At 63.6% G+C, this 54473-nt stretch carries 58 protein-coding genes (2 of these 58 only partly in view); 21 read left to right on the forward strand and 37 right to left on the reverse strand.

From position 1 onward, the window contains the following. From AC1DYO_RS15715 to AC1DYO_RS15725, 3 genes are all read left to right on the forward strand, one after another. A protein-coding gene (locus AC1DYO_RS15715) for a S10 family peptidase (RefSeq protein ID WP_477264649.1) crosses the window boundary here: on the forward strand, nucleotides 1-1019 show its 3' portion. Its footprint begins 487 nt before the window's first position; the window shows 1019 of its 1506 coding nt (coding positions 488-1506); its start codon lies beyond the left edge, outside the window; it ends in the stop codon at nucleotides 1017-1019. A gap of 151 nt (nucleotides 1020-1170) precedes the next feature. Continuing rightward, entirely contained in the window at nucleotides 1171-2058 is an 888-nt protein-coding gene (locus AC1DYO_RS15720; protein ID WP_477264651.1) for a DMT family transporter, read from the forward strand. A gap of 52 nt (nucleotides 2059-2110) precedes the next feature. Then, entirely contained in the window at nucleotides 2111-3019 is a 909-nt protein-coding gene (locus tag AC1DYO_RS15725; RefSeq protein ID WP_477264652.1) for a DMT family transporter, read from the forward strand. A gap of 151 nt (nucleotides 3020-3170) precedes the next feature. On the opposite strand, the gene AC1DYO_RS15730 is transcribed toward AC1DYO_RS15725, so the two are convergent. Further along, nucleotides 3171-4034, reverse strand: coding sequence for a LysR substrate-binding domain-containing protein (locus AC1DYO_RS15730; protein ID WP_477264654.1), 864 nt, complete (start codon nucleotides 4032-4034; stop codon nucleotides 3171-3173). Nucleotides 4035-4147: 113 nt separating this feature from the next. Between AC1DYO_RS15730 and AC1DYO_RS15735 the strand changes: the two genes are divergently transcribed. After that, nucleotides 4148-4555: a tautomerase family protein gene (locus AC1DYO_RS15735; RefSeq protein WP_477264656.1), complete on the forward strand. Its 408-nt coding sequence runs from the start codon at nucleotides 4148-4150 to the stop codon at nucleotides 4553-4555. A 167-nt stretch (nucleotides 4556-4722) separates the two neighbouring features. After that, nucleotides 4723-6939, forward strand: coding sequence for an AMP-binding protein (locus AC1DYO_RS15740; RefSeq protein WP_477264658.1), 2217 nt, complete (start codon nucleotides 4723-4725; stop codon nucleotides 6937-6939). A 23-nt stretch (nucleotides 6940-6962) separates the two neighbouring features. Here the strand turns inward: AC1DYO_RS15740 and AC1DYO_RS15745 are convergent, their stop codons facing one another. Then, the gene (locus tag AC1DYO_RS15745) at nucleotides 6963-7778 is read right to left on the reverse strand and encodes a CDP-alcohol phosphatidyltransferase family protein (RefSeq protein WP_477264660.1); all 816 of its coding nucleotides are present in this window, start codon (nucleotides 7776-7778) and stop codon (nucleotides 6963-6965) included. Nucleotides 7779-7781: 3 nt separating this feature from the next. Continuing rightward, nucleotides 7782-8834: a phosphatidylserine decarboxylase gene (locus AC1DYO_RS15750; protein WP_477264662.1), complete on the reverse strand. Its 1053-nt coding sequence runs from the start codon at nucleotides 8832-8834 to the stop codon at nucleotides 7782-7784. On the opposite strand from AC1DYO_RS15750, the gene AC1DYO_RS15755 reads away from it, so the two are divergent. Beyond that, nucleotides 8734-9417 (forward strand): lysozyme inhibitor LprI family protein, encoded by a 684-nt coding sequence (locus tag AC1DYO_RS15755; RefSeq protein WP_477264664.1) that lies wholly within the window; start codon nucleotides 8734-8736, stop codon nucleotides 9415-9417. The two genes, AC1DYO_RS15750 and AC1DYO_RS15755, sit on opposite strands and share 101 nt — an antisense overlap. An 11-nt stretch (nucleotides 9418-9428) precedes the next feature. Here the strand turns inward: AC1DYO_RS15755 and AC1DYO_RS15760 are convergent, their stop codons facing one another. Continuing rightward, a complete protein-coding gene (locus AC1DYO_RS15760) occupies nucleotides 9429-10685 on the reverse strand; it encodes a DMP19 family protein (protein ID WP_477264666.1) in 1257 nt (418 codons plus the stop codon). Nucleotides 10686-10917: 232 nt separating this feature from the next. Between AC1DYO_RS15760 and AC1DYO_RS15765 the strand changes: the two genes are divergently transcribed. Further along, a complete protein-coding gene (locus AC1DYO_RS15765) occupies nucleotides 10918-11808 on the forward strand; it encodes an SMP-30/gluconolactonase/LRE family protein (RefSeq protein WP_477264668.1) in 891 nt (296 codons plus the stop codon). Here the strand turns inward: AC1DYO_RS15765 and AC1DYO_RS15770 are convergent. The 4 genes from AC1DYO_RS15770 to AC1DYO_RS15785 all read right to left on the reverse strand — a co-directional run bounded on the left by AC1DYO_RS15770 (nucleotide 11787) and on the right by AC1DYO_RS15785 (nucleotide 16417). Then, entirely contained in the window at nucleotides 11787-12134 is a 348-nt protein-coding gene (locus AC1DYO_RS15770) for an antibiotic biosynthesis monooxygenase (RefSeq protein ID WP_477264670.1), read from the reverse strand. The genes AC1DYO_RS15765 and AC1DYO_RS15770 overlap by 22 nt on opposite strands. A 295-nt stretch (nucleotides 12135-12429) precedes the next feature. Further along, nucleotides 12430-14310: an ABCB family ABC transporter ATP-binding protein/permease gene (locus AC1DYO_RS15775; RefSeq protein WP_477264672.1), complete on the reverse strand. Its 1881-nt coding sequence runs from the start codon at nucleotides 14308-14310 to the stop codon at nucleotides 12430-12432. 24 nt (nucleotides 14311-14334) lie between these two features. Next, the gene (locus AC1DYO_RS15780) at nucleotides 14335-14670 is read right to left on the reverse strand and encodes an ArsR/SmtB family transcription factor (protein ID WP_477264674.1); all 336 of its coding nucleotides are present in this window, start codon (nucleotides 14668-14670) and stop codon (nucleotides 14335-14337) included. A gap of 253 nt (nucleotides 14671-14923) precedes the next feature. Continuing rightward, a complete protein-coding gene (locus AC1DYO_RS15785; protein WP_477264676.1) occupies nucleotides 14924-16417 on the reverse strand; it encodes a LysM peptidoglycan-binding domain-containing protein in 1494 nt (497 codons plus the stop codon). 125 nt (nucleotides 16418-16542) lie between these two features. Between AC1DYO_RS15785 and AC1DYO_RS15790 the strand changes: the two genes are divergently transcribed. Beyond that, on the forward strand, nucleotides 16543-17154 hold the full coding sequence (locus AC1DYO_RS15790) for an LOG family protein (RefSeq protein ID WP_477264678.1): 612 nt from the start codon (nucleotides 16543-16545) through the stop codon (nucleotides 17152-17154). A 101-nt stretch (nucleotides 17155-17255) separates the two neighbouring features. Here the strand turns inward: AC1DYO_RS15790 and AC1DYO_RS15795 are convergent, their stop codons facing one another. Then, complete coding sequence (locus AC1DYO_RS15795; RefSeq protein WP_477264680.1) at nucleotides 17256-18110, reverse strand: hypothetical protein; 855 nt, start codon at nucleotides 18108-18110, stop codon at nucleotides 17256-17258. Between the two features lie 49 nt (nucleotides 18111-18159). Beyond that, nucleotides 18160-18333 (reverse strand): hypothetical protein, encoded by a 174-nt coding sequence (locus AC1DYO_RS15800; RefSeq protein WP_477264682.1) that lies wholly within the window; start codon nucleotides 18331-18333, stop codon nucleotides 18160-18162. A 19-nt stretch (nucleotides 18334-18352) separates the two neighbouring features. On the opposite strand from AC1DYO_RS15800, the gene AC1DYO_RS15805 reads away from it, so the two are divergent. Then, nucleotides 18353-18607 (forward strand): hypothetical protein, encoded by a 255-nt coding sequence (locus tag AC1DYO_RS15805; RefSeq protein WP_477264684.1) that lies wholly within the window; start codon nucleotides 18353-18355, stop codon nucleotides 18605-18607. Between the two features lie 296 nt (nucleotides 18608-18903). Next, entirely contained in the window at nucleotides 18904-19902 is a 999-nt protein-coding gene (locus AC1DYO_RS15810; RefSeq protein ID WP_477264686.1) for a transporter, read from the forward strand. 17 nt (nucleotides 19903-19919) lie between these two features. Here the strand turns inward: AC1DYO_RS15810 and AC1DYO_RS15815 are convergent, their stop codons facing one another. The 9 genes from AC1DYO_RS15815 to cysS form a co-directional block, all read right to left on the reverse strand. After that, nucleotides 19920-20606 (reverse strand): glutathione S-transferase family protein, encoded by a 687-nt coding sequence (locus AC1DYO_RS15815; RefSeq protein WP_477264688.1) that lies wholly within the window; start codon nucleotides 20604-20606, stop codon nucleotides 19920-19922. 11 nt (nucleotides 20607-20617) lie between these two features. Next, nucleotides 20618-21547 (reverse strand): EamA family transporter RarD, encoded by a 930-nt coding sequence (gene rarD, locus AC1DYO_RS15820; protein WP_477264690.1) that lies wholly within the window; start codon nucleotides 21545-21547, stop codon nucleotides 20618-20620. Nucleotides 21548-21683: 136 nt separating this feature from the next. Further along, the gene (cimA, locus tag AC1DYO_RS15825) at nucleotides 21684-23300 is read right to left on the reverse strand and encodes a citramalate synthase (protein ID WP_477264692.1); all 1617 of its coding nucleotides are present in this window, start codon (nucleotides 23298-23300) and stop codon (nucleotides 21684-21686) included. Nucleotides 23301-23490: 190 nt separating this feature from the next. Then, nucleotides 23491-24447, reverse strand: coding sequence for a prolyl aminopeptidase (pip, locus tag AC1DYO_RS15830; RefSeq protein ID WP_477264694.1), 957 nt, complete (start codon nucleotides 24445-24447; stop codon nucleotides 23491-23493). 8 nt (nucleotides 24448-24455) lie between these two features. After that, nucleotides 24456-24932, reverse strand: coding sequence for a GFA family protein (locus tag AC1DYO_RS15835; protein WP_477264696.1), 477 nt, complete (start codon nucleotides 24930-24932; stop codon nucleotides 24456-24458). Continuing rightward, entirely contained in the window at nucleotides 24929-25420 is a 492-nt protein-coding gene (locus AC1DYO_RS15840) for a GFA family protein (RefSeq protein WP_477264698.1), read from the reverse strand. Before AC1DYO_RS15840 ends, AC1DYO_RS15835 begins: the two co-directional genes overlap by 4 nt. Before the next feature lie 22 nt (nucleotides 25421-25442). Continuing rightward, nucleotides 25443-25829, reverse strand: a complete 387-nt coding sequence (locus AC1DYO_RS15845; protein ID WP_477264700.1) for a VOC family protein — start codon at nucleotides 25827-25829, stop codon at nucleotides 25443-25445. Continuing rightward, the gene (locus tag AC1DYO_RS15850) at nucleotides 25826-26233 is read right to left on the reverse strand and encodes an endonuclease domain-containing protein (protein WP_477264702.1); all 408 of its coding nucleotides are present in this window, start codon (nucleotides 26231-26233) and stop codon (nucleotides 25826-25828) included. The genes AC1DYO_RS15845 and AC1DYO_RS15850 overlap by 4 nt, the downstream gene beginning before the upstream one ends. Before the next feature lie 178 nt (nucleotides 26234-26411). Beyond that, nucleotides 26412-27845, reverse strand: a complete 1434-nt coding sequence (gene cysS, locus AC1DYO_RS15855; protein WP_477264704.1) for a cysteine--tRNA ligase — start codon at nucleotides 27843-27845, stop codon at nucleotides 26412-26414. A gap of 390 nt (nucleotides 27846-28235) precedes the next feature. Here cysS and AC1DYO_RS15860 point away from each other — a divergent pair, with 390 nt between their 5' ends. Further along, nucleotides 28236-28391, forward strand: coding sequence for a hypothetical protein (locus AC1DYO_RS15860; protein ID WP_112560752.1), 156 nt, complete (start codon nucleotides 28236-28238; stop codon nucleotides 28389-28391). A gap of 189 nt (nucleotides 28392-28580) precedes the next feature. On the opposite strand, the gene AC1DYO_RS15865 is transcribed toward AC1DYO_RS15860, so the two are convergent. Then, nucleotides 28581-29345 carry an SOS response-associated peptidase gene (locus AC1DYO_RS15865; protein WP_477264706.1) on the reverse strand — a complete coding sequence of 255 codons (765 nt, stop codon included), beginning with the start codon at nucleotides 29343-29345 and terminating at the stop codon, nucleotides 28581-28583. Between the two features lie 125 nt (nucleotides 29346-29470). Here AC1DYO_RS15865 and AC1DYO_RS15870 point away from each other — a divergent pair, with 125 nt between their 5' ends. From AC1DYO_RS15870 to AC1DYO_RS15885, 4 genes are all read left to right on the forward strand, one after another. After that, on the forward strand, nucleotides 29471-29896 hold the full coding sequence (locus tag AC1DYO_RS15870; protein WP_477264708.1) for an NUDIX hydrolase: 426 nt from the start codon (nucleotides 29471-29473) through the stop codon (nucleotides 29894-29896). A 49-nt stretch (nucleotides 29897-29945) separates the two neighbouring features. Further along, entirely contained in the window at nucleotides 29946-30323 is a 378-nt protein-coding gene (locus AC1DYO_RS15875; RefSeq protein ID WP_477264710.1) for a TIGR02301 family protein, read from the forward strand. A gap of 332 nt (nucleotides 30324-30655) precedes the next feature. Further along, nucleotides 30656-30913 carry a hypothetical protein gene (locus AC1DYO_RS15880; protein ID WP_008874920.1) on the forward strand — a complete coding sequence of 86 codons (258 nt, stop codon included), beginning with the start codon at nucleotides 30656-30658 and terminating at the stop codon, nucleotides 30911-30913. 126 nt (nucleotides 30914-31039) lie between these two features. Then, nucleotides 31040-31843, forward strand: a complete 804-nt coding sequence (locus AC1DYO_RS15885) for a hypothetical protein (protein ID WP_477264712.1) — start codon at nucleotides 31040-31042, stop codon at nucleotides 31841-31843. Between the two features lie 7 nt (nucleotides 31844-31850). Here the strand turns inward: AC1DYO_RS15885 and AC1DYO_RS15890 are convergent, their stop codons facing one another. The 3 genes from AC1DYO_RS15890 to AC1DYO_RS15900 all read right to left on the reverse strand — a co-directional run bounded on the left by AC1DYO_RS15890 (nucleotide 31851) and on the right by AC1DYO_RS15900 (nucleotide 34266). Beyond that, the gene (locus tag AC1DYO_RS15890) at nucleotides 31851-32588 is read right to left on the reverse strand and encodes a nucleotidyl transferase AbiEii/AbiGii toxin family protein (RefSeq protein WP_477264714.1); all 738 of its coding nucleotides are present in this window, start codon (nucleotides 32586-32588) and stop codon (nucleotides 31851-31853) included. A 64-nt stretch (nucleotides 32589-32652) separates the two neighbouring features. Next, the gene (locus AC1DYO_RS15895; RefSeq protein WP_181058983.1) at nucleotides 32653-32880 is read right to left on the reverse strand and encodes a hypothetical protein; all 228 of its coding nucleotides are present in this window, start codon (nucleotides 32878-32880) and stop codon (nucleotides 32653-32655) included. 54 nt (nucleotides 32881-32934) lie between these two features. After that, a complete protein-coding gene (locus AC1DYO_RS15900; protein ID WP_477264716.1) occupies nucleotides 32935-34266 on the reverse strand; it encodes a dihydroorotase in 1332 nt (443 codons plus the stop codon). A gap of 82 nt (nucleotides 34267-34348) precedes the next feature. On the opposite strand from AC1DYO_RS15900, the gene ygfZ reads away from it, so the two are divergent. From ygfZ to AC1DYO_RS15915, 3 genes are all read left to right on the forward strand, one after another. After that, complete coding sequence (ygfZ, locus tag AC1DYO_RS15905; RefSeq protein ID WP_477264718.1) at nucleotides 34349-35209, forward strand: CAF17-like 4Fe-4S cluster assembly/insertion protein YgfZ; 861 nt, start codon at nucleotides 34349-34351, stop codon at nucleotides 35207-35209. Continuing rightward, entirely contained in the window at nucleotides 35209-35847 is a 639-nt protein-coding gene (locus AC1DYO_RS15910; protein ID WP_477264720.1) for an HD domain-containing protein, read from the forward strand. The genes ygfZ and AC1DYO_RS15910 overlap by 1 nt, the downstream gene beginning before the upstream one ends. 67 nt (nucleotides 35848-35914) lie before the next feature. Next, nucleotides 35915-38053, forward strand: coding sequence for a putative bifunctional diguanylate cyclase/phosphodiesterase (locus tag AC1DYO_RS15915; protein WP_477264722.1), 2139 nt, complete (start codon nucleotides 35915-35917; stop codon nucleotides 38051-38053). Here AC1DYO_RS15915 and AC1DYO_RS15920 read toward each other — a convergent pair. Next, nucleotides 38022-38870 carry an AraC family transcriptional regulator gene (locus tag AC1DYO_RS15920; RefSeq protein ID WP_477264724.1) on the reverse strand — a complete coding sequence of 283 codons (849 nt, stop codon included), beginning with the start codon at nucleotides 38868-38870 and terminating at the stop codon, nucleotides 38022-38024. The two genes, AC1DYO_RS15915 and AC1DYO_RS15920, sit on opposite strands and share 32 nt — an antisense overlap. Before the next feature lie 91 nt (nucleotides 38871-38961). Between AC1DYO_RS15920 and AC1DYO_RS15925 the strand changes: the two genes are divergently transcribed. Next, entirely contained in the window at nucleotides 38962-40137 is a 1176-nt protein-coding gene (locus tag AC1DYO_RS15925; RefSeq protein ID WP_477264726.1) for a M20 aminoacylase family protein, read from the forward strand. A gap of 104 nt (nucleotides 40138-40241) precedes the next feature. On the opposite strand, the gene AC1DYO_RS15930 is transcribed toward AC1DYO_RS15925, so the two are convergent. Further along, a complete protein-coding gene (locus AC1DYO_RS15930; RefSeq protein WP_477264727.1) occupies nucleotides 40242-41159 on the reverse strand; it encodes a fatty acid desaturase family protein in 918 nt (305 codons plus the stop codon). Nucleotides 41160-41245: 86 nt separating this feature from the next. Here AC1DYO_RS15930 and AC1DYO_RS15935 point away from each other — a divergent pair, with 86 nt between their 5' ends. Continuing rightward, nucleotides 41246-42151, forward strand: coding sequence for a LysR substrate-binding domain-containing protein (locus AC1DYO_RS15935; RefSeq protein ID WP_477264729.1), 906 nt, complete (start codon nucleotides 41246-41248; stop codon nucleotides 42149-42151). Nucleotides 42152-42188: 37 nt separating this feature from the next. On the opposite strand, the gene AC1DYO_RS15940 is transcribed toward AC1DYO_RS15935, so the two are convergent. The 6 genes from AC1DYO_RS15940 to AC1DYO_RS15965 form a co-directional block, all read right to left on the reverse strand. After that, nucleotides 42189-42461: a DUF3303 domain-containing protein gene (locus AC1DYO_RS15940; protein ID WP_477264731.1), complete on the reverse strand. Its 273-nt coding sequence runs from the start codon at nucleotides 42459-42461 to the stop codon at nucleotides 42189-42191. Between the two features lie 11 nt (nucleotides 42462-42472). Then, nucleotides 42473-43936 carry a RimK family protein gene (locus AC1DYO_RS15945; RefSeq protein ID WP_192256718.1) on the reverse strand — a complete coding sequence of 488 codons (1464 nt, stop codon included), beginning with the start codon at nucleotides 43934-43936 and terminating at the stop codon, nucleotides 42473-42475. Between the two features lies 1 nt (nucleotide 43937). Then, nucleotides 43938-45035 carry a peptidase C39 family protein gene (locus AC1DYO_RS15950; protein WP_477264733.1) on the reverse strand — a complete coding sequence of 366 codons (1098 nt, stop codon included), beginning with the start codon at nucleotides 45033-45035 and terminating at the stop codon, nucleotides 43938-43940. 206 nt (nucleotides 45036-45241) lie between these two features. Then, nucleotides 45242-46033 (reverse strand): anti-sigma factor family protein, encoded by a 792-nt coding sequence (locus tag AC1DYO_RS15955; RefSeq protein WP_477264735.1) that lies wholly within the window; start codon nucleotides 46031-46033, stop codon nucleotides 45242-45244. Beyond that, complete coding sequence (locus AC1DYO_RS15960) at nucleotides 46030-46548, reverse strand: sigma-70 family RNA polymerase sigma factor (RefSeq protein ID WP_477264737.1); 519 nt, start codon at nucleotides 46546-46548, stop codon at nucleotides 46030-46032. The genes AC1DYO_RS15955 and AC1DYO_RS15960 overlap by 4 nt, the downstream gene beginning before the upstream one ends. Nucleotides 46549-46703: 155 nt before the next feature. After that, entirely contained in the window at nucleotides 46704-49487 is a 2784-nt protein-coding gene (locus AC1DYO_RS15965) for a DUF2339 domain-containing protein (RefSeq protein WP_477264739.1), read from the reverse strand. Between the two features lie 247 nt (nucleotides 49488-49734). Between AC1DYO_RS15965 and AC1DYO_RS15970 the strand changes: the two genes are divergently transcribed. After that, entirely contained in the window at nucleotides 49735-50199 is a 465-nt protein-coding gene (locus AC1DYO_RS15970; RefSeq protein WP_477264741.1) for an NUDIX hydrolase, read from the forward strand. 219 nt (nucleotides 50200-50418) lie between these two features. On the opposite strand, the gene AC1DYO_RS15975 is transcribed toward AC1DYO_RS15970, so the two are convergent. The 6 genes from AC1DYO_RS15975 to lepB all read right to left on the reverse strand — a co-directional run. After that, nucleotides 50419-50937: a PaaI family thioesterase gene (locus AC1DYO_RS15975; protein WP_477264743.1), complete on the reverse strand. Its 519-nt coding sequence runs from the start codon at nucleotides 50935-50937 to the stop codon at nucleotides 50419-50421. Between the two features lie 7 nt (nucleotides 50938-50944). After that, nucleotides 50945-51721: a DNA repair protein RecO gene (gene recO, locus AC1DYO_RS15980; RefSeq protein WP_477264745.1), complete on the reverse strand. Its 777-nt coding sequence runs from the start codon at nucleotides 51719-51721 to the stop codon at nucleotides 50945-50947. 103 nt (nucleotides 51722-51824) lie between these two features. Continuing rightward, nucleotides 51825-52718: an aminoglycoside phosphotransferase family protein gene (locus AC1DYO_RS15985; protein ID WP_477264747.1), complete on the reverse strand. Its 894-nt coding sequence runs from the start codon at nucleotides 52716-52718 to the stop codon at nucleotides 51825-51827. Nucleotides 52719-52762: 44 nt separating this feature from the next. Beyond that, nucleotides 52763-53695, reverse strand: coding sequence for a GTPase Era (era, locus tag AC1DYO_RS15990; protein WP_477264749.1), 933 nt, complete (start codon nucleotides 53693-53695; stop codon nucleotides 52763-52765). Further along, entirely contained in the window at nucleotides 53692-54408 is a 717-nt protein-coding gene (gene rnc / locus AC1DYO_RS15995) for a ribonuclease III (RefSeq protein ID WP_477264751.1), read from the reverse strand. The genes era and rnc overlap by 4 nt, the downstream gene beginning before the upstream one ends. Beyond that, nucleotides 54408-54473: the end of a signal peptidase I gene (gene lepB / locus AC1DYO_RS16000; protein ID WP_477264753.1), read on the reverse strand. It continues 684 nt past the right edge of the window; only the last 66 of its 750 coding nucleotides appear in the window; its start codon lies beyond the right edge, outside the window; its stop codon occupies nucleotides 54408-54410. Before lepB ends, rnc begins: the two co-directional genes overlap by 1 nt.

Raw genomic sequence — 54473 nt, forward strand, 5'->3', positions numbered from 1 at the left:
GCGAGGCGCCCGGCCAGGACACAAAAGATTTTTGGGGCGTCAGCCAGGACGCCAGTTCGATCGGCGCCTTCATCCGGCTCTACCTCACCCAGAATGGCCGCATCGGATCGCCGCTCTTCCTCGCCGGCGAAAGCTATGGCGGGTTCCGTGCAGCGTTGCTGGCAAGGACGCTGCAGGAGGATGTTGGCCTCAGCCCCAACGGCATCGTGCTGATCTCGCCGGCGCTGGAATTCACGCTGGTGCTACCCGACGAATTCCAGCCGCTGCATTGGGCGCTGGAACTGCCCTCGCTGGCGGCGGTGCGCCTGCGCGGCGAGGGCGTCAACGGCGAGGCGCTGCGCGAGAAGCTCGCCGAGGCCGAACAGTACGCGCTGGGCGACTACCTCATCGCTCTGACCAGCGGGCTGGAACAGGGTGGGCGGCTGGCCAGCCAGCGTGTGGCCGAGATTACCGGCCTGCCGCTCGAGCTCGTGCAGCGCAACTTCGCCCGCATTCCGACCAGCCTTTTCGCGCGCGAGTTCCAGCGCGCCAGCGGCAAGGTGCTCAGCCCCTATGACGGCACGATCGCCACCGCCGACATCGCGCCGGAGAGCGCTCGCAGCGCCGGCCCGGATCCGGTGCTCGACCGCAGCGTGCCGGCACTGACCTCGGCCTTCGTCGGCTACATCCGCGACGAGCTGAACTTTCGCACCGATGTCAGCTACCGGCTGCTCAATGGCGATGTCACCCACAATTGGGACTATGGCAGCTCGCGACAAGGCTATGCCGGTGTGATGGACGATCTGCAGCGCGCCCGCTCGCTGAACCCGGCGCTGGGCGTGGTGATCGTCAATGGCGACACTGACCTCGTCACGCCCTATCTCGCCTCGCGCTATCTGGTGAACCAGCTGCCGACGCTCGGCGGCGCAAAACCCATCCGTCTCGATGTCGTGGAAGGCGGCCACATGATGTATTTCAGGCCTGACGGCCGGCGCGCGCTGAAGGAGGCCGCTTCGGAGCTCTACCAGGCGACGCAGTGATCGCCGCGACAGCGCGGTTCGCCGGGCTGCGCCAACGCAAGGCCGGCGCTGGAGCAGCGCCGCGCCAGCTTTCGCCCGTATAGCTGACGCAAGCGGGTCCGACAGAGGCCGGAGCCGCCTTCAACTTTCCTTCTGAACAGGCCGATGCAGCATGGCCGATGTCGCCATATTGGAAACCCGCGAAAGGGTGCTTGCCGGCATTCTGTTCACCGGCTGCGCCTATTTCCTGTTTTCGACGCAGGACGCGGCGATCAAGCTGCTGGTCGTCGGTATCAGCGTCTGGCAGATCATGTTCTTCCGCTCGATCACCGTGCTTATCGGTTGCGCGGCGATCGGCGGGCCGCGCATCTTTACTGACGCGGCGCGCTCGCCCATCGTGCGGCCGATGCTGCTGCGCAGCGCTTTCACGCTCGGCGCCTGGCTCTGCTATTACAACGCCGCCCGTTCGCTGCAACTGGCCGAACTCACCACCATCTATTACGCCGCGCCGATCATCGTCACCGTGCTGTCGGTGGTGATGCTTGGCGAAAAGGTGCCGCTGCTGCGCTGGCTGGCGGTGTTCATCGGCTTTGTCGGCGTCTTCATCGCCTGTGACCCAGCCCATCTCGGCCTGTCCGCGCCGATGCTGCTGGTGCTGGCGGCAGCGGTGCTGTGGGGCGTTGCGGTCGTGTTGATGCGCAAGACGGCGATGGCCGAGCGGACGCTGATCCAGCTCGTGCTCAACAATTTCTACTTCCTGGTGTTTTCTGCGGTGCCGGCACTGCTGGTCTGGCAGATGCCGGACTGGCGCCAGCTGCTGCTTTTGATCAGCGTCGGCGCGCTCGGCGGCGTGGCGCAATTTATGCTGTTCGAAGGCATGAAGCGGGCGCCGGTGTCGATCGTGGCGCCGTTCGAATACACCTCGCTGGTCTGGGCTTTTGGGCTCGGCTTCGCCATCTGGGGTGATGTGCCACGCCGCGAGGTGTTTCTGGGTGCGGCGCTGATCGTCGGCGCCGGCTTGCTGATCATCGGCAACGAGCATTTCCGCAAGCGGCTATGAGTATCCCTGTGCTGACAGAATTGTGGCAGGAGGAGGCGGATAGCCTGCTGAGATGACGGAAACTCTCGCTAGCCCAGGCACCACCGATACCGCCGCCGAGCATACACTCGGCATCACGCTGGTGTCGGCGTCGGCGGCTTTCTTCGCCCTCACCGGCGTGCTGACCAAATCGATCCATGCCGACCCGTTGACCATCACCTGCTGGCGCGGTTTTGTCGGCTCGATCCTGATCACCTTCTATGTAATGTGGCGCCGACGCCGCTCCGGCGGGCGGGAAAGCCTCAGGCTCGGCTGGCGCGGCTGGTTGCTGGCGATCGAGGGCGCCGCGGCCAGCATCGCCTTCATCTCGGCGTTCAAATTCACCTATGTCGCCAATGTCGCGGTCATCTACGCCACCGCGCCCTTCATCACCGCGCTGCTCGCCTTCGTGCTGGTGCGCGAGCCGTTCCGGGCGCAGACGCTTGTCGCTGCCGCCGTCTCCCTGTGCGGCGTGGCAATCATGGTCGGCTCGGGCTTCGGCACAGGCCATTTGTTCGGTGACGGGCTCGCTCTGCTGATGACCACCGGCAGCGCGCTCTACATGATCATGGTGCGCGCCTTCCGCGACACGCCCGTGGTGTGGGCGGGCGCGGTGTCGGCCTTCCTGCTGTTCGTGTTCGGCTGGTTCGTTACCGACCCGCTGGCGGTGTCGGCCCGCGACGCCGTGCTGCTTATCGCCTTCGGGGGATCGTTTGCAGCGGCGTCGATCCTGTGGACGGAAGGTTCGCGGCTCATCCCTGCACCCGAATCCGGCCTGCTCGGTGCCGCCGAAGTGCCGTTCGCGATCCTGTTCGCCTTCCTGTTCCTGGGCGAGATCGCGCCGGCCGCCAGCCTGATCGGCGGCGGCATCGTGCTGTGCGCGGTTTTTGCCCATGCGGGGCGCGACTGGCTGGTGGCGAGAAAAAGTGCGGCAACCCCATAATTATTTTCGGAGTCATGGAACCATCATTCGACTCGGGCATTATTGGTGCGACGGGTCACCCCCCAAGTCCCCCCMAACCCCTCGACCCGTCTTCCTCAAAGCCGACCGTAAAGGTCGGCTTTTTCTTTGAAAATCAGACTGCCAGGGGAAATCAGCTAGTAAGGCCGGGCAAAGCGAGGTTGTCGCTGAGCAAGGCGGCAAGGTCGCGCGCCGGCCGCTCGGCGCCCTGGCCGAGCCGGATGGCGAATTGCGCCATCGGTACCGGCGGCAGGCCGAGCTCGCGCGGCGCTTCGACGATACCGGAATGGGCAAATCGCGCCGTGCGCAAGGTCAGCGCAATGCCGGCATTGACCGCGGTGCGCAGGCCGGCAAGGCTGGCGCTGCCGGCGGCGATGCGATAGCGGCGGCCGGCGGCATCGAGGGTTGCAAGAGCGGCCTCGCGAAAGCCGCAATAGGGGTCGAGCAGCGCCAATGGCAATTCCTCTTCCCGCACGGCAAGCCCCTTTTGCGAGCACAGCCACAGCATCGGCTCACTGAACAGCCCGACTTCGTCATTGGCCGGGGTTTTGCGCATGACAATGGCCAGATCGAGCTGCCCGGCCTGCAGCGCCTCGCCAAGCTCGGCCGAGCGGCCGACGCGCAATTCGATCCTGACGCGCGGATGGCTGGTTGCAAAGGCGCGCAGCAGCTCCGGCAGGCCGCTGTCGGCGAAATCCTGCGTCGTGCCGATGGCGACGCGGCCAGCGGCGCGCGCGCCCTTCAGCGCCAGCCAGGCCTCGCTGTGCACGGCAAGGATGCGGCGTGCATGGCCGACCAGATCCTCGCCGGCCGGCGTCAGGCCGCGCCCGCGCCCCTGCGCCACCAGCAGCGGTTCGCCGACGATCTCCTCCAGGCGCTGCATTTGCGCCGTGACCGCCGAGGGCGAGCGGCCGACAACAGAGGCAGCCTGGGCCAATGAGCCGCCATCGACAAAGGCGAGGAAGGTTTTGAGCAGATCCGGATCGAGCGCTTGCATACTTCGATAATACAGAACCTTTCATTCGAAACAATTCGATTTTTTTGATTCTAAGGCCGTGACATGGTCTCTCCAACGGCAAACAGACGCCGCTCAACCAAAAGGAGAGAAAAATGCCGATCATCAATGTCAGCGTCACCGGCAAGCCCAACGCAAAACTGTCCGCTGCTATCGCCAAGGAAGTCACCGAGCTGACGGCGACCCATCTGCGCAAGGACCCGACGATCACCGCCGTCGCCGTCAGCTATGTCGACCCGCAGCACTGGTTCGCCGGCGGCAAGTCGCTGGCCGAGCATGGCGCCAACACCTTCTGGCTCGACATCAAGGTGGTCGACGGCACCAACACCAAGCTGGAGCTGGAGGCGTATCTGAAGGCGATCTTTGACGCCTTTGGCAGGCTGCTGGGTGGCGTGCATGAGGAAAGCTATGCCTTCGTGCACGAGGTTCCAGCCGCCGCTTATGGCTATGGCGGCAAGAGCCAGGAGTTTCGGTTTATTAGTGGAAGGCTGAAGGCGGCTTGAGGAAGCCAACAAGGGCAGCGCCGCCCCTCATCCGCCCTTCGGGCACCTTCTCCCGTGAACGGGGAGAAGGAAAAACGCTCTACATTGACCTTGCCCCCCATTGCGTTACCCTCTCCTCCCGAAGCGGACGAAGAGCCGCGATACCGGAACGTTGGGAGAGACGCGGCATGATCCTGACACTGGCGCTGCTTGCAGGTCTCGTGCTGGCCTGGCTGCTGATTGGCGCGATCGAGACCTTTCGCCTCGACCTGCGCTTCACCCAGGCGCTGCTCTATGTGCCGTTCAAGCTTGCCTACCGGATCGAGGACCGGCGCATCCGCATTGCACGCAATGCGCCGGCGCCAGTGATCTATGTGGTTTCGCACCAGTCGCGCATCGAGCCGGCGCTGATGCTGTCGCTACTGCCTGATGACACGCTGCATATTCTCGACGAGGCCTCTGCGCGCTCGCCCTGGCTGGAGCCGTGGCGCGAGCTTGGCCGCACCATCGCCTTCAATGCCGAGCATCTCTTCGTCAGCCGGCGGCTGGTCAGGGTGCTGAAGGGTAAGGGCCGGCTTGCCGTCTATCTGCCCGACGCCGTCGAGCCCGATGTGAAGGCATTTCGCCTCTTCCGCGCCATCACCCGCATCGCTATGCAGGCCGAGGCCCGCATCGTGCCAATCTTCGTCGCCGGCGCACGCGACCTGCCGGTTTCCTTGACGCCAAAAGACCGGGCGCCCCGCCACTGGTTCCCAAAACTGTCGATCAGCGTGCTGGAGCCGATGACGATTGCCGAGCTGGTGGCGCGCAATCCCGACCAGGCCTCCAACACCAATGCGCTGTTCGACCGCATCGCCGAGGCCAGGCTTTTCGGCAGCAACCTCGATCGCGGCCTGTTCCTGGCCATGCGCGATGCAGCGGATCGCACCGGCGCCTCGCATCCGATCATCGAGGACGTGATCGGCGGCTCGCTCAGCTACCGAAAAATGTTCATCGGCGCGCGCGTGCTCGGCCGCCGCTTCGAGGCTATGACAGCGCCGGGCGAAGCGGTCGGGGTGCTGCTGCCCAACGCCAATGGCGTGGTGCTGTCCTTCGTCGGCCTGCTTTCAGCGGGCCGGGTGGCGGCGATGATCAACTACACCGCGGGGCCAGCGAGCCTCACCGCCGCCGTGCGCACCGCAGTGATCCGAACGGTGGTGTGCTCCCACGCGTTTGTCGAGAAGGCCGCGCTTGCCGACATCGTAGCCGCGGTCGAGGCCGGCGGCGCCAAGATGCTGTGGCTGGAGGATGTGCGCGCAGGCGTCACCGCGCTGGAGAAGCTCGCAGCCGCCGCCCTGTGGCGCTTTACACTGCAGCGGCAGGATGCGGCCAAGCCCGCGGTGATCCTGTTCACCTCGGGCTCGGAAGGCACGCCCAAGGCCGTGGTGCTGTCGCACCGCAATCTCCACGCCAACGCCATGCAGGCCGAGGCGCGCATCACCATCTCGCCGTCCGACATCCTGCTCAACGTGCTGCCGGTTTTCCATTCCTTCGGCCTGACCGGCGGCACTATCCTGCCGCTGGTGACAGGCGTAAAACTGTTCCTCTACCCCTCGCCGCTGCACTACAAGATCATCCCGGAGATCGCGCGCAAGGTGAAGCCGACCATCATGTTCGGCACCGACACGTTCCTCGCCAATTATGCCCGCACCGCCAAGGATGGCGATTTCTCCAGCCTGCGTTTCGTCGTCGCCGGCGCGGAAGCGGTGAAGCCGGAGACGCGGCGCGTCTACCGCGAGCGCTTCGGGGCCTCGATCATCGAGGGTTTCGGGCTGACCGAAGCCGCCCCCGTGGTCGCCGTCAACACCGCCATCCATGGCCGCGACGGCACGGTCGGGCGGCTGCTGCCGGCAATGCGCATGAAGCTCGAACCGCTCGAGGGCATCGAAGATGCCGGGCGCCTGTGGCTCGACGGGCCGAATCTGATGATGGGCTATATGACGGCCGACCGCCCCGGCGAATTGCAGCCGCTGGACGGCTGGCACGACACCGGCGACATCGTCTCGGTCGACCGCGAGGGCTTCATCACCATTCGCGGCCGGGCAAAACGCTTCGCCAAGATCGCCGGCGAAATGGTGTCGCTGGGCGCGGTCGAGATGCTGGTGCAATCGCTATGGCCGGAAGAGCGCCATGCCGCGGTTGCGGTGCCGGACAAAAGGCGCGGCGAGCGCATTGTGCTGGTCACCACCGCCGACGACGCCGATCCGGAAGAGTTGCGCAAGTTCGGCAAGCAGGCAGGGGCGGCTGAGTTGATGGTGCCCAACGACATCGTCAAGGTGGACGAGATCCCGGTTCTGGGCTCGGGCAAGACGGATTATGTCTCGACGCGGAAGCTGGCGATCGAAAAGCTGGGTGTGGTTGCTTAATCTCCCCCCTTGAGGGGGAGATCTCAGCCGATATCCGAAGGCGGCACTTTCTCGCCCTCGATCTTGGCGCGTTTTGAATACGCCCGCACGCTGAACGGCAGGAAGATGAGATAGCCGGCGACCGAGGCGGTCAGCGTGTACCAGGGATAGGTCATCAACAGCAGCACGTAGAGCACCACCGCAAGGATTATCGGCAGCACCTTGTCGCCCGGCACTTTCAGGCTTTTGCCGGAATAGACCGGCAGCCGGCTGACCAGCAGGAAGGCGACCAGAATGGTGAAGCCGCTGGCGACGAAGGCAGCGGGGCGGCTGGGCTCAATGCCAACGCGCAGGAACGACAAATAGAGCGGCAGCATGACCAGCACGGCGCCTGCCGGCGCCGGCACGCCGACGAAATATTCGCTCTGCCAGATCGGGCGATCGTGGTCCTCATCGAGCACGTTGAAGCGCGCTAGCCTTAAGCCGCAGGCGATGGCGAACAGCAGCACCGCGATCCAGCCCGGCGAGCCCGCACGGTCGAGCAGGAAGGCATAGAGCACCAGCGCCGGCGCAACGCCAAAATTGACGATGTCGGCCAGCGAATCCATCTGCGCGCCGAATTTCGACGTCGCCTTCAGCATGCGCGCCAGGCGGCCGTCTATGCCGTCGAGGAAGGCGGCGAGAAGCACCATCACCACTGCCGGCTCGAAGCGGCCTTCGAAGCCGAAGCGGATGCCGGACAGACCGGCACAGATGGCAAGCACGGTGACCAGATTGGGCAGCACCATGCGCATCGGGATTTCGCGGATGCGCGGGCCGCCGCTGCCGTGTGCCTCGAATTTTTTGAACGGCGCGCCCACCGCTTACGAAATCCTGACGAGCGGGGTTGCGGCGATGCCGCCGAATTCGGCGAGCACGGTTTCGCCACCGACCGCGGTCTGACCGACAGCGACACGCGGTACCGCGGTCGATGGCAGGAACACGTCGACACGCGATCCGAAGCGGATCAGGCCAAAACGTTCGCCGATGGTGATCGAGCCGCCGGTCTCGGCCCAGCAGACGATGCGCCGCGCCACCAGGCCGGCGATCTGCACGGCGGCGACGGTGCCGTTGGGGCTGTCGATGACCAGCCCGTTGCGCTCATTTTCCGAACTTGCCTTGTCGAGTTCGGCGTTGAGGAACTTGCCCGGCCGGTGCTCGATTTTCGTGATGCGGCCGCGCACAGGCGCGCGGTTCACGTGGCAGGAAAAGACGTTCATAAACACCGAGATGCGGGTCATTTCGGTGTTGCCGAGGCCGAGCTCGCGCGGCGGCACAGCTGGCCCGACCGCCGAGATGACGCCGTCGGCGGGGCTGACCACCAACCGGTCGTCGACCGGGGTGACGCGCTCGGGATCGCGAAAGAAATAGACGCACCACGAGGTCAGGATCAGGCCGATCCAGAACAGCACCGAGGAGAAATAGCCGAGGAACAGCGTGCCCGCGCCGAAGGCGGCAATGAACGGATAGCCCTCGCGATGGATCGGAACGAACGCATTCTTGATCGAATCGACGAGGCTCATTGGGTGGAACTCATGGGATGGGGCGGTCCCTGTTTCAGGTCCGGCCTCAATACCGGAAAGGCTCCGTCGTCGCAACGCAACATTGGGCAAGGCTGCATTGGCCACGGCCGGCAGCAGCGGCGACGTGCTTGCCTGTCGGCGGCTTTGCCGCCAGAATTCAAGCCACCGCTGGCTGAACGCACGGCGAAAAGGCCGACTGCCCATGATGCCGAAATCAGGGAAAGCGCACCACCCTGCCATGCAATTGGCAGCCGTGAGTGCCGTTTTGACCGCACTGCTGGCAGCCCATGCAGCGGCGCAAGGCAAGCCGTCCTTCGATTGCGCCAAGGCCACCAGCGTGGCGGAAAAGGCCATTTGCGCCGATCCGGCCCTGGCGCAAGCCGATGCCGATGTAGCGAAGAATTATGCCGCGCTGCTGAAGACGCTCGATGCTCATGCCGGCAAGGCGCTGCGGGACGACCAGAGCGACTTCATCGCATATCGCGACCAGATCGCCGGCTTCAACGAGAACACGCCCAAAGACCAGCAGACTTTCGATCTCGGCGAATTCCTGCACGACCGGGCGACCTTCCTGGCCGCCATCCGCAAGCCGGCGGATGCAGTTTTGATCGGCACATGGAGCAGCGTGCGTGGCTCGGTCGAGATCAAGGCAGCTGGCACTGGCAAGCTCGAGATTTCGGCAGAAATCGTCACCAACCCCGTCTCGGGAAGCGGTGCGTGCGACATCGGTGGCACGGTCGAGAAGCGCAAGACCCTGCGGCTGGTCGACACCGACGATAACGACAAACCGACCGGTTTTGTCTTCACCTTTCGCCGCGATGGCGATGCGCTCGCCGTCGAGCAGGACGGCACCAGCAAGGATGATAGATCGGAGCCGCCGTCATGCGGCGCCAACGGCCATGCCGATGGCACGTTCTTCCTGAGCGAAAAACAGTAGGCTTGCTGTCGCTAGCCCGCCGCAGCGGAGCGATCAAAGTGGGCGTCGAGTTCAGGCAGCGTAGCCTCGGCGAGCTTTTCGCAATCTTCGCCACGTAAGAGCACACTGCCATTTGGCGAAGACAGGGAGAGGAAGGTCCGGTCAGACGCCAGCACCACCCAATTCACCACTGGCCCTTCCGCCGTTTGCACCACAGAGTTGGCTGAAACGATGGCACCCAGCGGATCGAAGCCGGCCTTGCGCAGCAGGAAGTCGACAGCGACCGGCGCATGATTTTGTTCCGTCAGTTGGATTACTGTCTCAACCTCCGACTCCTCCGCGCGTCCAAGCCGCATCCCGATCCTAGGTGCATAAGCTCCCAACAGGTTCTCACCTGGGCGCATGACCGGTGGATCGTCAGGGGGGATATACTCGTAAACGGTGACGTGTACCTTTGTTGCTGCGCATAGCCGGAGCTCATTCGCGTCGGTGCGGAGTTGAAAGACCATTTGCTTTTCGCCTCCGACATCCAGCATTCTTGCCATTCCGAACCCCAGTTTGATCTCCGATGGCGATATCGCTGCGCAGGCGAGGCCGGCACCGACGTCGCGCGGGCTCAACATCTGGCTGACCAGTTTGCTGACCGACTCATGAAGAAGCCTGCCTTCGCGTTGCGGATTGGCGATCACCAACCGCTGTATGACATCCTCGTAATCGTCATTCTCGACAATTTGCAGATCAGGCCATGACGCGATCCAGCGCGCCAAAAGGTTCTCCATCGGCGCGGCCTCATCAGCATCGTAGAACGCATCATCAAGCGTATCGAGAAAATCATCCCGTCCCCCCTCGAAGCTCGTCTGCTCGGCGGCTTCGTCGGGATGATCTAAAATCCAGGCGGACATCTTTTCCAGAGTCGCAAGTTGGCCCTTTGCACCACAAGCAGTGAGTCCGACCCGTGCGTTGGCAATCATGGCACCGATTTCCTGCCCGGCATTGTGGATGAATTGACTATGGCCGCCGTTCTTTACCTCTGAAGAGTACGAGTCGGCATGAAGGACCTGCATCGCCTTGGGGTCGATTTCGGGATAACGATGGAGTCCCTTGGAAACCATCGCTGTGACGAATTGCATGACAGCGAAGACGAGAAAAAACGGCTCTTCATCAGCCTCCGCGACGTTCGAACGCAGTACGACGACCGGCAACGGCAGGCCGAATTCCAACTGCTTTCCAGAATCTGATGCCGCCTTCTCGGGCGTTTTCTTGGATTTGCGAGAAAAGAAGCCGAACATCGAAAATACTCTCTTGGCCGGAAAACTTGCGCGGAGGGGGTTACTTCCGACGCGACAATATCAGCTGCCCTCAAGGAGGAAAGGCACTCCTATCTGATCAAATTTGCCAGCGGCATCCGCACGATGGTTTGCGCAAATTGCCGACGGTCATGTCGGGGCGGCATAGGCTCACACGTCCTTGGCAGGAAAGCGCTTCGCGACAATGCCGAATTGACAAACCAAGGGGTCAGCAATGCCATCGTCGAAATCAGTCGCCTTGAACGCCAAGGTCATTACACAAGCCCTCGCTTTCGGCGAATCGCCGCGCTGGCATGACGGACGCCTGTGGGTCTGCAACTGGGGTACCGGCGAGATCGTCGCGGCGGATGAGGACGGCAAGAGCGAGGTGATGCTCACCGTGCCGGCGATCCTGCCCTATTCCGTCGACTGGCTGCCGGACGGGAGGCTGCTGGTCATTTCGGGGCGCGAAGGGCTGCTGCTGCGGCAGGAGGCGGATGGAACGCTCGCCGCCCATGCCGATCTCCGGTCGCTGTCGAAGAGCCCATGGAACGAGATCGTCGTCGACGGGCGCGGCAACATCTATGTCAATGGCGGCGGGCCGGCGCCGGCGCCGGGTGAGCATTTCGGGCCGGGCACCATCGTGCTGATCACCCCGGACGGCAAGGTTCGGCAGGTGGCCGAGGACATCGCGTTCGCCAATGGCATGGCCGTAACGCCGGACAACAAGACGCTGATCATCGCGGAATCGCACGCCAACCGGCTGACCGCTTTCGATATTGCTGCCGATGGCAGCCTTTCCAACCGTCGCGTCTGGGCCGATCTCGATGGCTTTCCCGACGGCATCTGCCTCGATGCCGAAGGTGCTGCCTGGTATGCGGATGTTCCCAACAAGCACTGCGTGCGGGTGCGCGAAGGTGGCGAGGTGCTGGAGACGATCGAGGTCGATCGCGGCTGCTTTGCCTGCATGCTCGGCGGCCCGGATGGCAAAACGCTGTTCATCACCGCCGCCGAATGGCGCGGCTTCGAGAACATGATCAGCGATGCCCGCACCGGTCAGGTGCTGAGCGCCGAAGCGCCAGCACCTGGCACGGGCTGGCCCTCCTATAGTCCCGGAATCCGCTGATAGTTGGCGATATCTGCCTTCACACCAAGCCTGGCGATGGTCTCCTGTGGGTTGAAAGCGACGCGCTCATGCGCAGCCTTGACGATCGGCACCACTTTGTCGACGGCCGCCTGGCTTTCCCATTCGACGATGGTGACCAGGTTGAACTCACCCGGACCGGAGAACTGCTCAAGCAGGAAATCCTGCACGAAACCCTGCTGCTGGCGCAGCAACTCATGTGTCATCCTGACCTTGGTGAGGATTTCCTGCCGGGCTTCGACAGGCACGACGAACTTGTCGACCCGGAACACGCTGCCATTGTCATGCTGTTGATTGAGTTGATCCATTTTCAAATTGTCTCCGTTCTTGAACGACGTGGGTTCGGTGGCTCAGGAACGGGTTTGCGATCTCAACTTAGGTTGAGGTCAAGAGGGAAATTTTTTGGTGGTGATGGAACGGCGGCGACGCTGCTGATCTCCGCCCTTGAGGGGGAGATGTCCGGTAGGACAGAGGGGGTCGTCTCACGTAGAGCGCCAGCGCCCTCTTTCGTCACGGAAGGCGTCGGCGCTCCACGCGCAGCGACCCCCTCTGTCGCCTTCGGCGACATCTCCCCCTCAAGGGGGGAGATTGGCGCTCCATCGCCTAATTCACCTCCGACGTCCTTCTGCGCACAATCACACCAAGCTCATCGCTCTCCCGTGCAATCCGCAGCCTCTCTTCGGCTTCTGTTGCCTCGCGCTGGCGATCCCACATGGAGGCGTAGAGGCCGTGCTGGCGCATCAGTTCGGCGTGGGTGCCGCGTTCGGCGATCTGGCCGTCCTTGAGCACGATGATCTCGTCGGCGGTGATCACCGTCGACAGCCGGTGGGCAATAACGATTGTGGTGCGGCCCTTGCTGACCAGGTCGAGCGCGGCCTGAATTTCCTGTTCGGTGTGGCTGTCCAGCGCCGAGGTCGCCTCGTCGAGCATCAGGATCGGCGGCGCCTTCAAAATGGTGCGGGCGATCGCCACGCGCTGCTTTTCGCCGCCGGAGAGCTTTAAGCCACGTTCGCCAACCATCGAGCGGTACCCTTCCGGCAGCCGTTCGATGAACGGGCCGATCTGGGCAAGCTCGGCCGCCTTCTCGACATCCGCCTCGCTGGCGCCGACGCGGCCATAGCGGATGTTGTAGGCGATGGTGTCGTTGAACAGCACGGTGTCCTGCGGCACCATACCGATTGCACCGCGCAGGCTCTGCTGCGTCACATCCCTGACATCCTGGCCGTCGATCAGCACCTGGCCGCCCTGGACGTCATAGAAGCGGAACAACAGCCGCGAGATCGTCGACTTGCCGGCGCCCGACGGACCGACAATGGCCACGGTCTTGCCGGCCGGCACCTCGAAGGAAACGCCTTTCAGGATCTTGCGGTTGGGGTCATAGGAAAAATGCACATCGCGGAATTCGACCTTGCCGGCCGAGACGGCGAGCGGCTTGGCGCCGGGCTTGTCGGTGATTTCCTGCGGCACATCGAGCAGGTCGAACATCTGCTCGATGTCGGTCAGGCCCTGGCGGATTTCGCGGTAGATGAAGCCGATGAAATTGAGCGGAACCGAAAGCTGCACCAGCATGGCGTTGATGAAGACGAAATCGCCGACCGTCTGCGTGCCGGCCTGCACCTCAAGTGCCGACATGCACATGACGATGACGGTGCCGAGGCCGAAGATGATGCCTTGGCCGAAGTTCAGCCAGCCGAGCGAGGTCCAGATCCTGGTCGCCGCCATTTCATAGCGCGCCATCGAACGGTCGAAGCGCTCGGCTTCCATGGCCTCGTTGTTGAAATATTTGACCGTCTCGAAATTGAGCAGCGAGTCGATCGCCTTGGTGTTGGCGTCGGTGTCGCTGTCGTTCATGTCGCGGCGGATCGAGATGCGCCAGTCGCTGGCGCGGACCGTGAACCAGACATAGATCCAGACGGTGAGCGCCACCACGGCCACATATTTCCAGCCATAGGTGTAGGCGAAGATGCCTGTGGTCAGCGCGAATTCGAGAATGGTCGGCGCCGTGTTCAGCATGATGAAGCGCACGATCGTCTCGATGCCCTTGGTGCCGCGCTCTATGATGCGCGATAGGCCGCCGGTSYGGCGCTCGAGGTGAAAGCGCAGCGACAGCTGGTGCATGTGGACGAAGGTCCGGAAAGCGAGCTGGCGCACCGCATATTGGCCGACGCGAGCAAACAGGGCATCGCGCAGCTGGTTGAAGCCGAGCTGCACCAGCCGCACGACGTTGTAGGCGACGACCAGCATGACCGGCGCCAGCAGGAAGGACGGCAGCGGCGGCGGCGACTTGGCGTCGCCCGCCAGCGCATCGGTCGCCCATTTGAAGAAATAAGGCCCGGCAACCAGCGTCAGCTTGGCAACGACCAGAAGCAGCGTCGCCCAGGTGACGCGTGCCCTCAGATCGGCGCGGTCGGCCGGCCACATATACGGCCACAGATTGCGCAAGGTGCCGAAGGTCGAGCTATCGGAAACGGTTTTTTCTGCCACTTGTCTTGCCTTTTGGGTGGGAGGTCAGCGGCCGGAGCAGCAGGAATTGACGAGCGCGGTCAGCGATGCGGAAACGTCGGCGAGTGCCGCGCGGTCGACCTCATAGCGCGAGCGCTGACGGTCGGGCTGGAAGCGGACCAATCCGGCTTCGACCAGGATTTTCAAGTGCTGGGACACGGTCGACTGCGCCAGGTCGAGATGGTCGACGACCTCGCGGCAGCAACAGGAATTGCTGGCCGAGAGATGTTTGAGGATCTCGATGCGCGCCGGATGTGAGAGTGCTGCAAAGCGGGCGGCAACCGCGCGGCTTTCGGGCGGTGCGCAGTTTGCGTGGTCTGGTTCAGCGAGCGAGTCTGTCATCGTTCATCGGCGATAGACGATGAACGGACGTGGGGCAAGCTAACCCGATGGGTAGAAGGGTAATCTCCCCCCTCGTGGGGGAGATGTCCGGCAGGACAGAGGGGGGCGCGAAGAAACGCGACCTTAATGATCTGCAAAGAGGGTCCGCAGCCGGCGCGCGTGTGGAAATTAGCGACAGGCCGGCGGGACAGCGCCCCCCTCTGCCCTGCCGGGCATCTCCCCCACATGGGGGGAGATTGGCTAGTCGCCGACCCTACTGCGCCTTCGTCGGCGCCGTCGTTGCTTGCTCGCCCATCGCCTTGAGGTCGGCGGCTTCGCCTTCCTTGGACTTTTCCGGGACCTTGAACACCTGCCCTGGCCAGATGCGGTCGGGATCGCTGATCTGGTCCTGGTTGGCGAGATAGATGGTGGAGAAGCGCACGCCGTGACCGTAGACACGCCGTGAAATCCGCCACAGCGTGTCGTTGCGGCGGATGATGACAGCGCCGTCGGCATGTTCGAGCTTCGGTGCAACCGTCTCGGGCGCTTCGGGTGTCGCAGCAGCGACCACGGCCGGTGCCTCGGCAGCGGGTGCGGCTGGGGCCGTCGTGGCCGGTGCCTCGGCAACTGCCGGTGCGGTGGTAGCCGGAGCCGATGCGGCGGCAGCCGGTGCGGCCGGCTTGGTCTCTGCGGGCGCCACGGCGGCGACCACGTCGCCGGGTTCGCGCTCGAACGGCACGGCGGCGCGGGCCACCACCTTCACGCCGTCGGCATCGAGACCGTCGACATGGATGGTGTAGCTGCCAACCGGGATGTCGCGCGTCGCCTCGACCAGGAAATGGCCATCGGGCGACGTCACTGCGTCGCCGAGCAGGATATCGTTGGCATAGGCGCGCACCTTGCGGCCGGCGTCAGCCAGACCGGCGACGAAAATCTTGTTGCCGTCGATCTCGACCGCCTCAACGACGATCTTGGGTTCGGCCACTGCCACAGCCGGCGGTGTTGCCGGGGCTGCCGGGGCCGGAGCTGCTGCGGTATCGACCTCAGCCGGAGCGGCGGGCGCAGTTTCGGCTGGGGCGGTCGCGGCAGGCGCCTCGGCAGCGGGAGCAGCGGCCTGATCGCCGGCAGCCGGTGCCGCAGGCTTGGTCTCGGGCGCCGGAACAGTCAGCAGCTCGGCGGGCTTGCCGGGCTCCTCGACCATCGCCAGCACCTGGCCGGCGGCATCCTTGGGAACCGAAACGACGGCGGTCTGCACCGAAGGCGTAACCACATCTCCGGCCGTCGAACGCAGCGCGATCGTATAGTCGCCGGGCTTGAGCGGATCGTCGAGAACGATGACGAAAGCGCCATCGGGGCCGGCGACCGTCGAGCCGAGCACTGTCGAGCCGTTGAGGATCTCGACCTTTGAATTGGGCGCGGCATTGCCGGCAACGACGATCGAGCCGTTGCTTTCGACGCGCACGACATCGAAGCTCGGCACAACCGGGCCGGCCACAGCCGGTGCTGCCGGAGCGGCTGCTTCTGTTGCGGGGGCCGTTGCGTCGGCTGGCGCCGGTGCCGGCGTAGCCTTGGCATCGGTCGGGGCGGCAGGCGCCGGCGGCAGCCTTCCCTCGGTCCCGGAGTCGGCCGGCGGCGTCAGCGACGCAATCTCCGCCGGCGGCGTGGGATTGAGATACGGGTTGAGTGCGCCCGATACATAGGCGGTTCCGATGATCGCGACGGTCCCACCCGCCGCGAACAGAAACGCCTTCAATGGATTAACAGCCATATTTCCCCTGTCCCTTAGCCACCTAACGCCGGTCTAGCGTGTTTTGCCGGAACCGACAAGAAAAAGCCCGAGCTTGTCAGCCTCAGGGGCTTGACCCCGCATTCAGACCCAATCACCAATCACGCATGAACACGATTCGATCCGTCTGCGTCTACTGCGGCTCGTCTCCGGGCCGCGATGAAATCTACGCCAAGGCCGGACACCTGCTTGGCCGCTCGCTCGCCAAATCCGGCCTGCGACTGGTCTATGGCGGCGGCACCAAAGGCATTATGGGCGCCGTCGCCGAAGGCGCGCTCAAGGCCGGTGGCAAGGTAACGGGCATCATTCCGCGCTTCCTCATCAACAAGGAAGCGACCGAAACCGCGCTTGACCGGCTCGACGAACTGCTGATCACCGACAACATGCACGAGCGCAAGCACAAGATGTTCGAAAAATCCGACGCCTTTGTGGCGCTGCCGGGCGGCATCGGCACGGTCGAGGAGATCGTCGAGGTCATGACCTGGGGTCAGCTCGGCCATCACCGCAAGCCGATTGTCTTCGCCAACGTCAAAGGGTTCTGGAATCCGATGCTGGCGCTGATCGACCATATGTCGAGCGAGGGCTTCATTCACACGGCACAGCGGGTGAAGCCGCTGGTGGTCGAAGACCCCGAAGCCATCGTCGCCGCCATCATGGTGGCGGGCTCGTCGGTCGATGCGCCGACGGAAGGCGTGCAGTCGGTGATTGATAAGATGTGAGGGCTTAGGCAGTAGGGAATAGGCAGTAGACTGCCGAGAAACGGCAACCCCTACTGCCTACTGCCTACTGCCTACTGCCTACTGCCTACTGCCGATAGCGCTCACCCACGACCGAAAATGCGCCGAAGGATGCTTGCGCGCTGCGCGCCAGTATAACGTTGAGGCAAGGGGCGGGTGAGCAAAAACTGTTCATGGCCCTCGATGGTTTCCGTGCCGCGATAGCTGCATTGCAGGGAACGGGCCAAAGGGACGATTTCCCTCAGCACTGCCCGGAATCCCTCCCCATCGATCGGCACGTCCTTCACCATGCGCAGTTCCCGAGAAAACGCATCGAAAGCGATGAAGCGATAGCCGCGTGATTCGAGCGCGGCGCGCAGCTTTGTCAGCGACGCCTCCGCACCCCAGAATTCGAAGCGAGTCGGCCGTATCCGAGCGTCGGAGGCGATTTCGAGGCCGAGGTCGCCAATCGCCTCGGCAGGAAGAATCTGTGGGGCAACTGCAGCAAGCGAATGCCGCTCGAGCGTCAGCGAAAAGGCAAGAGATGTTGCGGCCGACCGTGCAATAGCCTCGAAACCTGGGACATCCTCCGTCGCAAAGTAATAGTCCCGCCGCCCCTCACCGTGCCGCTCGGCTAGGTAACATGCTGGGCAAGTCGCGCCGACTAGACCCTCATAAAGTTTTTCGAGGAAGGCGTAATTCCGCTTCGATCCCTTGGGCGTCAACAAAGCGTTTTTTGGGATCACTTCGTCTTCGCGGGATATGGGCTTCAGCAGCAGGATCGGGAGCAGGGCCGCAGCTTGCAGAAGTGCCACGTTCACCCTCGTGTGGATGAACACCTCGCTGCCATCGGCACGGTACCGTATGAGGCTTCGATGCGGATCGCCCTTGCGGATGACCTCTTCCGTCACATCGTCCGATACCTGCTCGCCACCGACCGCGAACTGAAGCAAAGTCATTGTGCGGCCTTCGCTCCCAAATCGCGGTTGGTGGGAATGACGCTACCGATCATAGCTCATCATGCGCGGCAGTCGAATCAAAGCTCACGTTCTGCATCGCGTTTACCGAAAGCCAGACCATCGAGGGCAGCGGCACGAGCAGCGCATAGAGGCAGCCGAGCACCGACAGAACCGACGCCGATTTCGCGCCGCTGCTGCCCGGCGAGGCCGAACGGCGCCGCACGCTCTATGCCGAAGGCGCCGTGCGCCAGGTGTGGAACCGCGGCGACTTGCCGGGCAGCGGCATGATGTTCGAGGCCAGCGACGCCGACGTGCGCGGCCACCTCGCCACCTTGCCGCTGGTCAAGGCCGGCATGATGGACATTGCCGCAGTGGTGCCGCTTGCGCCCTACCCCCGGACTTGGACCGAAGCGCTGGTCCTCACCGCGACCACGCAGCCGGCGGCGATCCGCGCCACCGGCTATTTGCTGGCCTCGACGCCAAGTGCGCCCAAATAATCTACTCAATACTGCCTTGTCGTGCCCTCTTCGCCCGCCATTAGCCGCGATGCTGCAACACCTGGATAGGCGACAGCAACAAGGCCAGCCTCGCCCAGAAGCAAAAGTCCAATGCCAGGCCGCTGCATCGCCTGCATCTTTTCCGCAAGGATCTCTGAGGCCGGACGTCGCTGATCGACAGACTGTGATCGCCTGTCAAGAAACTGTCACACGGAACCCGCCTGCCTCGTGTTACGAAAGAGGGGCCGGCATCCGCGCGTCGGCGTAGTCGAAATCTGGATCTGGCGAGGCGAGCCGTGAACATCGCTCTCAACGCGGAAGGCACTCCCCTGTCGCCTTACCTGCCCGACGAACACGGGCTGTTCTTCATCTATCATTTCACGGCCGAGGGCCTGCGCACCAAGGATGCGGCCGAGGCTGCGTGGACATGGCGCAGTTACCAGCTGTCCGACCTGCGCGCCCGCCGCGAGATCGCCGCGGAGCAGGCTTTACCTGCCCCGGTCCGCGAAGCTTTCCTCGGCGCCAGCCAGGGCTGCCACATCGATCTCGAGGATGACTGGCTCTATGGCGACCTGCCGGACCTGCGCCACGACTATTCGGCGGAGGCGCGCGGGCTCGGCCATTTCCGCTTCGCCCTCAACGAAAAAATGCTGATCGGCGCGCGCAAGCAGCCGCTGGAATCGGTTGATCTTGTCCGCAAGGCAGTGGAGAGCGGCTCGCGCAAATTCCGCTCGCCGGCCGACCTGATCGAGGCGGTCATGGGCCAGTCGCTCGACGGCATGGCGGCGGAGCTCCATGGCCTTGGCGATACGCTGGACGGCATCGAGGACCGCATCGTGCGCGATGCCTGGCACAGCGAGCGGCAGTCGCTGGTCGAGGCGCGCCGTCAGCTGGTGGTCATCCACCGGCAGATGGCGACGCTCACAAACCTGTTCCGCCATCTCGACCATTCGCATCGCAACGAGCTGCCTGACCCGATCAACGACATGGCGACAAGGCTCTCGCACCGGGCGCACACGCTCTATCACGACGGCGAGCAGTTGCAGGCGCGCACAAGGCTGCTGCAGGACGAATTGATGGCCAAGCTGACGATGCAGTCGAACCAGTTGCTCTATGTGCTGTCGGTGATGACAGCGGTGCTGTTGCCGATGACCATCATTTCGGGCCTGTTCGGCATGAATGTCGGCGGCCTGCCCATGGTCAACACGCCCATGGGCTTCTGGGTGGTTTCGGCGGTTTCGATCGTGATCGCCGCAGCGACCTACCTGTTCGTCAGGCGGCTCGGGCGCATGTAGCGCCCGCCCTGCGGATTTCACGCGGTGGCGCGAAGATCCTCGGTGACGGTGCCGGCGGCAGCGACTTCCGCTTCATGGTCCGGTTCACGCCAGGTCTCTGCGAGGCCCGCCGCATACCATTCCTGCACCGCCGGCAAGCCAAGCAATTGCGCGGGATAGCCGGCAGCCGCACCTTCGAAAGTGAGCCCATAGGACAGTACACGGAACGCCACCGGGGCAAAGAAGGCATCGACGGCGGTGAAATGGCCGCCGGCAAGGAACGGCCCGCCGAACCGGGCAAGGCCATCATTCCAGAGATCGCCCAACCGGAAGAGATCCTGCTTCAGCGCATCGGACATCGGCAACGGCTTTACACGCAAGCCGCAATTCATCGGACAGGCGCCGCGCAAGGCGGTGAAGCCCGAATGCATTTCGGCGGCGGCCGAACGCGCCCAGGACCGTGCCTTGGCCTCGACCGGCCACACACCGTGATGGCGCTCGGCGAGATACTCAGCAATAGCCAGTGAATCCCAGACCGCCCAGCCGTCATCGACCAGGCAAGGCACGCGGCCACTGGGTGAAAACGACCGGTAGAGATCAAAGCTAGACCCGGTCGGGAACGGCGTCAGCCGCTCCTCGAACGGAATATCGAGCGTTCGCATCAGCACCCATGGCCGCAGCGACCATGACGAATAGTTCTTGTTGGCGATATGCAGCACGTACATGGAAGGAGACCCTATTTCGCGGCCACGACCACCGGGCGGATTTCACGGCCACGGAACATCGACCAGGAATACATCGCCAATGCCGCCCAGATCAGCGCGAAGGCAATCGCCTGCGTGGTGCCGAAGGGCTCGTCGAAAGCAAGCACGGCGATCAGGAACACCATGGTCGGCGCGATATATTGCATGATGCCGATGGTGGAGAGGCGTAACAGCTTGGCGCCGACGGCGAACAGAAGCAGCGGCACCGCGGTGACCGGACCACAGCCGATCAGCAACGCCGTGTCGGTGCCGTTGCTGGAGATGAAATGGTCCTGGCCGGTGGCGATCAGGAAGATGATGTAGCCAAGCGCCGGCACCGACAGCAAAAGCACTTCGAGCAGAAAACCCTGGCTCGGACCGATCGGCAGCGTCTTGCGGAAAAAACCGTAGGCGGCGAAGGAAAACGCCAGCGCCAGCGACACCCAGGGCAGTTTGCCGGCATCGATGGTCAGCACCGCGACCGCGACCCCTGCCAGTGCCACGGCCGCGATCTGCAGCCGGTCGAGTTTCTCGCCGAGCACCAGTGCGCCGACAACGATGACGACAAGCGGGTTGATGTAGTAGCCGAGTGCGGTCTCGACGGTGCGGTCGACCGAGATCGCCCAGACATAGATGGCCCAGTTGACCGAAATCAGCGTCGCCGTCAGCGCCGCCATGGCGATGCTACGCGGCGAGCGGATCGCGGCTTTGAAATCGGCGGTGCGACCGGCCCATACCAGCACCGCAGCGGCAATCGGCACCGACCAGACGATGCGATGGGCGATCACCTCGATCAGCGGCAGATGCGCGACGGCCTTCATGTAGAAGGGCAACAGCCCCCACAGGAGATAGGCGCCCAGCGCCAGCAGGAAGCCGCGGCGGGCTTTGGAGTCTGCGTCGGACTGGATCGTTTCGCTGGCCATGGGCCAACGCTATGCGCCAGCGGGGTGCTCAAAACCATCCCAAATTGCTGATGGATCAATGGATTTTTTCTGATGGGTGGACGTCGAACAGCAGTTCCTCGCCCCCGCGCGGCGGGGCGAGGAAAGGGGGCCGGTCCTACTCCGCTGCCACCAGTCCCGCCATGTCGCGGTTTTTCATCAGTTTGTAGACGATGGAATCCATCAGCGCCTGGAAGGAGGCGTCGATGATGTTTTCCGACACGCCGACTGTCCACCAGCGGGCTCCGGTGCCGTCATGCGATTCGATCAGGACGCGCGTGATCGCCTCCGTGCCGCCATTGAGGATACGCACCTTGAAGTCGGCCAGTTCCATGTCGGCGATCTCGCCCTGGAACTTGCCGAGATCCTTGCGCAGCGCGATGTCGAGCGCGTTGACCGGGCCGTGGCCTTCGGCCACCGACATCTTCTCCTCGCCCTCGACCATCACCTTGACGATGGCTTCGGAGACCGTCTTCAACTGGCCGTTAGCGTCGAAGCGGCGCTCGACCATGCAGCGGAACGAGGTGACGTTGAAGAACTCCGGCAGGCCGTGCAGCATCTTGCGCGCCAAGAGCTCGAAGGAGGCATCCGCGCCTTCATAGGCGTAGCCTTCGGCCTCGCGCTCCTTGACCACCGATATCAGCGCGTCGAGACGGTGATCGTCCTTCGGCACGTCGATGCCGCGCCGCTTCAGTTCGGCGAGGAAATTGGCCTTGCCGCCCTGGTCGGAGACCATGACGCGGCGGCGGTTGCCGACGGCTTGCGGCTCGACATGCTCATAGGTCGCCGGCTCCTTGGCCAGCGCCGAGGCATGGATGCCGGCCTTGGTGGCGAAGGCCGAGGCGCCGACATAGGGCGCCTGCGCCTCCGGCGCGCGGTTGAGCAATTCGTCGAAGGCGCGGGAAAGCCGCGAGATGCCGGTCAGCGCCTCGGCCGAAATGCCCGTTTCGAACCGATCGGCGAAGGCCGGCTTCAGCGCCAGCGTCGGCACGATCGAGACCAGATTGGCGTTGCCGCAACGCTCGCCGATGCCGTTCAGTGTGCCCTGGATCTGGCGAACGCCGGCCTCGACGGCGGCCAGCGAATTCGCAACCGCCTGGCCGGTGTCGTCATGGGCATGGATGCCGAGATGGTCGCCCGGAATGCCGGCAGCAATGACCTTGTCGACAATGGCGCGCACCTCAGAGGGCTGCGTGCCGCCATTGGTGTCGCACAGCACCACCCAGCGCGCACCGGCATCGTAGGCCGTCCTGGCGCAGGCTAGCGCGTAGTCCGGATTGGCTTTGAAGCCGTCGAAGAAATGCTCGCAATCGACCATCGCCTCCTTGCCGGCAGCGATTGCTGCTTCGACGGAAGCCTTGATGGAGTCGAGGTTTTCCTCATTGGTGCAGCCGAGCGCAACGCGGACATGATAGTCCCAGCTCTTGGCGACGAAGCAGATGGCGTCGGACTTCGACTGCACCAGCGCCGCCAGACCCGGATCGTTGGACGCCGACACGCCTGCCCGCTTGGTCATGCCGAAGGCGACGAATTTTGCCTTCGCCGTGCGCTTCTGCTGGAAGAAGGCGGTGTCGGTCGGATTGGCGCCGGGATAGCCGCCCTCGACATAGTCCATGCCGAAGTCGTCGAGCAGTTTTGCAATCGCGATCTTGTCCTCGACGGAAAAGTCGATGCCCGGCGTCTGCTGGCCGTCGCGCAATGTGGTGTCGAAGAGATGGAGGCGTTGCTTTGTCATTGTTTTGTGGGCGCGCGAGCACCCCCCTCTGGCCTGCCGGCCATCTCCCCCTCAAGGGGGGAGATCGGCAGTTCGAATGCCTCACCCTTACTTGCAGCGTTGCAGGTTTGCGAAAACCTGCGCGATAGCCGATCTCCCCCCTTGAGGGGGAGATGTCCGGCAGGACAGAGGGGGGTGAGACTTGGCATCGTCATTTCCCCGCAAACCGGTCCGTTGCCCTGATCAACCGATCGAGGATCCCCGGCTCCGAATAGGCATGGCCGGCGCCTTCGATGAGGTGGAAATCCGCCTTCGGCCAGGCCTTGTGCAGTGCCCAGGCGTAATGTGCCGGACACGGCATGTCGTAGCGGCCGTGGACGATGGTGCCGGGAATGTCGCTCAGCTTATGCGCATCGCGCAGCAGCTGGCCTTCTTCCAGCCACCCGGCATGGACGAAATAGTGGTTCTCGATGCGGGCAAAAGCGATGGCGAAATCGTCCTCACCGAACTTGTCGCTGGTCTCCGGCTCCGGCAGCAGCGTGATCGTCTCACCTTCCCACAGGCTCCAGGCAAGGGCGGCTTCCAGCTGCGCCGTGCGGTCGGAGCCGACCAGCCGCTTGCGGTAGGCGGCCATCATGTCGCCGCGCTCGGCCTGCGGGATCGGCGCCTGGAAACGTTCCCATTTGTCGGGGAACATCTCGGACACGCCGAACTGATAGTACCATTCGAGTTCGGCGCGGGTCAGCGTGTAGATGCCACGCACGACGAGTTCGCTGACGCGGTCGGGATGGGTCTCGGCATAGGCAAGCGCCAGCGTCGAGCCCCAGGAGCCGCCGAACACCAGCAATTTGTCGAAGCCGCACATCTCGCGCAGGCGCTCGATATCGGCGACCAGATGCCAGGTGGTGTTGGCGTCGAGCGAGGCGTTGGGGGTCGATTTTCCGCAGCCGCGCTGGTCGAACAGGATGACATCGTAAAGTTTTGGGTCGAACAGCTGCCGATGTTTTGGCGAGAAGCCGCCGCCGGGACCGCCATGCAGGAACACGGCCGGCTTGGCGCCTTTGGTGCCGGAGCGTTCCCAATAGATCTGGTGGCCGTCGCCGACATCGAGCATGCCGGACTCGAAGGCCTCGATCTCGGGGTAAAGAGTGCGAAGTTCACTGCTCATTTCAATGCTCATATCTGCAGACCGTGCGCTGGCCAGTCCGTGGTTTCGTGGTCAGGGTGCTGGAAGGAAATGATCTGCTCCTGCCGGGTATAGAAGTCGGGATCCTGATGTATGGGCTGGTCGAAGATCGTTTCCACCCAGGGCAGCCGGACGGCGTAGTTGACCTGGATCTGCGGTGCGAGATCCGAGCGATCGTCGAAGGCGCCGATGGCGATCTCCAGCGCGCCCGGCTGGCGATAGGTCAGCGGCGTGCCGCAACGGGCGCAAAAGCCGCGATCGATGTTGACCGACGACTGGAAATAGGTCGGCTCCTCGCGCACCCATTCAACGCCGTCCTTGGGCACCGTCACCAGCGCACCAAAGAACGAGCCGAATTGTTTCTGGCACATACGGCAATGGCAGATGGACGGGCGGCCGAGCTTGCCCTTGATGCGGAAGCGCACGGCGCCGCACTGGCAGCCGCCGGTTCGAATTTCATCGGTCATGATTTTTCCTCTGGCGGCCATTGTTCGGTGTCGTGGTCGGGATGCTGGTAGGAGACGAGCTCGGCAAGATAAGGAGCCGATGACATGTCGGCCATCGTGTCCTCGCCGGGCAATTGCGGAAGGGTGTCGACATAGGGCAGCTTCGCCTCTGTGCCCCACTGGATCAGCGGCACGATTTCAGCCGGATTGTCGAATGCCCCAATGGCGAGGCCGACGCCGTCGGGCGCGGTAAAGGTCAGCGGCGTCCCGCAATTGGCGCAAAAACCACGGTCGACATGGCTGGACGAGGCGAAATATTTCGGCTCACCGCGCGTCCAGTCGAGCCTGGCGCCGCGCACCGAAACCAGCGGCGCGTAGAAGGAGCCGAACGCTTTCTGGCACATGCGGCAATGGCAGATCGAGGCATCACCCAGCGTACCTTCGACGCGAAAGCGCACCGCGCCGCACTGACAGCCGCCGGTGTAGATCGGTCGGTTGTCGAGGCTCATCGCGTCTCACTCCGTTTCATATTTATTCCGGGGCATGGCAGACGGCCTCGACATTGTTACCGTCGGGATCGAAGACGAAGGCGCCATAGTAGTTCGGATGGTAGTGCGGCCGCAGGCCCGGCCCGCCATTGTCCTTGCCGCCGGCGGCAACAGCCGCGGCATGGAAGGCATCGACCTCGGCGCGGCTACGCGCGGTGAAGGCGACGTGCTGATGGGTCCTGGGCTCGTCCGTGCCGGCCTGCAGCCAGAACACCGGCCGGTCGCGGCCATGGCCGCCGACCTTCGCGCCGCCGGTATATTCCAGCGGCACCATGTAGATCAGCGACGCGCCCAACGGCGCCATCGCCTGGTCATAAAAGGCCTTCGAAGCGTCGAAATCGGCAACGTTGATGCCAAGATGGTCGATCATGAAACTGCCTCCCTTGCTGGTTCGCGTGCCGGCATTTCGGCGCCGGCCAGGCCGGACTCGATCACGATGTGCTGGCAGACATTGTCGATATCGCGGATGACGTCGTCGTTCCAGAAGCGCAGGATGGTCCAGCCCAGCGCTTCGAGCTTTGCCGCTCTTGCCGCATCAAATGCAGAAGTTTCGGCCCTAGCGTGCTGAGAGCCGTCCAATTCGACAATCAGTTTTTTGGTCGGGCAGGCGAAGTCGACGATGTAACCGGCGATGGGCATTTGGCGGCGAAAGGCCAGCCCCATGAGCCGGTGCGCGCGTATCTCATTCCAGAGTTTTAGCTCTGCGTCTGTCATGGCTTTGCGCATCTTGCGCGCGTTGCCACGATTGACGGGAGATACGCGATAATGGTTCATCGCGAGGCACCCCCCTCTGTCCTGCCGGACATCTCCCCCTCAAGGGGGGAGATCAGCAGCTTCGATGACGGCGCACAACTTTCGACGTAGGCGATTGGCGAAAGCCCAAGTGACGTCCAATCTCCCCCCTTGAGGGGGAGATGTCCGKCAGGACAGAGGGGGGTGTCTCGCGCCGCTCTCACCGCTTGACCTCCCATGTCGTCACGCGTTCGCCCGTCACAGGGTCCTTGCCGTCCTTCAACTGCACGCCTTGCGCCAGAAGCTCGTCGCGGATGCGGTCGGCTTCGGGCCAGCTTTTCGCACCGATCAGAGCAAGGCGCTTGGCGATCGCCTTGGCGACGCTTTCCTCATCCACGTCTGCCGAAGCGACGTCGAAGCCGAGGAACAGCAGCGATGCCTTCAGCGAGGCGGCGGCTTCGTTACCCTCCGCCGCCTCGCCGGCAAGCTGCGTCAACTGCTGGAAGGCGGCGTAGGTGGCGAGATCGTCCGAAAGCGCCGCCACCACCTCTGCCGGCACCTGTCCTGCGGCCGGGGTGAGATCGGCTGCGCGCTTCCATTTGCGCAGTGTGTTTTCGGCCTCCTCCAGCTTGCGCACCGAGAAATCGATCGGCTCGCGGTAATGCGTCATCAGCATTGCCAGCCGCAGCACCTCGCCCGGCCATTTGCGGCCGCCGAAGGTCTCAGTCTCCAGCAGCTCGGCGATGGCGTAGAAATTGCCGAGGCTCTTCGACATCTTCTGGCCCTCGACCTGCAGGAAGCCATTGTGCATCCAGACATTGGCCATGACGTCGGTGCCATGCGCGCAGCGCGATTGGGCGATCTCGTTCTCGTGGTGCGGGAAGATCAAATCGAGGCCGCCGCCATGGATGTCGAAGACGTCGCCGAGATAGGCGGCCGACATGGCCGAGCACTCGATGTGCCAGCCGGGTCTGCCCCTGCCCCACGGGCTGTCCCAGCCGGGCTCTTCCGGCGACGACAGTTTCCACAGCACGAAATCGCCGGGGTTCTTCTTGTGCGCATCGACGGCGATGCGAGCGCCGGCCTGCTGTTCGTCGAGATTGCGCTTCGACAGTTCTCCGTAATCCGGCATCGAGGCGGTGTCGAACAGCACCTCGCCGGCGGCGACATAGGCATGGCCGCGCTCGATCAGGCGCTCGATGAGGGTGATCATGTCGGCCTTGCCGTCGGCGCGGCGCGCCACGAACTCGGTGGCGCGCGGCTCGACCGTCGGCGGCAAGCAACCGAGTGCGGCGACATCCCTATGGTACTGGTCGGCGGTCTTTTCCGTGACGCGGCGGATCGCCTCGTTGAGCGTCAGTTTTCCGGATGCGATCTCGGGGCCGAAATCGCGCAGCGCGCGGGCGTTAATCTTGTCGTCGACATCTGTGATGTTGCGCACATACGTAACGTGCGCCTCGCCGTAGAGGTGACGCAGCAAACGGAACAGCACGTCGAAGACGATCGCCGGCCGCGCATTGCCAATATGGGCAAAGTCGTAGACGGTCGGGCCGCAGACATACATGCGCACATTCGCAGCGTCGATCGGGACGAACACGTCCTTCGTCCGCGTTAGCGTGTTGTAGAGGCTGAGACCCTTCGATGCGTCAGACATGCGTGCCCTTCTGGTCAACTAAGTTCTGGTTAGAGCCGTCCTGTGCCAAGGCACAAATCGGGCTCCAGCCTGCTGGCCGGGGCGTTTGTCCACTCTGGGGAAAGATGAGGCGAAAACGTCCGGACCAGCGCGAGGCTAGCCAATAATGCAAATGCCACAAATGGCGAAAAACGTTTTCATGGGCGGCTTTATCGCCTTGGCCGGTGTTGCCGTCAAGTCGCAACTTCCGGCAAAAGCGTCGCTGGATCACAGGTCAAGAGGCACTGAAACATTTTATTAAACATGTCGGCACAGTCATGAAACATTCGCCGGCTAGTTCACCAGAGGTCACGATTCGGTCAGATTCGGCCGGCAAACGCAGACACGGAAATGTTACCAGGGAAGAGATTGATGTCACGAACCAAGCAGGAATCGAGCCGCGCCAAGCAACCGGCGCTTGCCAACCACTACCGTGCGATCGGCCCGGCCGCGATCGTCGCCGCCCTTCTGCACACCGCAAAGAAGAAGAAGCCGGCGCCGAAAATCACCTCGCCCCGCGCTGCCTGAGCTCTTTGTTTTTACGCAATTCCGGACGGAAACCGCTCACACTTTTCCTGGAATTGCTTAGGGCTCGCCGGCCGCCGACAAGGCGCGTGCCGGCATGGGAAGGCTGAGGTGCTTGAGAGCGCCTGAAAACAACAGCTCTTCCTATTTTGAGCAGGTTCTTCCCGAAGACTGGCTTCTTGGGATCGTGCTCTAAAACAGCGTCATTTGACTGCCGTCCGCGCCGGGCTTCTGGCGCCTGACCTTCTCGGGCTCAGGCCCGACGATGCCCATGTCCTGTATCTCCGGCCCGGTGTTGGCGACCTTGTTGACGAGGTCGGAGACCGGAATTGCCTCGAAGAAATCGGGCTGTGCGGGTCTAAGCAGATCGGCCACGTCGTGCGGTTCGAGCGTGCGGCAGTCCAGCCAGCGGGCGAAATCCTCAGGCGCGATCACCACCGGCATGCGGTCATGGATATGGGCGATGCCGGCATTGGCGTTGACGGTGAGAATGGCGCCGGTGTCCATCTCCGAGCCGCCGGGCTCGGCATAGGTCTCGATCAGCCCGGCAAAGGCGACTAGCCCGCCATGCCTCGGCCGGATCCAGTAGGGCTGGCCCTTCTTGCCGTTGCCCGATTGCTGCCACTCATAGAAGCCGGAGGCCGGCACCAATGCGCGGCGATGGCGCATCGCGGCTTTGAACGAGGCCGTCTCCGCCGCTCCTTCCGAGCGCGCATTGAACAGCAGCGGAAATTCCCTGGTGTCCTTGACCCAGGCCGGGATCAGACCCCAGCGCACCAGCATCGCCTGGCGATCCGGAAAATTCGAGCCCGGCATGCGCGGCGGTCCGGACAGCGCCATCAGCACCGGCTGCGTCGGCGCGATGTTGTAGCGGGCCGGAAAATCCTCCAGTTCCGCCAGGCCGAGCAAGGCAGCGGTCTGGTCCGGAGTGGCCGTCAGGGCAAAGCGTCCGCACATGGGCAAGCTCGATGAAATGATCCGATCGCGAAAGTGGCGATGGAACCGGCGTTGCGCAACCGCTAAAGCTGCTTGCCGCCGACCGGTCCACAAGGGTCTGGCCTCGGCGAGGCGAATCGAGATCGATGAACGAACAGCGCAAGACACTTCCCGCCGTCTCCGTCGCCGTCGTGCGCGGCACGACGGTGCTGCTGGTCAAGCGAGCGCAGCCGCCCTCGCAAGGGGTCTACGCCTTTCCCGGCGGCAAGGTCGAACCCGGCGAGACGCTGCAGGAGGCGGCGGCGCGCGAATTGCTGGAAGAGACCGGGCTGCGGGCGGAAGCCTATCGTCCGCTTCGGGATATCCACATCGACGGCAGCGGCGAGAATCACCCGGTCGACTATCTCTTGACGGTGTTCGGCGCTGTCTATGCCGGCGGCGAAGCGACGGCCAGCGACGACGCCGAGACCGCCGCCTTCTATACGCTCAACGAAATGACCGACATGCCGCTGGCGGGCGACGTGTTTGAGGTCACTGAGGAGCTTCTGGGCACAAGCGGTGCCGGTATCTGAACCCAGAGAATCGCCTTGCAGGCGACAAATTGTTTCGCCAGATAGACTTATGACCCGCGCCGCGCTCTTCCTCGCCGCATGCCTCGCCGCCAGCACGGCTTTCGCCGTGCAGCCGGCACTGGCCGCCGAGTCGCCGTTCGAGCCTGGGCTGATGCGGCTGGCCGAGGTGCTGGGATCGCTGCATTTTCTGCGCAATCTGTGCGGCGAAAAAGGCGACCAGTGGCGCACCGAGATGGAAAAGCTGATCGAATCGGAAAATCCCGATCCCGAGCGGCGCGCCCGCTTCATCGCCAGCTTCAATCGCGGCTACCGCTCCTTCGGCGGCACCTATACGCAATGCACGGCATCGGCGACCGAAGCGATCAGCCGCTACATGAAGGAAGGCGAGACGCTGTCGCGCGACATCGCCTCGCGTTACGGCAACTGACGGGCGCCGGACAGCGTCATAGCCAACACCTTTTCGAGCATCCAGCCTTGTATCCGCGGCGCCTTGATGCAATCTTGGTGTTGCACTTTGGCAACAGTATTAACGAAACGTTAGCGCGCGGATGTGGAATTAACTCAAACTGAAGGTTTTCATCCCGCTCGCCGGTCTAATCGGCTAAGTTTGAACCGGACCGAACGCTGGCGATGAAGTTTGTCAAACACGATCAAAAAAATGTCGTATTTACAAATACTTACTTAGCCTGCGTGGAGATAGGGACAGCCCAAGCCGGATCCGACACGTCGGATCGCCGCTTGAAAAGGGTGGACATCGCAATGGAACATGGCGTCAACGACATCGACGCGCTGGTCAGGGAAGAAAAGCGCCTGACCGCGGTGGAAAGCCATAGCGAGGCCTGGGCGGAAGGTCTGTCGGCCGGCATTGAGCCGGAAATCATTGCCGAGGCGGCACTTGAAACGGCGTTCGGCGAGATGCTGCGCGCTAATGGCGAGACCTCGGCCCTTGCCCTGCTCGACCGCATGCGTGAAAAGGTGATCGCCGGCGCTTTCGAGCCGGAGCGGCTGCGCCACTAGATCTGCCTGCGTCCCTCTGGGCGCAAACCGGCGCTCCGGCGCCGTGATCGGTTCTTTGACGACGGCGCGCCGTTTGGGCATCATGCCTGGCACCTGAAGGAGCCCAGGCCCAAGGAGAGGCAAGCGGTGAATTTTTCGATGTCAGGCCAGCCTCGTGGACTGGTCCTCAGCATCTGGCTTGCCGCTTCCTGCGCCGCAGTTCCGCTGGCGATTGTCCTGACCAGCAGCCCCGCCCATGCACTCAGCGAGATCAAGCGCGAGGAACTACCGGCGCCGGCTGCGCCGCCGGCCAACGGCGAGACGGCTCCGTCCGAAAATTCCGTGCCGATGCCCGATTTGCCCGGCACGACGCCGCCGGCGGCCAGCCAGCCGAAATCGCCCGCAGAACCCGAACAAAGCGAGCCGGAAGGACCGACCGACGATGGTGGCGTGGCCAACCCGCGGGCCGAACCCGATGCGCCGGTGCCTGAAGTCGTCTACGACCTTTCCAAGCTGCCGGAGCCGGTCAGGCGCATGCACGACCTGATGGTCGAAGCCTGCGTCAGCGGCGACATCGAGAAGCTGCGGCCGCTGATCGGCAAGGGCGACACCATGACCCAATTGTCGCTGGGCGAGATCGAGGGCGATCCGATCGCCTTCCTGAAGGGGCTTTCAGGCGACAAGGAAGGCCAGGAAATCCTCGCCATCATGGAAGAGGTGCTCAATGCCGGCTATGTCCATGTCGACATCGGCACGCCGCAGGAGCTCTATGTCTGGCCGTATTTCTTCGCCCTGCCGTTGGACAAGCTCAATGCCAAACAGCGGGTCGAACTGTTCAAGATCGTCACCGCCGGCGACTATGACGACATGAAGCAGTTCGGCGCCTACATCTTCTACCGCGTCGGCATCACGCCCGCCGGACAGTGGACATTCTTCGTCGCCGGGGATTGAGTCTTTCCTATTGGCCAGTGTTGGAAGGCTCCCCCCCACTACCCGCGTCTGGCCAGATGCGGATGCGTTCGTTTCGAAGAGCTGAAATCGCTTCGACTGCCGCGTCAGAATCCATTTGTAAGACCTCGGCCGCATGGCGTAGTTCGTCCTTGTCCCGCAGCCGGTTTACCACCCAAGCCACCTTGCGCTCTATATCCAGGCCATAGGCCGCCTGTGCCTTGCGAAGAGCATCGCTCGGGATTTCCTTATAGACACTAACCAGCACTCCAAGATCGATGGCATCGCGATATGCGATCGCGCGATCCTGGCACCGATCGGCATTGGCCAACAACTTCTCGGCAAACATATCCGTCGGAACCAGGGCGGATACATTCAGATCGTCGTCGAACCGGCCTTGCAGTTTGATGCGACCTTCGCGGATGACTTCGAACTTGATCGTTTGGCCTTTCAATCGCACAATCGTCCTCAAGCCATATTGATCGATCTGGAAGTCTCGAACGGCCTCAATCGGCTCGGGAAAGAAGGCCCTGACACCACGCTCGGCTGCAGAGGTCCGCAATTCGCGATAGCCATCGCTGTCGGCACACAGGAAGTCCACATCCAGTGAGCGGCGGTATTCCCCGAATTTCATGACAATAGCCGTCCCCCCGCCGAACCAACATTGGTTTACGGTCAGGAAACGCCGATCCATCAATCCGAGCACTTCGGCAATGATCTGGTGCTCGGGCCTCTTGAATTCCTTCATAACGCTCGCGCTATGTCCTGTTGATATTCTGGCTGCGAGGGAAAGATCAGGAGAAGAACCGAGTTCAGCCAGCGGTCAAAAGCACGCCATGACCGAATTTGTCTGCCAGACTTTGGATAAGCAGTTTTTCACGCATGGTAAGGCGCTTTTGATCGACAAACCGCCAATTGCGCTCGTACAGCGCAAATGCCTCTTCGGCTGGAATCGGACGTGCCACGTCGCGGTTCCAGGCTATCGCCTGAAGCTCCGGAAACTCCGCGGGGACAATCATGGGCGTGATATCTGCGTTCATAGCGCCCTTAACGTAGTGGATAGTGCTTAAAAAATCCAACGCAGTAAGAAACCGCTAAGCCGACAGCGCCTCGGAAAACTCCACTGGCCTGCCCTGCCCGGGCGTGACGATCTCGCCGTCCCACATGATGCGACGGCCGCGCACGATGGTGCCAACCGGCCAGCCGGTGACTTGCTTGCCGTCATAGGGCGTCCAGCCGGCCCTGGAGCCGGCCTGCGCATTGGTGATGGTTTCACGACGCTTCATATCGACGATGGTGAAATCGGCGTCGTAGCCGGCGGCGATACGGCCTTTCCGGGCCATGCCGAAAATGCGCTGCGGGCCGTGGCTGGACAGGTCGACGAAGCGCTGCAGGGTCAGCCGGCCGGCATTGATGTGGTCCAGCATGATCGGCACCAGCGTCTGCACCCCGGTCATCCCCGACGGTGAGGCCGGATAGGGCTTTGCCTTCTCGGCCAGCGTGTGCGGGGCGTGGTCGGAGCCGAGCACATCGACGATGCCTTGCGCAATGCCGTGCCAGACGCCGTCGCGATGGCGGGCCACCCGCACCGGCGGGTTCATCTGGATCAGCGTGCCCAGACGCGCATAGTCGGCGGCGGCGAGCGTCAGATGATGCGGCGTCGCCTCGCAGGTGGCGACATCCTTGTGCTGTTCGAGGAACAGGATTTCCTCGGCAGTCGAGATGTGCAGGACATGGATGCGGGCGCGGGTGTTTCGCGCGATGCGCACCAGCCGCTCGGTGCAGCGCAATGCCGCGATCTCGTCACGCCACACCGGGTGCGAGGACGGATCGCCCTCGATGCGTTCGCCAAGGCGCTCGCGCAGCCGGAACTCGTCTTCGGAGTGAAAGGCGGCGCGGCGGCGGGTGTTTCTCAGGATCGATGCGACGCCTTCGTCGTCCTCAACCAGCAGGTCGCCGGTGGAGGAACCCATGAACACCTTGATGCCGGCGGCACCGGGCAGCCGCTCGAGTTCGCCGACATCATTGGCGTTCTCGCGCGTGCCACCGACCCAGAAGGCGAAGTCGCAATGCATGCGGTCGGTGGCGCGCTGTATCTTGTCGGCGAGCGCCGCTTCGCTGGTGGTCAGCGGATTGGTGTTGGGCATTTCGAACACGGCGGTGACGCCGCCCAGTACAGCCGCGCGCGAGCCGCTCTCGAGATCTTCCTTGTGCTCCAGGCCCGGTTCGCGGAAATGCACCTGGCTGTCGACGACACCCGGCAGGATGTGCAGGCCGCGGCAGTCGATCGTTTCGCCGGCCGAAGCCTGGCGAAAATCCCCAATGGCCGCGATGCGGCCATCCTTGACGCCGACATCGCGGGCGCCCTCGCCGTCATGGTTGACCACCGTGCCGCCTGTCAGGATGAGGTCGAAGGTGATGGCCATGGGCGTTCGGTCTCTTGCGGGGGGAGTATCAGCGGCTTACGTAATGACCGACTGTTTTGCAAGATCAGGTTCTTTGCCGCCGATGCCCTTTGCTTCGCTAGACAACCGCGCTCTCATTGCCGTGTCAGGCCCGGATGCCGAGCATTTTTTGCAGAACATCCTCACCACCGACCTCGATACGCTGGGCGCCGCAGAGGCAAAGCCCGGCGCACTGCTTTCGCCGCAGGGCAAGATCCTGTTCGACTTCCTGATCTCGCGCAGCGGCGAGAATGGCTTCCGCTTGGAATGCCGCGTCGATGTCGCCGACGATTTCCTGCGCCGGCTGACGCTTTACAAGCTGCGCGCCAAGGTCGAGATTGCCAAGCAGGATCAATCGCTTGTGACGGTTGCGTGGGGACCCGATTCAACCGCCTCACAAACTGATTCAACTGACGTTTCCGATGCACGCTTCGGCCAGGTGAGCGTCAGGCGCAGCTATGGCAGCGCGCCGGCGGGCGGCGACCCCGCCGCGTGGCAAGCGCTCCGCATAGCCCACGGCATTGCCGAGAGCGGTTCCGACTATCAGCTCGGTGACGCCTTCCCGCATGACGTGTTGCTCGACGAGACCGGCGGCGTCGGCTTCAAGAAGGGCTGCTATGTCGGCCAGGAGGTGGTCTCGCGCATGCAGCATCGCGGCACTGCCAGACGGCGCGTGCTGATCGTTTCGGCCGACCATGCCTTGCCCGCGCCAGGCACGGAGCTGACGGTGGCAGGGCGGCCAGTCGGCACGCTCGGCTCGACTGAAGGCACGAGCGGCCTTGCCATTGCCCGCATCGACCGGGTCAAGGCGGCGCTCGACGCCGGCCAGCCGATCCTGGCGGGTGACGTCGCTGTTTCGCTCGCCATTCCCTCTTGGGCAAAGTTCAGCTTTCCCAGGGAAGCGGTCGGCGCGGAGGACGCCTGATGGCTGCCGACCGTGTCGGCGCGCCGCCGCGCGCCTGGCAGCGCATGCTGTCGGGACGACGGCTCGACCTGCTCGACCCCTCGCCGCTCGATATCGAAATCTCCGACATCGCTCATGGGCTTGCCCGCGTCGCCCGCTGGAATGGCCAGACCCGCGGCGATCACGCCTTTTCGGTTGCCCAGCATTCGCTTCTGGTCGAGGCGCTGTTTGGCGAATTGCAGCCGGACGCCCCGGCCAATGCACGGCTGGCCGCGTTGCTGCACGACGCGCCGGAATATGTCATCGGCGACATGATCTCGCCGTTCAAATCGGTGATGGGCGGCTCCTACAAGGACTGTGAGTTGAGGCTGCAGCGCGCCATCCACCAACGCTTTTCGCTGCCGGCCGAACTCGGCGTCGGCCTTCGCAAGGAGATCAAGCGCGCCGACCAGATCGCTGCTTACTACGAAGCGACACTGCTCGCCGGCTTCTCGACCGCTGAAGCAACCGAGTTCTTCGGCCGACCGCGCGGATTCAATGCCGACCGCTTCGATTTCACCCCGCGCTCGGTGACCTCGGCGCAGGCAGCGTTTCTCAAGCGCTATGCGACGATCGAAAAGCACCGCCAGGCAGCGGTTGCCGTGCGTTCGGCCGGGTGAACATACGCTAAATTAACCAGCGGGACCCACAGTACCGGGTTTCGATCACGGTCAGCAGGTACGCCTCATGTCCGTTGCGCACGTCAAGGGTGGTTCTCCCGTCCGCAGACGGGGAGCCGGAGGCGTCGCCCCGCCACGGCAGATCGCAGACGAATTGCGCCACCAGAACGAGCGCTTTTCGGCGGCCGTCGAGAACATGTCGCATGGGCTGTGCATGTTCGATGCCGACGAGCGGATGATCATCTGCAACGGCAACTATCTCAGCATCTTCTCCCTCGATGCGAAGATCGTGCGGCCCGGCATCCCGTTCCTGGATATCCTCCAGCACAGCGTCGACATCGGCGTCGCCTCGCAGAGCGCCCAAGACCTCTATGCCATCCGCAAACCCTATATCGAGCGCGCGCAAGCCTCGACCTACGAGGAAATACTGTCGGACGGCCGTATCGTTTCCATCACCCACCGGCCGCTGGCCTCGGGCGGTTGGGTGTCGATCTATGAGGACATCACGGAGCAAAGGCGGGCCGAGCAGGAACTGAAGGAGCAGCACCGCCGCTTCGATGCGGCGCTGGCCAACATGTCGCAAGGCCTGTTGATGTATGACGCGGACGGCACGCTGATCGTGCGCAACCAGCGCTTCTTCGACCTCTACAACGTCACGCCCAGAGACTTCCCGCTCGGCATGAGCCATCGCCACCTGCTCGAGCAGATGGTGCGCCTGCGCATCTATCCGTCGATAGATATTGACGGCGAGATCTCCAAGACCAGGGCCAGCCTGCAGGCCGGCGAAACGCGTTCGACAAACCGCATCCTTGCCGATGGCCGAACGTTGCTGATTGCGCGCCGGCCGCTTGCCGGCGGCGGCTGGGTGGCGACCTTCGAAGACATCACCGAGCGCCGGCGCGCCGAAGAGCGCATGAGCCACCTTGCCCATTACGACACGCTGACCGACCTGCCCAACCGCTCGATGTTCCGCGAGCGGCTCGACCAGGCGCTTGGCGAAACCGCTGCTACTCCGTTGGCGATCTTCTCGCTCGACCTCGATCGCTTCAAGGCCGTCAATGACACCTGGGGGCACCCGGCCGGCGATTGGCTTTTGAAATGCGTGGCTCAGCGGCTGCGGCACAGTTTGCGCAGCGACACCGATGTGGTCGCCCGCCTCGGCGGCGACGAGTTCGCCATCCTGCAGTTCAATCCCAAAGGTGCTGCGGACGCGGAAAAACTGGCAAAGCGCATCGTCTCCGTCGTCAGCCAGCCGTTTCGCGACAAGGGCCGCGACATGCATGTCGGCATCAGCCTCGGTATCGCTCTCTACCCCGATGACGGCAAGGACGCCGACACGCTTTTGAAGAACGCCGACATGGCGCTCTATAGGGGCAAGAGCGAAGGCCGCAACGTCTACCGTTTTTTCGATCCCGGCATGGATGCCATGGTGCGGGCGCGCCGGGCGCTCGAAACCGATCTCGAGACGGCACTGAAGCGGCAGGAATTCGTCCTGGATTTCCAGCCGATCACCAACATCGCGTCGGGCGAAATCGTCGGCGCCGAAGCCTTGATGCGGTGGAATTCGCCGACGCGCGGCCTGGTGGCGCCCGACGATTTCATCGCGGCCGCCGAAGATAGCGGGCTGATCGTCCCGCTGGGCGAATGGGCGCTGAAACAGGCCTGCAACGTGGCCGCCGGCTGGCCGCCTGGAATGCGCATCGCCGTCAACGTCTCGGCCGTGCAGATCAAAAGCGCCGACTTTGCCCGCAGCGTGATTTCGGCGCTGGCCGTTTCCGGCGTGCCGGCCAGCCGGCTCGAACTGGAGATCACCGAGACAGTGTTGATGGATGAGAGCGAGACAGTGCTGAAGACGTTGAGGCAGCTGCGCGAACTCGGCATCCGCATCGCGCTGGACGACTTCGGCACCGGCTATTCGTCGCTCGGCTATCTCAGGCGTTTTCCCGTCGACAAGATCAAGATCGACCGCTCGTTCATCCATGACATCGACAACAAAGACACCGCGGCGATCGTGCGCACGATCATCGGTCTTGGCGCCGAGCTCGGCATCACCGTCACCGCTGAAGGCGTGGAGACTGAAGCGCAGCTCGACATATTGCGCAAGGCAGGCTGCGTCGAGGCGCAGGGCTTTCTGATCGGCGTGCCGTCAAAGGCGGCTGACATGGCTCGGCTGCTCAATACGAGGGCAGCGTCCCGGCGCGCCTGAACATGCCCGGTGTCATTCCATGCGCGGCGCGGAAGGTGCGTGAGAGATGGCTCTGATCGGAGAAGCCGGCCGCAAAGGCTGCATCGGCGAGGTTTGAGCCTTGGCGGATCAGGAGATCGGCGCGACGCAGCCTGCGGTCGCGGATAAAGGCAGCGGGGGTGAGACCCAGCACTTTCTTGAAATCCCGGATGACCTGAAAGCGTGTCACGCCTGCGGCTTCGGCCAGCCGATGCAGGTCGAGGTCCGAAGTCAGCCTGTCCTCGATGAGCTGTTCATAGACCCGGAACCTGTTTTTCGATCCGAAGCTTTCGACCGCCTCGCGCCGCCTGCCGCCCCAATCGCCATGGCGCAGGATGAGCTTGCGCAAGGCGATGAGCATGGATGTCTCGGCACTTGTGACATCGCCTGATGTCGAGCTTTGGTGTGCCGCGGCCACCGCCTGGACGAGGTCGGCATCATCGACGATCGTTTGTGAAAACAGTGGCGCACCATCCTGCCCGAGTTCGCCGGCGATCGCGGCCATGAGCGGGACCGAGGGATAAAAGGTGCTGTAGGCCCAACCCTGCTCGGCACCCGCCTCGCCATCATGCCATATCTCCGGATTGACGAGGAGGACCGTGCCCGTCGGGGCGACGACGGTCTCGTTGCCGATGCGGACACGCTCGCACCCATGCGTGATCAGGGCGACGACATAGGTCGGGTGGGTGTGCAACTGGTAGCGATGCCGGGTGAAGCGCGCCTTGAGCATGCCAAGATCGCGAAAGCGCGGATGACGCCAGAACTGCGTTGTCTCCTGCGGCTCCTGAATTCCCGACACGGTCAATCCTGTTCAAGACGCTGCCGGCGCAAACCCTTTAGGTGCTGGCATCGACAAGGCCGAATTTACGACGGCCGGCAAGGAGAGCGCAATGCTGCACAACGACCCCGTCGCCGCCCTCACCCCGCAGGTGGTGGAATGGCGGCATCACATCCATGCCAATCCCGAGCTTGGTTTCAGCGAGTATGAGACCGCGCGCTTCGTCGCCGAAAAGCTGCGCGCCTTCGGGCTGGACGAAATCCATGAAAGCATGGGCGGCACCGGTGTCGTCGGTGTCCTCAGGGGACAGCCAGGGGAGCGCGCGATCGGGCTTCGAGCCGAACTCGATGCCTTGCCTGTGCTGGAGAAGACGGGATTGCCCTACGCGTCGCAAAAGGACGGCGTGATGCATGCCTGCGGCCATGACGGCCACACCGCGATGCTGCTCGGCGCCGCCAAGCTGCTCGCCGATAGCAGAGCCTTCGACGGCACCGTCTATTTCATCTTCCAGCCTGCCGAGGAGAACGAGGGCGGCAGCATGCGGATGATCAAGGACCGGCTTTTCGAGCGCTTCCCGGTCGAAGCCGTTTACGCCGTCCACAACTGGCCGGGGCTGCCGCTTGGAACGATCGCGGTACGTGCCGGTGCGATGATGGCGGCGGTCGACACTTTCGAGTTGAGCTTCGAGGGAACCGGCGCGCATGCCGCCATGCCGCAGCTGGGCGACGACCCGGTGCTCGCGGCCAGCGCCTTCGTCCAGACCGCGCAGCGCATCGTCAGCCGCTCGGTCGATCCGCAGACGGCGCTGGTCGTTTCGATCACGCAGATCCATGGCGGCAATGTCGGCAATATCGTGCCCGGCAAGGTCTGGCTGCAAGGCACCTGCCGTTTCTTCGAGCCCACTCTGTCCGATCATTGCGAAAGACTGATCGGCGATATAGCCGACGGTATCGCCTCGGCGCATGGCCTAACCTGCAAGCTCGCCTATCAAAAAGGCTATCCGCCGCTGGTCAACACGTCAGTCGCGACAGAACAGGCCGTCGATGCTGCCACCGCTGTCGTCGGCCGCGAACAGGTCGAGACCGCATTCAACCCGAGCCTCGGCTGCGAGGATTTTGCCTATATGGTCCGCGAAGCCGGCGGCTGCTACGCGTGGATCGGCGCCGGCGCGGTCGGGCCGGGCGAAGGGCTGCACGGCGATCGCTATGTCTTCAACGATGCCATCGTTCCCACCGTGCTCCGCTATTTCGTCACCCTCGTCGAGCAGACGCTGGCGAGGCCAGACTGAGCGCCGCCGATAGAGCGGTTCACTGTTTCACACTGAACCGCCCTATCTCCTTGTTTTAACGCAATTCCGGACGGAAAACCGTTCACACTTTTCCTGGAATTGCTTTAGCGCAGCGTCTCGATGTATTTTTCGTTGAAGCTGACATAGCCGGGCTCGACCACTTTGAGATGGCGCTCGATCAGCTGGTGGAACGCCGGCAATTGATGGAACGGCACGCCGGGATAGGCGTGGTGCTCGGCGTGGTACGGCATGTTCCAGGCGACCTTGCGCACCAGCCAGTTGGTCAGTGTGGTGCGGGTGTTTTCCAGCATGTTGGCGACGAGCGGGCAGCTGCCATGTTCGGCCAGCAGATAGAGCCTGAGGAAGGGCTGGCCGAGCAGCGCCGGCACGACCCAGACATAGAGCAGCACCGTCGCCTTGAACCAGAGCGCTAGCGCGGCGACTACGACGTAGAAGGCGATCATGGCGCGGGCTTCGGTCCGCACCTTGGGCAGACCCTTTGGCGGCACGTAGCTGTCGCGGCAGCCGCCGGTCGCGTTGGTGTAGAGCGTCCGCAAATGCCCCCACCACACCGGCAGGCCCGAGACGTGGACAATGTATTGCCGCATCGTCTCAGGTTTCGGAAAGGCGAGCTCGGGATCGTTCTCGGGATCCTGGGTGAAGCGGTGATGGGCGAAATGGAAATAGCGGAACCAGTCCGCCGGCAGCGCAATCGCCAGGCTGCAGACCCTTGCCACGGCATCGTTGAGCCACTGCGTCTCGAAGGCCGTCCTGTGCACCGTCTCATGCAGCAGGGTGAACAGGAAGACGATGAGGATGCCTTGCGGCAGCATCAGCACTGGCCAGTATGGCACCTTGGCCGCAATCAGCGCGCCGATAACGATGATCCCGCCGAGATGGAAGGTTAGTTGGATCAGTCCCGGCCCGTCCGATTTGCCCGTCAGGCGGCTGCGCTGCTCATTGGTCAGCGACGCGATCACGTCGCGATGGTCTCTGGGTTCGGTCTGGGCTGATACGGTCATGGCGCCACGCTACTCCAACAAGAAACCTTTCGAAAAACGAGGATTTCTATAAAATAGATAAGCTGAACTTATTTATCAGGGTACCAATGGCTGCACTTCCATCCCTAAGAGGACTTCAAGCCTTCGAGGCAGCTGCCCGCTCCGGGAGCTTTGCCGCGGCGGCGGAAGAGCTATCGATTTCGGCGGCCGCCGTCAGCCAGCTCATCCGCACGGTCGAAGAGCAGATGGGCCGCAAGCTGTTCTATCGCGTCAACCGCCGCGTCGTGCTGACCGAAGCCGGCGTCGAGATGCTGCCGAGGCTGACCTTGGCCTTCCAGGAGATCGGCAGCATCGCGCGCGGCGGCGATGCCTTCCGCCCGCGCCTTGTCATATCGGTGCCACCGTCCATGGCGATGGGCTGGCTCTCGGAACGTCTGGCCGGCTTTGTCGCCAGCCACGGCGCCGTCGACATCTCTTTGCGCGGCGATGACGATCCGGTGCCGTTCGACCGCGAACTGATCGACATCAGGCTGTCCTTTGGACCGCACTATCGCGAACACCCGACCGAGGACATCGTCAGGGATGCCGTCTATCCCGTCTGCGCGCCTGGGCTTGCGGCAACGATCAAACCCGAAAGCTTGGTCCGCACGCCGCTGATCCACACCGACTGGGGACCGACCGGCGCGTCGTTTCCGTCGTGGCGCAACTGGTTCGAGGTCGCCGGCATCGAGCCCGGCCGGGCAGTCCATCGCGGCCTGTCGGCGAACTCGTCGCGGGCAGCGCTCGACCTGGCAATTTCAGGGTTGGGCGTGGCGCTGGCGCAAGGCATCTACTGCGCCCAAGCGCTGGAAGACGGCCGGCTGGTCCGGGCGAACGCCCTATCGATCGCGCTGCGCCAACCCTATTGCCTGACGATCCCGGAGCGCAGCGCAAGGCGCGACGTGGTGGCGGCATTTCGCGATTGGCTGATCGAGGAATGCCGGCGGTCGGTGGGTTCGCCGGCTCTGCTATGATGGCCTGCGGCGCTCAGAGATGGGCGAATGCCCCCACTCAGAGATGGCTGGCCAATGCGGCCACCATGTCCTTGTTCGTCGCCACGGGAATGATCTCGAACTCCACCAGATCAGACCATTCGATGACCCAGCGCTGTAGCAGCGTGACATCATCGGCTTCGACAAGCAGGAAGCAGCGGCTCATATCAGCCGCGATCCAGGAGTGGTGCACGACTAACTCGTCCGGCTTCAGTCGGCCCCGCTCGCCGAAGCGGCGATAGATCTCCTTGCGATTGCAGCCGGTGAAATCCTCAATGACGATGAACTGCATTTTTCCCCCAGTTACCGCCCGGGGCGGTCGAGCCGCTCCAGGAACCATTGCGTCAGCCGCACCCAGACCTCGTCCTTTTCGCCGGAATCCTCCCAGCCATGGTCGAGATTGGGGTTGTCGTTGACCTCGATGACGAAGACGCCATCCTTGGTTTCCTTGAGGTCGACGCCGTAAAGCCCGTCGCCGATGCAGCGCGCCGCCTTCACCGCCGTCTCGACGACATGCGGCGGCGTCTCTTTCAGCGTGAAGGTCTTGATGCCGCCCTGGTCGGGCTTGCCGCTGGCCTTGTGGTTGACGATCTGCCAGTGCTTTTTGGCCATCAGATAATGCACGGCAAACAGCGGCTGGCCGCCGAGTACGCCGACGCGCCAGTCATATTCGGTCGGAATGAATTTCTGCGCGATCAGGAGATCGGAATCCTCCAGCCATTCGGTCGCGAGTGTCTTCAGTTCCTCGAAGTTGCCGCATTTCTTGACGCCGCGCGAAAACGATGAATCCGGGATCTTCAGCACCAGCGGAAAGCCCAGCGTCTGCGCCGCCAGTTCGAGATCCGTGGTGCCGGCAATCATCACCGTCGGCGGCACCGGCACCTTGTTGTAGGCCATCAGCTCGTTGAGATAGACCTTGTTGGTGCAGCGGATCATCGACAGCGGATCGTCGATCACCGGCATGCCTTCCTGCTGGGCGCGGCGCGCGAAGCGATAGGTATGGTTGGAGATCGAGGTGGTCTCGCGGATGAACAGCGCGTCGTAATTGGCGAGCTTGGCGAGGTCCTTCCTGGTGATCGGCTCGATTTCGACGCCCATTTTTTCGGCGATCTTGGCCCAGTAGCGCAGCGACGAAATCTCCGACGGCGGCAGTTCCTCATGCGGATCGACCAGCGTGGCGAAGGTGTAGCGCGCCGGCGTTCGGCCCTTGGTGTCACGCCACTCGCGGTTCGTGTAGGTCTCGAGGGCCTGCACGAACAAGGCTTCTTCCTCCTCGGTCATCCTGGCCAGGGGCAGGAAGCCGATCTTGCGGATCGAAGCCCATTCGGCGCTGTCCTTGATGTGGACCTCAAGCGCCGGGGCGCGGAACCAGTCGAACAACAGCTTGGCGAACCGATCCCAGATCTTCGACGGGCCGATGCCGAAGAAGATGCAGACTTTTTGCGGAAAGACGCCGCCGAGATCCTTGCGGCATTTGTTGAGCGCCAGCTCCAGTTCCGGCAGCGCGTGCTCGTAGAGCTTGCGCTCCGACAGGTCGATCATCGTCTCGACTGTCGGGATGACCTTGTGGCCGCGCGAACCGGCGAGCAGCGAGGCATAGTAGCCGCGGCTCTGGTAGGCGTAATTGTTCGACAGGTTGATAACCTTCGGCTGCTGGCCGCGAAACAGCGCCGGATGCGCAAGATAATCACGGTTGGTGATGATCTTGTGCGGCGTCGCCGCTTGGTCGAGATCGTTCTGACGGCCGGTGAGGATGACCCAGGTCATATCAGCGTTTCCCAAGAGTGATGGCGGCACGCAGTCCGTCGCGGCCGAACTGCGCCATGTTCATGAAGATGCCGTGGGGGACGGGAATGTTGGCGGCATCGAGGATGGTCTCCTGTCTTTCGTCCTCGACCCAGGGATCGTGGATCAGGATGTGGTCGCCGTCGTCGCCGATGGCCAGCACCCAATGCGGCACCTTCTTGCCGAACATCAGGAAGCCGCTGATCAGCACCAGCACAAGTTTTCCCTGAGCCAGAGCGCCACGGATGTCGTTGATGGCGAATGGACGGTAATTCACCGGGATGCCGTATTGTTCCGCGCGGCGGCGAAAGTCGACCTGAGCAAGTTCCATCACCCGGCGCTTGTCCTCGCTGCGCACTGACTGCAGGAAGAGCGCGCCGTAGAAGGACACGAAGATTTCCGCCGCAAGCCCGTTTTCGTGGCCGGCCACCGCAAGGCCGAACGGCTCGCAGCCGCCGGGGCCGGACATCATGAACACGGTCGTCGCCTCACGCCACAGGCGGATTTCCATGACCGGATCGGGTGCGAAGCCGGAATCGAAATTGGCCATCGCCATCATCAGGCAGCATGGGCCGCAGGTGAACTCGCAGGTCTGCTGGTAGAACGGCACTTTGGTGGCGACCGGGATATCGCCGCGCAAGGTCTTCTCGTAGCGCAGCGCCGTCTCGCCATCCTCGTAGTAGTGAGGTTCGCGACCGATCTTGCGGTAGCCGCTCTGCTCATAGATGCGGATGGCGCGCAGATTGTCCTCGCGCACTTCGAGGCGCAGCATCATGCGGTCGTGCTCGAAGGCGGCCTCTTCGGCCGCTGCAAGCAGCATGCGGCCAATACCGAGGCCGCTGAAAAACGGACTGGTGGCAAGCGAGTAGAGCCGGGCGACGCCGCTGCCCTTGCGAAACAGCACCACGGCGTAGCCGGCGACGCGGCCATCGCTTTCGGCGACCAGCATCTCGGCGGTCTCGCGTTCGATCAACAGGCGAAAGGAGCGCCGGGAAATGCGGTCACTGGAAAAAACCGCCTTCTCGATGGCGGCGAGGTCATCGACGTCGGACGCGCGGGCCTTGCGAATCTCGGCAGGCATGCGGGTTCAGAAAACCTCGATTGAGTGGGTGGAAAGCCCCGGTCGAACACGTCGCAAACATCAGCCGAAACGCCGATATCAGCCAAGCGCTATCGCACCTTGAATAGGGCCGAATTGTGACAGGTTCCGCCGCGAGTGGCGGGCGGTGGCGGCGGCACCGCGAAGTGCGGCGCCGCCCGGTGCATGACCCGAAAAACGGAATGCCCTCAACTGGCGAGACCCGCCAGAAGCTGACCGTAGGCGCGCTTGGCGACCGCGGCCAGCTGCTCGCGCGGCAGCGAGCCGACGACGGCGCAGGCATAGCCCTTGTCCAGCCAGTAGACTGCCTCGGGACCGTCGGCGTCGGCCATATAGGTGCCCTTGGACTTGGCTGAGGAATCGGCGGTAACGAACAGGGAGATGCGCTGGCCCTTGGCGTCCTCGTAAAGCAGCATCGCGGCCTTGCCCTGGCCGGCGGGCAGCAGCCGGCCGCCAACCAGCTGGAAGCCCTCCGCCACCAGATCCGGCGCCACCAGTTTCAGGCCGACGCGGTTGGACAGCCAGGTCTGCAGATGATCCTTGTCGCTGGCCGGCACTTCCACCGCATGGCGTTGTTCGGCGGCATAGATGACATGGGCGGCGATCGCCTCCTCGGCCAACTGGTCGTCTGCCCCGTCATCCCTGCCGATACCGTCGATGCCGGCAAAATAGCCGCCAAAACCGCCGACGACGAGCACCGCGGCCGCCGCGGCCGCAAGCCACCAGCGCGAGTGACGCGCCGCTACCCTGGTCGGGCCTTCGCCGCGCACGATCTGCTTGAACAGCATCGGCACCGGCTCGTCGAGCACGCCGGCAAAGGCGGCGCGCAACGCGGCGCGGTCAGCGGTGTAGCGGGCGCTTTTCGCCTTCATCTCGGGATTGGCGTCGATCCAGGCGTCATAGGCGGCGCGCTCATCGCTCGGCAGTTCGCCGTCGAGGGCCATGTGGATGTCGCGTTCGGAAAAATCGCGGCGGGTCATTTCTCGACGATCCTTATCGAGCGGCGGCGCGCCGTGTCGTCGAGCAGGCTGCGCAGTTCTTCGCGCCCACGCGCTATGCGCGACATCAGCGTACCGGCGGGCACGCCGAGAATGTTGGCGGCCTCGGCATAGGAAAATCCTTCGATGGCGACCATGACGAGGGCGGCGCGGCGATCGGGGCTGATCGCCTGCAGCGCGTCGATGATCTCGCGCGAGGCGGCGTTCTCCGCCTGCTCGGCGGGAACTGCCTGCGCCTCGTTTGCGTCAAGCGGCAGGATCGCCGCCTCGCCGCGCCGGTTCGCCTTGCGCATCTGGTCGATGAACAAATGATGCATGATCGTAAACAGCCACCTCCGGGGGCTTTCTCCTGTCTGCCAGCTCTCGAGCCGCAAGAGCGCCCGTTCGAGGCAATCCTGGACGAGATCGTCGGCGGAATCGCGGTCGCGCAGAAGCGAGCGTGCGTAGCGGCGCAGGCGCGGTATTTCACCAAGGATTGCTGCCTTCTTTTCGTCCATGACCGCTGGTTCTGAGGTCGCCCTTGTTTAACTCGATTGAACGCGCCTTCCCGGCGCGGCGCAAGCAGCCAGCGCGAAGCGGTCTGCCGCCCCGGTCACCCAAGCACTGAGATAACGACGCCGCTAGCGGATTTATTCCTGGCTAAATGGAAATCTTATTGTTCTTGCTTGTCTTTATCCGCTTCCTTCGCCGCCCGGGTCAGCAGCCGCTGGTAGAACAGGCCGATGCCGATCAGCACGGCGCCGAGGCCGATGAAGGACAGCGCCCTGAGCACGCCTTCCAGCTCCGACATGTCGAACAGGAAGACCTTCACCACGGCAATCGCAATCAGCGCCGCCGATGCAATGCGGAGCACTTGCGATTTCAGCCAGACGCCGGCGGTCAGCAGGACCACGCCGATGACCAGCCAGAGTGCCGAATAGGTGTAGGTCTCAAGCTGGCCGAGGCCGCTCCACAGGCCGATGAACTCGCCCTTGAACACGCGCCTGACCGACAGTGTGGCATAGGCGAAGACAAGTAAGGCAGCCACAACGGCCAGCATCTGCGCATACCATGGCGGTCGCTTGTCCCTGGCATAGAGCGCCAGCCCGCCGGCGGCGATGGCCGGCAGCAGGTAGGCCAGGAACAACAGGTTGAACACCGGGATCTGGCCTGTCGATTCGTCGGTGAACAGCGGGTTCAGCACGAGGAAATGCTGGAAGGCGATGAAGGCGACCGAAACCACGCCGGCGGCCATCGAGCCGTAGCGCAGCACCGAACTTGGCGAGCGCATGTCGATGGCGACCAATATGGCGCTGGCACCGATGGCGATCAGCGTATAGATGGCCTGTTCGGCAAGCGTGACGGTGCCGGTGTCGATGACGCCGCCATGCATGGCGTGGCGCACCAGCATGGCGACGGTGAGCAGCGCGAACAGGGCTGCACCCGCTTCCATGGCAAGGCGCGGCCGACCATTGCCAGTTATTGGTAGTGCGCGGGTGGTGCGGGCGAGCTGCCAGGCGGCGAATCCGAAGGCCAGCGCCGGCACGCCGTATCCCGGCAGCAGCCAGTTGAATACCGGCGTCGTCGTCAGAAATTCGGCGCCGACGATGGTCGGATCGAAGGCGACGCGGCCAAGCACGGCGACAACCGCGCCAACCGAAATCCAGCCGAGCACCGGATAGCTGCGCCAGCGCGTGGCCAGCGCCGGCACGATGGCGGCAACGCCGGTGAGAATGGTCGTCCAGCCGGAACCGAACGCCATATGCAGCATCAGGAGGCCGGCCAGAGCCGAGCCGCCAAGCGCGAACGAGACGGCGATGTCGCCCTTCAGCGGCGGCTCTTCGGCGCGCGCGATCCATTCGCCGCCAGCGGCGAAGACGACGACCAGAAGGGCAGCGACCGCGGCATAGGCAAGGTCGCGGTCGAGATTGCCGTAGGCGAGCCACAACGTCAGCAGGATGACCAGCGGCGCAGCGACGCCCCATGCCGCCCAGCATGCCGCGCGGACCTGTGCCGTGGCGGCGAAGCGGCGTGCGGCCCAGAAACCGGCGCCGATGAAGACCAGGCCGAGGCCAATACCGAGGCGCAGCGTCAAGGGATTTCCGGCCGCCACCGGCATGCCGTCAAAGCCTATATTTCCCTGGGATATGTCCGAGCCGATGGTGGCGGGCGGAATGATGCCGAGATAGATCATCACGCTCACCACACCGGCGGCATGAAGCAGCGGCAAAGCGCGCGGCCGGTAGAGTGCGGTGGCGACAAGGGCGACGAGGACGAACGCGCCCGGCAAGGCGCCGCCGGCGGCGACCAGTGTCGTGTCGACGGACAGGCCGAGCGCCGAAAATGCAACGAAAACGCCCGGCACGATCGAGGGCCAGTCGAAGCCGTTCTTGGCAGTTTCCGCTTCGCCGCCACGATTGCCCAGCCAGACAAAGGCAAGCACAGCCACCGTCACCGCGTCGATGAACAGGATGACGGCAAGGTCGGTGCCGGGCGCAGCCATCATGTAGGCGATTGTCCAGGCGCCGGTGCCGAAGAAGGCCGCCGCGATTAGGAATTTCCAGTCGCGCATGCGGGCGATCACCGCGGTGGCGGCGAGTACGATGGCGAGATAGATGAACAGCGTCCATGGGTTGGGCGCCTGCGAGGACACAAGCGCCGGCGTCGCCATGGAGCCGACAAGGCCGATGCCGGCCAGCGCTTGGCCGTGGACGAGAGCGGCGACAATCGTCGCCACGCCGATGGCGCCCAGCACGGTGAAGGCAAAGGCCGGGCCGACGAAGCCGTAAACGGCATGGGCGGCATAGACCGTGCCGAACAGGATGAAGGCGCCGGCGGCCGTCAGGATCGCCGGGATATAGGCGCCGGCCACTCCTTCCACCGGAACCTTGAAGCCGGTGCGGCGGATGAACTCGCCGCCGCCGATGAGCACGAGGCCCAGCAATGCGGCCAGAGCAAGCCGCACTTCCGGACCGAAAATGCCGGCCTCGATGGTGTAGCGGATCAGGAACAGGCCGCCCAAGGCCAGCGCAATGCCGCCGACCCAGACTGCCCATCGTGTGCCGAGCGCGGTTTCGACCTCGGACTGGCGGGCGGCTTTCGCGGCGGCAGCCGGCGCGGGTCCGGTCAACGCCGCCTTGGCCGCTGCCGACAGTTCGGGCACGGGCTCGCTGGTGGCCGCTTCGGGCGCCGCGGCCGGTGCCTGCGCCGCTTCGGCTCCTGTTGGCAAAGCTATGTCGGCATTCGCCGCGGTGGCCTGGGCGGCATCCGCCGGCAGGCTGTCATTTGCGGCCGCATCAACCGCCTTGGCAGCGGGCGCGGCGACATTCACGCCGGACAGAACCAGGCTGCGCAGAGCACCGAGTTCGCGTTCGATCAGGCTGATGCGGCCCTGCTGGCGCAAGACGAGGACGAACAGCACGACAACGACGACAGCGCCAATCAGGCTCTCAAACATGGCGGTTCCCCCAAACCAGGCCAGTTTTCACTGACAATTGCGGCGGCCACACGGCCACCCCAGACGGCTATTCAAGTCACGCCACCGCAATGGTGACTGGAGAGAAATCATCGAGCATGTTTTGCCGGCAAATTCCAGCGGCCGACAGTCGTTATCCTCACCCATCATCTGAGATGGTCAGGAATGGCGCGCCACCGCCACTTGCCAGGGACCATGTTATTCTCAGGTGAACTCCAGGGAAAATCAAATGCCTAAAAGAAGCGCGGGACTGCTGATCCACCGGACAAAGGCCGGCATTCTCGAATTTCTGCTGGTCCATCCCGGCGGTCCCTTCTGGGCAAGGAAAGACGAAGGCGCGTGGTCGATCCCCAAGGGTCTCGTCGAAGAGAACGAGGATGGGTTGGCGGCCGCCCGGCGCGAGGCCGGAGAGGAACTCGGCGTCGCCATCGATGGCGATTTCGAGCCTGTCGGCAGCTATCGGCAACCGGGCGGCAAGATCGTCATCGCCTGGAGTGTCGAAGCCGATGTCGACGCCGATGCCATCAAAAGCAACATGTTCACCATGGAGTGGCCGCCAAGGTCGGGCGCGATGAAGGAATTTCCCGAAGTCGACAGAGCCGGCTGGTTTTCATTGGCTGAGGCCAGCCTCAAGATCCTCAGCGGTCAGCGCGCCATCCTCGATGATTTTGTGGCCCGGCGCAAAGCCGATTGAGCTGAGGCTCTTGCTCTACGAGTACCCCCACCCTAACCCTCCCCACAAGGGGGAGGGAACGCTGCCGCATGCCACCCCTTTTTGCGGTGAACCTGGGCGGTTTGCGGAGATCAGCGCCCATCGAGTCTCCCTCCCCCTCGTGGGGAGGGATTAAGGGTGGGGGTATTCGTAGGGCGCTATCCTCCGCTAGCCTTATTCGATTGCCCTGCCCCGGAAGAACTAGCGCGCGGTCAGATTGGCTGCTGGAAAGATCGAGCATGTCTCGGTGCCGAAGGCGAGCAACTTGCCCTGCGCATCCTTCAGCGTCGCTTCGGACACCGCCAGCGTGCGGCCCTTGTGGACGATCTTGCCCTCGCAGACCACTTCGCCTGTTTTCGGCGTGATCGGCCGCGTAAAATTCACCTTGAACTCGGCCGTCGTATAGGCCTCGCCCTTGTCGAGCAGCGTCTGCACCGCGCAGGCGAGCGCCGAGTCCAGCAGCGTTGCCGCCCAGCCACCATGCACGCCGCCCAACGGGTTGAGATGGCGTTCGCTCGGCATGCCGCGAAACACCGCACGGCCCTCCGAGACTTCGGTCAGGGTAAAATTCAGCTGGAAGGAAATCGGCGGCGCCGGATACTTGCCATCGATGATGCGCTGCAAAAGGTCGAGGCCGCTGTATTTGAGGAGGTCGCCAAGCGGAATGGTGCCGAGGCCAAGCGGCGACACCCGGCCGGGATAAAGTTCGACTTCGCTCATGAGATTCTCACGTCGTGATTTCTGGGAAGGCGCCTGCTGTTGCGGCGGCCTTGCCGCCCGAATGATGCTTGCGCAAGGCGGCGAGGAAGCCGGCACGGGCGTCGGGCTGATCGATGCCGCGCGGCTCGTAGACATGGCGGGTGAAGAAGAAACCGGTCAGCCGAAAGGCGTCCTCAAGTGCCGCTTGGTCGGCGCGCAGGCCGGAGCCGCGCTGCAGGAAGGCCGGCAGCGCCAGCATCTTGTCGCGCCATGGCGCGCCGGCCTGGCGCGACACTGCGCGGCCGGATTTCGGCGAGACATAGGCCAGGTCCTGCCTGGCGCCGGTCGCCGCGCACTGGCTGAGATCGAGGCCGAAGCCGAGCTCGTCGAGGATGAGCAGTTCAAAGCGCGCCACCAGCTCGCCGGCGGCATCGGCATCGTCGAGATGGGCAATCATCACGGCCAGCGTCTCGTAGAGACCACCATGGGCGTCGCGCTCCGGCAGGAGCCTGAGATGCGCGGCCATGGTCTGCAGCCCGTAGACGGCGACCGCGCTGTCCATCAGCCGGGCGGCGTTCATCTCGATCGCCTCGGCCTGGAAGGTGCCGAGATGCTCGTCGAGCCGGGCCCGCCACAACAGGTCGACGCGGTTGCCCGGCTGCAGCACCGGCTGCTGCTTGCGCGAGCGGCCGCCGCGCACCAGGCCGAGATGGCGGCCATGCGCGCGCGTCATCACCTCGAGGATGGCGCTGGTTTCGCCATGCTTGCGGGTGCCGAGAATGATTCCCTCGTCGCGCCATTCCATGGCGAGAGCTTGTCACCGGTTGCGTGGCGAAATCAAGATTTTGGCGCGCCGCGTGCGATCTGTGCTGACATTGGACCTCCGACACGTCGTTGAAACGCTATGATCACGTGAATTTCCTGTGGTCGGCCAGCACGTCGTCGATGACGCGGCGAGATCTTTCGGCCTCGGCCTGGTTCGCGTCGTGGCCGGCAACGGTGATCAGCGCCTTCCACAGCGTCCAGCCGCGGCCGCGCGCCCAGGTCGGCTCATCGACAGCGATAGCCGAACGGAACGCCTCCCTGGTTTCGCCTTCGAAGAACGTCCAAGCAATCGCGAGGTCGCAGGATGGATCGCCGACGCCGGAGGTGCCGAAGTCGATGACGGCGCTCAGCCGGCCGTCTTCGACCAGAAGGTTGCCCCAGGCGACGTCGCCGTGGAACCAGACGGGTGAGCCATGCCAGGTAGCGGCAAGAGCTGCGTCCCAGACAGCGGTGGCCGCCTCGGTATCGATCCGACCGCTCAGCGCGGCGATGGCCTGTCTTGCCTCGCTGTCATAGACGGTCAGCGGCCCGCCACGGAAGAAATTATGCTCGCCCGGAGCCGGCCCGCCCACCGGATCGATGCGCCGGAGCGCAACCAGGAAATCGGCCAACGCGACCGCGAACTGCCGGCGGTCGGCGATTTCGGCGGTCTTCGCCGTCTCGCCTTCGATCCAGCGATAGACCGACCAATGCCAAGGGTAGGTTTCCGCCGGCTCGCCCATCGCCAGGGGCACCGGGATCGGCAGCGGCAGAAGCGGCGCCAGCCTGGGCAGCCAGCGATTTTCTTTTTCGACCTGCAGCGCATACGGCGCCGCACTTGGCAGCCGCACGGTCATCGCCTCGCCGAGATGGAAGGTGCGGTTGTCCCAGCCGCCTGATGCCACCGGGCTCACCGGCAGATGCCGCCACTCAGGAAATTGCGTGTCGACCAGTTGGCGCACGAGATCGGTATCGATGGTCAGTTTTGGGTCATGCATGTCATCGTCTCAAACTGCCGGGCGGCATTTCTAGACGACGAAGCTCAATGGGGAAACTCCAGCCCCATCTCGCGATAGCGCTCGGGGTCGTCGCCCCAGTTCTCGCGCACCTTGACGAACAGGAACAGGTGCACCTTCTGCTCGAGGATGCCTGCTATCTCCATGCGCGCCGACTGACCGATGGCGCGGATCGTTTCGCCCTTGTGGCCGAGCACGATCTTCTTCTGGCTGTCGCGCTCGACATAGATGGTCTGGTCGATGCGCACCGAACCGTCCGGCTTCTCTTCCCACTTCTCGGTCTCGATATGGGAGGAATAAGGCAGTTCCTGGTGGAGGCGCATATACAGTTTTTCGCGGGTGATCTCGGCCGCCAGCTGACGCATCGGCAGATCGGAGATCTGGTCTTCCGGATAGTACCAGGGGCCGGCCGGCAGCGCCTGCGCGAGGTAGTCGAGCAGGTCCTTGCAGCCGGAGCCGGTCAGCGCCGAGACCATGAAGGTGCGCTTGAACGGCACTTTCTCGTTCGCTGCCGCGGACAAGGCCAAAAGCGCTTCGTGCTTGACCCGGTCGACCTTGTTGAGAATCAGCACCATCGGCTGGCGGACATCCTTCAACCGCTCAAGGATGGCGTCGGCGTCACCCCTGATGCCGCGCTCGGCATCGATCAGCRGCAGCACGATATCGGCGTCCTTGGCGCCGCCCCAGGCCGTGGTCACCATGGCGGTGTCGAGGCGGCGCTTCGGCTTGAAGATGCCCGGAGTGTCGACAAAGACGATCTGCGCATTGTCGTGCGTGGCGATGCCGCGCACGATGGCGCGGGTGGTCTGCACCTTGTGGGTGACGATCGACACCTTGGCGCCGACCAGCTGGTTGACCAGCGTCGACTTGCCGGCATTGGGCGCGCCGATCAGGGCGACGAAGCCGGAGTGTGTGGCAGGGGTTTCCGCTGCCGGAGGGAGATCTTCGCTGGCGGTCATGCCGCACTCCCTTGGTTGGCCCAGATGCCTTCGCGTAACAGAAATGCCGACGCCGCTGCTTCTTCGGCTGCGCGGCGAGAGCCGCCCATGCCGCTTGCCGGCGCAAAGCCGCTGACCCTCACGGAAACCGTGAAAACCGGTTGGTGTTCAGGTCCTTCGCGTTTTTCGATCGCGTATTCGGGCCTGATATCGCTGGTCTTGGCGATCCATTCCTGCAGGTCGGATTTCGGATTGGGCGGCTTTGCCACCACCTTTTGCGAACGCGGCTCCCAGTAACGCAGGACGAATTGCCTTGCCGCGTCGAGACCGCCATCGATGTAGACCGCCGCGATCAGCGCTTCGACCGCATCCGCCAGATAGTTTCCGCCCGAACCGCGCGAGCGCGCCTTCAAGGCGGCGTCGGCCCGGACCAGATCTTCCAGCTGCATTTCAATGCCGATCTCGGAACATGTCCGCGCATCGACCAGGGCATTGAAACGAGGCGCGATCTCACCTTCCGGCGCTTCGGGAAATTTCTCGAAAAGCAGGTCGGCAACGATCAGGCCGAGCACGCGGTCGCCGAGGAATTCGAGGCGCTGGTTGTTGCTGCTTGCCTTGACCGCACTGGAATGGGTCAGCGCGGTCTCGAGCAAACGGACATCCCGGAAGGAATGGCCGGTCTTGGCTTTCACCAAATCGGCCAGAGTTTCACCAGTCGGGCGCTTCAAAGCCATCAATTTACGAAATGGAACATGCGCGACAGGCGCACAAGCGACGGCCATTTCCAGATCTCAAGCGG

This window comes from Mesorhizobium sp. P2_F5 (assembly GCF_056403715.1).

Coding starts and splice junctions, on each gene's coding strand:
- AC1DYO_RS15720 (WP_477264651.1), top strand. CDS start 1,171: ATGGCCGATGTCGCCATATTGGAAACCCGCGAAAGGGTGCTTGCCGGC.
- AC1DYO_RS15725 (WP_477264652.1), top strand. CDS start 2,111: ATGACGGAAACTCTCGCTAGCCCAGGCACCACCGATACCGCCGCCGAG.
- AC1DYO_RS15730 (WP_477264654.1), bottom strand. CDS start 4,034: ATGCAAGCGCTCGATCCGGATCTGCTCAAAACCTTCCTCGCCTTTGTC.
- AC1DYO_RS15735 (WP_477264656.1), top strand. CDS start 4,148: ATGCCGATCATCAATGTCAGCGTCACCGGCAAGCCCAACGCAAAACTG.
- AC1DYO_RS15740 (WP_477264658.1), top strand. CDS start 4,723: ATGATCCTGACACTGGCGCTGCTTGCAGGTCTCGTGCTGGCCTGGCTG.
- AC1DYO_RS15750 (WP_477264662.1), bottom strand. CDS start 8,834: ATGGCCTTTTCCGCCACGCTGGTGGCCTTGGCGCAATCGAAGGACGGC.
- AC1DYO_RS15760 (WP_477264666.1), bottom strand. CDS start 10,685: ATGTTCGGCTTCTTTTCTCGCAAATCCAAGAAAACGCCCGAGAAGGCG.
- AC1DYO_RS15765 (WP_477264668.1), top strand. CDS start 10,918: ATGCCATCGTCGAAATCAGTCGCCTTGAACGCCAAGGTCATTACACAA.
- AC1DYO_RS15770 (WP_477264670.1), bottom strand. CDS start 12,134: ATGGATCAACTCAATCAACAGCATGACAATGGCAGCGTGTTCCGGGTC.
- AC1DYO_RS15780 (WP_477264674.1), bottom strand. CDS start 14,670: ATGACAGACTCGCTCGCTGAACCAGACCACGCAAACTGCGCACCGCCC.
- AC1DYO_RS15785 (WP_477264676.1), bottom strand. CDS start 16,417: ATGGCTGTTAATCCATTGAAGGCGTTTCTGTTCGCGGCGGGTGGGACC.
- AC1DYO_RS15790 (WP_477264678.1), top strand. CDS start 16,543: ATGAACACGATTCGATCCGTCTGCGTCTACTGCGGCTCGTCTCCGGGC.
- AC1DYO_RS15795 (WP_477264680.1), bottom strand. CDS start 18,110: ATGACTTTGCTTCAGTTCGCGGTCGGTGGCGAGCAGGTATCGGACGAT.
- AC1DYO_RS15815 (WP_477264688.1), bottom strand. CDS start 20,606: ATGTACGTGCTGCATATCGCCAACAAGAACTATTCGTCATGGTCGCTG.
- rarD (WP_477264690.1), bottom strand. CDS start 21,547: ATGGCCAGCGAAACGATCCAGTCCGACGCAGACTCCAAAGCCCGCCGC.
- cimA (WP_477264692.1), bottom strand. CDS start 23,300: ATGACAAAGCAACGCCTCCATCTCTTCGACACCACATTGCGCGACGGC.
- pip (WP_477264694.1), bottom strand. CDS start 24,447: ATGAGCAGTGAACTTCGCACTCTTTACCCCGAGATCGAGGCCTTCGAG.
- AC1DYO_RS15835 (WP_477264696.1), bottom strand. CDS start 24,932: ATGACCGATGAAATTCGAACCGGCGGCTGCCAGTGCGGCGCCGTGCGC.
- AC1DYO_RS15840 (WP_477264698.1), bottom strand. CDS start 25,420: ATGAGCCTCGACAACCGACCGATCTACACCGGCGGCTGTCAGTGCGGC.
- AC1DYO_RS15845 (WP_477264700.1), bottom strand. CDS start 25,829: ATGATCGACCATCTTGGCATCAACGTTGCCGATTTCGACGCTTCGAAG.
- AC1DYO_RS15850 (WP_477264702.1), bottom strand. CDS start 26,233: ATGAACCATTATCGCGTATCTCCCGTCAATCGTGGCAACGCGCGCAAG.
- cysS (WP_477264704.1), bottom strand. CDS start 27,845: ATGTCTGACGCATCGAAGGGTCTCAGCCTCTACAACACGCTAACGCGG.
- AC1DYO_RS15860 (WP_112560752.1), top strand. CDS start 28,236: ATGTCACGAACCAAGCAGGAATCGAGCCGCGCCAAGCAACCGGCGCTT.
- AC1DYO_RS15865 (WP_477264706.1), bottom strand. CDS start 29,345: ATGTGCGGACGCTTTGCCCTGACGGCCACTCCGGACCAGACCGCTGCC.
- AC1DYO_RS15870 (WP_477264708.1), top strand. CDS start 29,471: ATGAACGAACAGCGCAAGACACTTCCCGCCGTCTCCGTCGCCGTCGTG.
- AC1DYO_RS15875 (WP_477264710.1), top strand. CDS start 29,946: ATGACCCGCGCCGCGCTCTTCCTCGCCGCATGCCTCGCCGCCAGCACG.
- AC1DYO_RS15880 (WP_008874920.1), top strand. CDS start 30,656: ATGGAACATGGCGTCAACGACATCGACGCGCTGGTCAGGGAAGAAAAG.
- AC1DYO_RS15890 (WP_477264714.1), bottom strand. CDS start 32,588: ATGAAGGAATTCAAGAGGCCCGAGCACCAGATCATTGCCGAAGTGCTC.
- AC1DYO_RS15895 (WP_181058983.1), bottom strand. CDS start 32,880: ATGAACGCAGATATCACGCCCATGATTGTCCCCGCGGAGTTTCCGGAG.
- AC1DYO_RS15900 (WP_477264716.1), bottom strand. CDS start 34,266: ATGGCCATCACCTTCGACCTCATCCTGACAGGCGGCACGGTGGTCAAC.
- ygfZ (WP_477264718.1), top strand. CDS start 34,349: ATGCCCTTTGCTTCGCTAGACAACCGCGCTCTCATTGCCGTGTCAGGC.
- AC1DYO_RS15910 (WP_477264720.1), top strand. CDS start 35,209: ATGGCTGCCGACCGTGTCGGCGCGCCGCCGCGCGCCTGGCAGCGCATG.
- AC1DYO_RS15915 (WP_477264722.1), top strand. CDS start 35,915: ATGTCCGTTGCGCACGTCAAGGGTGGTTCTCCCGTCCGCAGACGGGGA.
- AC1DYO_RS15925 (WP_477264726.1), top strand. CDS start 38,962: ATGCTGCACAACGACCCCGTCGCCGCCCTCACCCCGCAGGTGGTGGAA.
- AC1DYO_RS15930 (WP_477264727.1), bottom strand. CDS start 41,159: ATGACCGTATCAGCCCAGACCGAACCCAGAGACCATCGCGACGTGATC.
- AC1DYO_RS15935 (WP_477264729.1), top strand. CDS start 41,246: ATGGCTGCACTTCCATCCCTAAGAGGACTTCAAGCCTTCGAGGCAGCT.
- AC1DYO_RS15940 (WP_477264731.1), bottom strand. CDS start 42,461: ATGCAGTTCATCGTCATTGAGGATTTCACCGGCTGCAATCGCAAGGAG.
- AC1DYO_RS15945 (WP_192256718.1), bottom strand. CDS start 43,936: ATGACCTGGGTCATCCTCACCGGCCGTCAGAACGATCTCGACCAAGCG.
- AC1DYO_RS15950 (WP_477264733.1), bottom strand. CDS start 45,035: ATGCCTGCCGAGATTCGCAAGGCCCGCGCGTCCGACGTCGATGACCTC.
- AC1DYO_RS15955 (WP_477264735.1), bottom strand. CDS start 46,033: ATGACCCGCCGCGATTTTTCCGAACGCGACATCCACATGGCCCTCGAC.
- AC1DYO_RS15960 (WP_477264737.1), bottom strand. CDS start 46,548: ATGGACGAAAAGAAGGCAGCAATCCTTGGTGAAATACCGCGCCTGCGC.
- AC1DYO_RS15965 (WP_477264739.1), bottom strand. CDS start 49,487: ATGTTTGAGAGCCTGATTGGCGCTGTCGTCGTTGTCGTGCTGTTCGTC.
- AC1DYO_RS15970 (WP_477264741.1), top strand. CDS start 49,735: ATGCCTAAAAGAAGCGCGGGACTGCTGATCCACCGGACAAAGGCCGGC.
- AC1DYO_RS15975 (WP_477264743.1), bottom strand. CDS start 50,937: ATGAGCGAAGTCGAACTTTATCCCGGCCGGGTGTCGCCGCTTGGCCTC.
- recO (WP_477264745.1), bottom strand. CDS start 51,721: ATGGAATGGCGCGACGAGGGAATCATTCTCGGCACCCGCAAGCATGGC.
- AC1DYO_RS15985 (WP_477264747.1), bottom strand. CDS start 52,718: ATGCATGACCCAAAACTGACCATCGATACCGATCTCGTGCGCCAACTG.
- rnc (WP_477264751.1), bottom strand. CDS start 54,408: ATGGCTTTGAAGCGCCCGACTGGTGAAACTCTGGCCGATTTGGTGAAA.